Annotated in this window: 45 protein-coding genes and 2 tRNA genes (1 of these 47 running past the window's edge); 25 read left to right on the top strand and 22 right to left on the bottom strand. The window is 65.6% G+C overall.

All coding sequences use genetic code 11. From position 1 onward, the window contains the following. Positions 1-332, bottom strand: partial view of a hypothetical protein gene (locus GFY24_RS32740; RefSeq protein ID WP_153808993.1) — the 5' portion only. 97 nt of this gene lie to the left of the window's left edge; only the first 332 of its 429 coding nucleotides appear in the window; its start codon is at positions 330-332; its stop codon lies off the left edge, out of view. Between the two features lie 130 nt (positions 333-462). Here GFY24_RS32740 and GFY24_RS32735 point away from each other — a divergent pair, with 130 nt between their 5' ends. After that, the gene (locus tag GFY24_RS32735) at positions 463-3,198 is read left to right on the top strand and encodes an AAA family ATPase (protein ID WP_153808992.1); all 2,736 of its coding nucleotides are present in this window, start codon (positions 463-465) and stop codon (positions 3,196-3,198) included. Between the two features lie 159 nt (positions 3,199-3,357). Beyond that, complete coding sequence (locus GFY24_RS32730; protein WP_153808991.1) at positions 3,358-4,407, top strand: alpha/beta fold hydrolase; 1,050 nt, start codon at positions 3,358-3,360, stop codon at positions 4,405-4,407. A 48-nt stretch (positions 4,408-4,455) separates the two neighbouring features. Here the strand turns inward: GFY24_RS32730 and GFY24_RS32725 are convergent, their stop codons facing one another. Both GFY24_RS32725 and GFY24_RS32720 read right to left on the bottom strand, forming a co-directional pair. Continuing rightward, positions 4,456-5,235: an AAA family ATPase gene (locus GFY24_RS32725; RefSeq protein WP_309231617.1), complete on the bottom strand. Its 780-nt coding sequence runs from the start codon at positions 5,233-5,235 to the stop codon at positions 4,456-4,458. A gap of 45 nt (positions 5,236-5,280) precedes the next feature. Next, positions 5,281-6,876, bottom strand: a complete 1,596-nt coding sequence (locus tag GFY24_RS32720) for an ABC-F family ATP-binding cassette domain-containing protein (protein WP_153808989.1) — start codon at positions 6,874-6,876, stop codon at positions 5,281-5,283. A 415-nt stretch (positions 6,877-7,291) separates the two neighbouring features. Between GFY24_RS32720 and GFY24_RS32715 the strand changes: the two genes are divergently transcribed. Next, on the top strand, positions 7,292-10,006 hold the full coding sequence (locus GFY24_RS32715) for an AAA family ATPase (protein ID WP_153808988.1): 2,715 nt from the start codon (positions 7,292-7,294) through the stop codon (positions 10,004-10,006). A gap of 628 nt (positions 10,007-10,634) precedes the next feature. Beyond that, positions 10,635-11,198: a G/U mismatch-specific DNA glycosylase gene (gene mug / locus GFY24_RS32710; RefSeq protein WP_153808987.1), complete on the top strand. Its 564-nt coding sequence runs from the start codon at positions 10,635-10,637 to the stop codon at positions 11,196-11,198. A 509-nt stretch (positions 11,199-11,707) separates the two neighbouring features. On the opposite strand, the gene GFY24_RS32705 is transcribed toward mug, so the two are convergent. The 3 genes from GFY24_RS32705 to GFY24_RS32695 all read right to left on the bottom strand — a co-directional run bounded on the left by GFY24_RS32705 (position 11,708) and on the right by GFY24_RS32695 (position 14,851). Then, on the bottom strand, positions 11,708-12,748 hold the full coding sequence (locus GFY24_RS32705; protein ID WP_153808986.1) for a tyrosine-type recombinase/integrase: 1,041 nt from the start codon (positions 12,746-12,748) through the stop codon (positions 11,708-11,710). Continuing rightward, the gene (locus GFY24_RS32700) at positions 12,745-13,287 is read right to left on the bottom strand and encodes a hypothetical protein (RefSeq protein ID WP_153808985.1); all 543 of its coding nucleotides are present in this window, start codon (positions 13,285-13,287) and stop codon (positions 12,745-12,747) included. Before GFY24_RS32700 ends, GFY24_RS32705 begins: the two co-directional genes overlap by 4 nt. 223 nt (positions 13,288-13,510) lie before the next feature. Next, positions 13,511-14,851, bottom strand: coding sequence for a hypothetical protein (locus GFY24_RS32695; protein ID WP_153808984.1), 1,341 nt, complete (start codon positions 14,849-14,851; stop codon positions 13,511-13,513). A gap of 351 nt (positions 14,852-15,202) precedes the next feature. On the opposite strand from GFY24_RS32695, the gene GFY24_RS32690 reads away from it, so the two are divergent. From GFY24_RS32690 to GFY24_RS32665, 6 genes are all read left to right on the top strand, one after another. After that, entirely contained in the window at positions 15,203-16,123 is a 921-nt protein-coding gene (locus tag GFY24_RS32690) for a hypothetical protein (RefSeq protein WP_153808983.1), read from the top strand. Positions 16,124-16,697: 574 nt separating this feature from the next. Next, positions 16,698-17,705, top strand: a complete 1,008-nt coding sequence (locus GFY24_RS32685; RefSeq protein ID WP_153808982.1) for a hypothetical protein — start codon at positions 16,698-16,700, stop codon at positions 17,703-17,705. Between the two features lie 451 nt (positions 17,706-18,156). After that, positions 18,157-18,495 (top strand): helix-turn-helix domain-containing protein, encoded by a 339-nt coding sequence (locus tag GFY24_RS32680; RefSeq protein WP_153808981.1) that lies wholly within the window; start codon positions 18,157-18,159, stop codon positions 18,493-18,495. Then, the gene (locus tag GFY24_RS32675) at positions 18,492-19,322 is read left to right on the top strand and encodes an ImmA/IrrE family metallo-endopeptidase (protein ID WP_153808980.1); all 831 of its coding nucleotides are present in this window, start codon (positions 18,492-18,494) and stop codon (positions 19,320-19,322) included. The genes GFY24_RS32680 and GFY24_RS32675 overlap by 4 nt, the downstream gene beginning before the upstream one ends. Beyond that, on the top strand, positions 19,319-19,942 hold the full coding sequence (locus GFY24_RS32670; protein ID WP_153808979.1) for a hypothetical protein: 624 nt from the start codon (positions 19,319-19,321) through the stop codon (positions 19,940-19,942). The genes GFY24_RS32675 and GFY24_RS32670 overlap by 4 nt, the downstream gene beginning before the upstream one ends. A 253-nt stretch (positions 19,943-20,195) precedes the next feature. Next, positions 20,196-22,325, top strand: coding sequence for an N-6 DNA methylase (locus GFY24_RS32665; protein WP_228566863.1), 2,130 nt, complete (start codon positions 20,196-20,198; stop codon positions 22,323-22,325). 18 nt (positions 22,326-22,343) lie between these two features. On the opposite strand, the gene GFY24_RS32660 is transcribed toward GFY24_RS32665, so the two are convergent. Continuing rightward, positions 22,344-23,813: a serine/threonine-protein kinase gene (locus GFY24_RS32660; protein WP_153808978.1), complete on the bottom strand. Its 1,470-nt coding sequence runs from the start codon at positions 23,811-23,813 to the stop codon at positions 22,344-22,346. 322 nt (positions 23,814-24,135) lie between these two features. On the opposite strand from GFY24_RS32660, the gene GFY24_RS32655 reads away from it, so the two are divergent. Then, positions 24,136-26,814 (top strand): RNaseH domain-containing protein, encoded by a 2,679-nt coding sequence (locus GFY24_RS32655; protein WP_194853103.1) that lies wholly within the window; start codon positions 24,136-24,138, stop codon positions 26,812-26,814. Positions 26,815-27,660: 846 nt separating this feature from the next. Continuing rightward, complete coding sequence (locus tag GFY24_RS32650; RefSeq protein WP_153808976.1) at positions 27,661-28,071, top strand: amidohydrolase family protein; 411 nt, start codon at positions 27,661-27,663, stop codon at positions 28,069-28,071. Positions 28,072-28,585: 514 nt separating this feature from the next. On the opposite strand, the gene GFY24_RS32645 is transcribed toward GFY24_RS32650, so the two are convergent. Then, positions 28,586-28,670 (bottom strand) — tRNA-Leu (locus GFY24_RS32645). Between the two features lie 389 nt (positions 28,671-29,059). On the opposite strand from GFY24_RS32645, the gene GFY24_RS32640 reads away from it, so the two are divergent. Continuing rightward, positions 29,060-38,374, top strand: coding sequence for a type I polyketide synthase (locus GFY24_RS32640; RefSeq protein ID WP_153808975.1), 9,315 nt, complete (start codon positions 29,060-29,062; stop codon positions 38,372-38,374). A 115-nt stretch (positions 38,375-38,489) separates the two neighbouring features. Then, positions 38,490-38,912 carry a holo-ACP synthase gene (locus GFY24_RS32635; RefSeq protein WP_309231616.1) on the top strand — a complete coding sequence of 141 codons (423 nt, stop codon included), beginning with the start codon at positions 38,490-38,492 and terminating at the stop codon, positions 38,910-38,912. Positions 38,913-38,971: 59 nt separating this feature from the next. Here GFY24_RS32635 and GFY24_RS32630 read toward each other — a convergent pair whose 3' ends face one another. Continuing rightward, entirely contained in the window at positions 38,972-39,589 is a 618-nt protein-coding gene (locus GFY24_RS32630; protein WP_228566862.1) for a Uma2 family endonuclease, read from the bottom strand. Positions 39,590-39,685: 96 nt separating this feature from the next. After that, the gene (locus GFY24_RS32625) at positions 39,686-40,330 is read right to left on the bottom strand and encodes a TetR/AcrR family transcriptional regulator (RefSeq protein ID WP_228566880.1); all 645 of its coding nucleotides are present in this window, start codon (positions 40,328-40,330) and stop codon (positions 39,686-39,688) included. A gap of 327 nt (positions 40,331-40,657) precedes the next feature. Here GFY24_RS32625 and GFY24_RS32620 point away from each other — a divergent pair, with 327 nt between their 5' ends. Further along, complete coding sequence (locus tag GFY24_RS32620; protein ID WP_153808972.1) at positions 40,658-41,875, top strand: hypothetical protein; 1,218 nt, start codon at positions 40,658-40,660, stop codon at positions 41,873-41,875. A 67-nt stretch (positions 41,876-41,942) separates the two neighbouring features. Here the strand turns inward: GFY24_RS32620 and bcp are convergent, their stop codons facing one another. Beyond that, positions 41,943-42,416 (bottom strand): thioredoxin-dependent thiol peroxidase, encoded by a 474-nt coding sequence (gene bcp, locus GFY24_RS32615; protein WP_153808971.1) that lies wholly within the window; start codon positions 42,414-42,416, stop codon positions 41,943-41,945. Positions 42,417-42,548: 132 nt separating this feature from the next. Between bcp and GFY24_RS42415 the strand changes: the two genes are divergently transcribed. Next, positions 42,549-42,770, top strand: a complete 222-nt coding sequence (locus GFY24_RS42415) for a DUF3618 domain-containing protein (protein WP_309231615.1) — start codon at positions 42,549-42,551, stop codon at positions 42,768-42,770. A gap of 73 nt (positions 42,771-42,843) precedes the next feature. Here GFY24_RS42415 and GFY24_RS32605 read toward each other — a convergent pair whose 3' ends face one another. Then, positions 42,844-43,146, bottom strand: coding sequence for an excalibur calcium-binding domain-containing protein (locus GFY24_RS32605; protein WP_153808969.1), 303 nt, complete (start codon positions 43,144-43,146; stop codon positions 42,844-42,846). A 416-nt stretch (positions 43,147-43,562) separates the two neighbouring features. Between GFY24_RS32605 and GFY24_RS32600 the strand changes: the two genes are divergently transcribed. After that, the gene (locus GFY24_RS32600; RefSeq protein ID WP_153808968.1) at positions 43,563-44,027 is read left to right on the top strand and encodes a MarR family winged helix-turn-helix transcriptional regulator; all 465 of its coding nucleotides are present in this window, start codon (positions 43,563-43,565) and stop codon (positions 44,025-44,027) included. Here GFY24_RS32600 and GFY24_RS32595 read toward each other — a convergent pair whose 3' ends face one another. Further along, a complete protein-coding gene (locus GFY24_RS32595; protein WP_309231614.1) occupies positions 44,028-45,086 on the bottom strand; it encodes a crotonase/enoyl-CoA hydratase family protein in 1,059 nt (352 codons plus the stop codon). A 43-nt stretch (positions 45,087-45,129) separates the two neighbouring features. Next, complete coding sequence (locus GFY24_RS32590; RefSeq protein WP_153808966.1) at positions 45,130-45,447, bottom strand: hypothetical protein; 318 nt, start codon at positions 45,445-45,447, stop codon at positions 45,130-45,132. A gap of 126 nt (positions 45,448-45,573) precedes the next feature. On the opposite strand from GFY24_RS32590, the gene GFY24_RS32585 reads away from it, so the two are divergent. Beyond that, positions 45,574-46,416, top strand: a complete 843-nt coding sequence (locus GFY24_RS32585) for a GNAT family N-acetyltransferase (protein WP_153808965.1) — start codon at positions 45,574-45,576, stop codon at positions 46,414-46,416. Positions 46,417-46,443: 27 nt separating this feature from the next. On the opposite strand, the gene GFY24_RS32580 is transcribed toward GFY24_RS32585, so the two are convergent. Then, on the bottom strand, positions 46,444-46,890 hold the full coding sequence (locus tag GFY24_RS32580; protein WP_153808964.1) for a MarR family winged helix-turn-helix transcriptional regulator: 447 nt from the start codon (positions 46,888-46,890) through the stop codon (positions 46,444-46,446). Positions 46,891-46,969: 79 nt separating this feature from the next. On the opposite strand from GFY24_RS32580, the gene GFY24_RS32575 reads away from it, so the two are divergent. Then, the gene (locus tag GFY24_RS32575; RefSeq protein WP_153808963.1) at positions 46,970-47,344 is read left to right on the top strand and encodes a cupin domain-containing protein; all 375 of its coding nucleotides are present in this window, start codon (positions 46,970-46,972) and stop codon (positions 47,342-47,344) included. An 8-nt stretch (positions 47,345-47,352) separates the two neighbouring features. Here the strand turns inward: GFY24_RS32575 and GFY24_RS32570 are convergent, their stop codons facing one another. Then, complete coding sequence (locus GFY24_RS32570) at positions 47,353-47,952, bottom strand: TetR/AcrR family transcriptional regulator (RefSeq protein ID WP_153808962.1); 600 nt, start codon at positions 47,950-47,952, stop codon at positions 47,353-47,355. A gap of 138 nt (positions 47,953-48,090) precedes the next feature. Between GFY24_RS32570 and GFY24_RS32565 the strand changes: the two genes are divergently transcribed. The 5 genes from GFY24_RS32565 to GFY24_RS32545 all read left to right on the top strand — a co-directional run bounded on the left by GFY24_RS32565 (position 48,091) and on the right by GFY24_RS32545 (position 53,334). Then, complete coding sequence (locus GFY24_RS32565; protein WP_153808961.1) at positions 48,091-49,239, top strand: hypothetical protein; 1,149 nt, start codon at positions 48,091-48,093, stop codon at positions 49,237-49,239. Positions 49,240-49,443: 204 nt separating this feature from the next. Beyond that, on the top strand, positions 49,444-50,877 hold the full coding sequence (locus GFY24_RS32560; protein WP_153808960.1) for an amino acid permease: 1,434 nt from the start codon (positions 49,444-49,446) through the stop codon (positions 50,875-50,877). Beyond that, positions 50,874-51,971 carry an alpha-hydroxy acid oxidase gene (locus GFY24_RS32555; protein WP_194853106.1) on the top strand — a complete coding sequence of 366 codons (1,098 nt, stop codon included), beginning with the start codon at positions 50,874-50,876 and terminating at the stop codon, positions 51,969-51,971. The genes GFY24_RS32560 and GFY24_RS32555 overlap by 4 nt, the downstream gene beginning before the upstream one ends. Beyond that, a complete protein-coding gene (locus GFY24_RS32550) occupies positions 51,968-52,333 on the top strand; it encodes a RidA family protein (protein WP_153808958.1) in 366 nt (121 codons plus the stop codon). The genes GFY24_RS32555 and GFY24_RS32550 overlap by 4 nt, the downstream gene beginning before the upstream one ends. Continuing rightward, positions 52,330-53,334, top strand: a complete 1,005-nt coding sequence (locus GFY24_RS32545; RefSeq protein ID WP_153808957.1) for a methyltransferase domain-containing protein — start codon at positions 52,330-52,332, stop codon at positions 53,332-53,334. The genes GFY24_RS32550 and GFY24_RS32545 overlap by 4 nt, the downstream gene beginning before the upstream one ends. A gap of 61 nt (positions 53,335-53,395) precedes the next feature. Here GFY24_RS32545 and GFY24_RS32540 read toward each other — a convergent pair whose 3' ends face one another. After that, the gene (locus GFY24_RS32540) at positions 53,396-54,094 is read right to left on the bottom strand and encodes a Pr6Pr family membrane protein (protein WP_153808956.1); all 699 of its coding nucleotides are present in this window, start codon (positions 54,092-54,094) and stop codon (positions 53,396-53,398) included. Positions 54,095-54,121: 27 nt separating this feature from the next. Beyond that, complete coding sequence (locus GFY24_RS32535; RefSeq protein ID WP_153808955.1) at positions 54,122-54,379, bottom strand: hypothetical protein; 258 nt, start codon at positions 54,377-54,379, stop codon at positions 54,122-54,124. Positions 54,380-54,605: 226 nt separating this feature from the next. Between GFY24_RS32535 and GFY24_RS32530 the strand changes: the two genes are divergently transcribed. Beyond that, a complete protein-coding gene (locus GFY24_RS32530; RefSeq protein ID WP_309231613.1) occupies positions 54,606-55,817 on the top strand; it encodes an amidohydrolase family protein in 1,212 nt (403 codons plus the stop codon). A 9-nt stretch (positions 55,818-55,826) separates the two neighbouring features. Here the strand turns inward: GFY24_RS32530 and GFY24_RS32525 are convergent, their stop codons facing one another. The 4 genes from GFY24_RS32525 to GFY24_RS32510 all read right to left on the bottom strand — a co-directional run. Beyond that, on the bottom strand, positions 55,827-56,432 hold the full coding sequence (locus GFY24_RS32525) for a TetR/AcrR family transcriptional regulator (RefSeq protein WP_153808954.1): 606 nt from the start codon (positions 56,430-56,432) through the stop codon (positions 55,827-55,829). Between the two features lie 102 nt (positions 56,433-56,534). After that, positions 56,535-57,113, bottom strand: coding sequence for a CoA pyrophosphatase (locus GFY24_RS32520; RefSeq protein WP_153809029.1), 579 nt, complete (start codon positions 57,111-57,113; stop codon positions 56,535-56,537). 148 nt (positions 57,114-57,261) lie between these two features. After that, positions 57,262-57,334: transfer RNA gene (locus GFY24_RS32515), tRNA-Lys, on the bottom strand. 153 nt (positions 57,335-57,487) lie between these two features. Next, the coding region (locus GFY24_RS32510; RefSeq protein ID WP_153808953.1) for a transposase at positions 57,488-57,671 on the bottom strand (184 nt) is incomplete at its 5' end.

Here is a 57,671-nt window from a genome sequence, read left to right as displayed (position 1 = left end):
GGGGTCCGGGTCAATTCGACGTCGACGCGGCAGCCGGGCAGGTCGGGTGTGATTTTGAAGACCCAGCCGCCGCCCGCGCCGAAGAGCTTGGAATCGAGTGTGGTGATGGTGACGGTATCCCCGCCCGGAACCCATTCGTAGCGGGCGCGTTCCCAGGCGGCGGCGGTGCCCTCGGTGACCTCGGCCCAGGTTTCGCCGCGCTCGTGAACGACGAAGTGCTCGGCGTCGATCGTCGGCCACACGTCAGGGCGTCTGGGGCCGAAGTCGGTGAGCACGTGCATGACCTCGGCCGGGGACAGGGTGGACATCAGGTGAAAGCGGACAGTAGCCATGTAAATACGATCGCTAACTCGGCTATTGCGGCGAATCGGTCATATGACGCTGGGGGTGACGTATTCCGTTCGATAGGGTCGCGGCGGGGGCCGCATGTCGACGCGGCACCCGGGAAGAGGTAGCACGGCAATGCCGATGTTCGGACGAGACACCGAGCTGAAAGATCTGGGCGCTCTGGTAGACCGACCCGGCGATCACAGCGGATTCCTGATCGAAGGGGAACCCGGCGTCGGGAAGTCCGCGCTGGTCGGTGCCGCGGTCGCCGCTGCGGCCGTGGCGGGGGTGCGGGTGTTACGCACCGCCGGCGCCGAGGCCGAGCAGAACCTCCCGTTCGCCGGACTGCATCGGCTGCTGTATCCGCTCCGCCGGGGCTTCGACGCCCTGCCGCCACCCCAATTCGAGGCGCTGACAACGGCTTTGGGCATGTCCGACGGCCTTGACGAACCCAGTCCGTACCTGGTGGGGCTCGCGGCATTGACCCTGCTGGCCGATATCGTGCTGCCCAATACCGCCGATGCCACCGACCGGCCATTGCTGATCGTTGCCGAGGATGTGCACTGGCTCGATGCGGCCAGCGCCGAAGTGCTCGCCTTCCTCGCACGTCGAGTCGTGGGCGAACCCATCGCGATGATCGCTACGCTGCGCGAAGGCCTCGCCTCGCCGCTCAGTGCCGCGGGGCTTACCGTTCTGCTGCTGCGGCCACTCTCGGACGTCGACGCGACAGCGCTGTTGGACAGCGCCGCACCGGAGCTCCCGGTCCCGGTGCGCCGCCGAGTGCTCGCGCAAGCCCAGGGAAACCCGCTGGCGCTGATCGAATTGCCCACGACGGCAGCGGATCTCGATGAGCAAGTCGCCCTCTTGCCGATGACCGAACGCCTCGAACGCACCTTTTCCGCGCGTGGCGCGCGGCTTCCGGAACCAAGCAGATCGGCTCTGCTCGTCGCAGCGCTCAACGACAGTGATTCGCTCGGCGAAGCCCTGGCCGCCACCGGCGCTGTGCTGGGGTGTGTGGTCGAACCCGGGTCGCTCACACCGGCGGTGGAGTCGGGTCTGATCGACATCGCCTCCGGCACAGTGACTTTCCGGCATCCGCTGATGCGTTCGGCCCTGGTCGCGGCGGCAACGGACGACCGGCGTCGACGCGCTCACCTCGCGCTCGCCGAGCTGCTCGACGCGACACCGGATCGGCGAGTGTGGCATCGCGCGGCGGGCACCGTGGGCCCGGCCGAAGAGGTCGCCGTCGAGCTGGAAGACATCGCCAAACGGGCGCGCCACACCAGTGGTGCCATCGCGGCGCTGGAGCGGGCCGCGGCCCTGAGCGATACCCCCGGTCGGCGCGCGGACCGGCTGCTGCGCGCCGCTGAACTGGCCGTCGACTCCGGTCGCCGCGATACCGTCGCACGGCTGGTGGATGCTGCCCGCACGCTACCCCTCACCGCGGGGCAAGAGGCCACCGCGAACTGGCTGCTCACCGAATTCGACGACGGCATGCGCGAAAACTCGACGCGCATAGGCGAACTGGCCGTGCTCGCGGCCGCCGTGGCCGCCGACGGGTATCCGGATCCCGCGCTGCGGATCCTGTGGGGTGTGGCCGCGCGGTGCTACTGGTCCGAACCGGGGCCCGATATCCGCCGCGTGGTGCTTACGGTCGCCGACACCTTCGCCATTCCCGACGGCGATCCGCGCAAACTCGCGATCGACTCGATCGTGGCCCCGTTCGAGCGCGGCGAACAGGTGCTGGGCCACCTGCGTGCGCTGACCGCGACCGCGGGGCGTGATCCGGAGGTCGATCACTTTCTCAGTAGCGCCGCGTACCAGGTCGGCGCCTTCGATCTCGCGGCGCACTTCTCCGGCGTGGCCGCAGCCGGATTCCGCTCCGCCGGGCGACTGGGCCTGCTGACCAGGGCGCTCGCGATTCAGGCCCGGGGCTTGACCCGGGTCGGTGATCTCGCCGCGGCCGCGCCGCTCGCGGCCGAGGCGGCGGCGTTCGCCCTCGAGACCGGGCAGCCTTTCATGCATGCGACCGGCACCGCGGTGCAGGCCGAAATCGCGGCGCTGCGTGGGGATTACGCGGAGGCCGCGGCATTCGCGGCGGAGGCCGAACGGAACGGGCTGGCCGCGGGCGCGCGCCCCGTGCTGGCCACCGCGCAACTCGCGCGGGGGCTCATCGCCCTCGGCGAGGGCCGATTCGACGATGCGTTCGACGATATGTACCGCCTTCAGGATCCACGCGACCCGTCCCATTCCTATTCTCTCCATGGGTATTTCCTCGCCGAACTGACCGAGGCCGCGGTTCGCGCCGGTCGCGCCGACACCCTGCGGGAGGTATTGAACGGATTGACGCCGGTGGCCGCGGTCACGCCAGCACCCGCGCTGCATATCGGAATGCGCTACGCCCGAGCGGTTCTCGCGACCGACGACGCCGCCGACCGGTTTGCCGAGGCATTGGCGGCGGACCTGACCGGATGGCCCGCCGAACGCGGCCGCCTGCATCTGGCCTACGGCGAATGGCTGCGGCGACAGCGCCGAGTGGTCGAATCCCGAACCCATTTGCGCACGGCCAGAGAGATATTCGACGCCCTCGGCTTCGCCGCCTGGAGCGAACGGGCGCGAGTGGAACTGCGCGGTGCCGGTGAATCGAGCCCTAATCGCGACCCGGACGCGCGCGAGCAGCTCACCCCGCACGAGTTGAGCATCGCGCAATTGGCGGCGCAGGGTCTGACCAATCGGGAGATCGGGCAGCGGCTGTACCTGTCGCATCGGACGGTCAGCACCCATCTGCATCGCATCTTCCCCAAACTGGGGATCAGTTCGCGTAGCGACCTGGCCGCCCTGCTGCCCACCCCGGAAGGCGCGCCCGAGTGATCAACGGCCGTTGTGGTCGGGCTCCGGCCGACACCCATTACGTCATCTGACGCTCGCAGAGACATCCACGGACTCCCTAGCGTCAGAGCGCAGGCGGTGCTGGTCGCGACTCGGTCGGACCCGAACCGCATCGGCTCACGGACAACAGCAGGAGTGCAGATGGACCTCAGCAGACGACGGCTTTTCGGCGGAGCGTTGGTGGCGGGTGCGGCGGGACTTGCCGCGACCTCGCTGAGCGCTTGCGCCACCGACTCCGCCAGCACACCCGCGGCCGCCGCTCCGGGCTCGGATTTGCGGGCGGGATCGGGCGCGAACACCACACTGGGTTCGATCAAGAAGATCGACGCCGGTGTTCTCAACGTTGGGTACGCCGAATTCGGGCCCAGCACCGGACAACCCGTGATCCTGTTGCACGGCTGGCCGTATGACCCGTACAGCTACGCCGATGTCGGGCCGCTGCTCGCGACCGCCGGATATCGGGTGCTTGTGCCGTTCCTGCGCGGCTACGGTCCGACGACCTTTCTGTCCGCGCAGACCGTCCGCAACGGTCAGCAGTCCGCGATTGCCCGTGACATCGTCGATTTCATGGACGCCCTGCGCATCGACAAGGCCATTCTCGGTGGATTCGACTGGGGCGCACGAACTGTCGACATCATCGCCGCACTCTGGCCGCAGCGCGTCAAGGCGATGGTCGCGGTGAGCGGCTACCTCATCACCCAGCAAGCGGCCCAGCAACAACCACTCGCACCGCAAGCCGAACTCGGCTGGTGGTACCAGTACTACTTCGCCACCGAACGCGGCCGCCTCGGTTACAGCAAGAACCGGCACGATTTCAACAAACTGATCTGGCAGCGCGCCTCCCCGCGGTGGAACTTCGACGACGCCACCTACGACCGCAGCGCCACCACCTGGGACAACCCCGACCACGTCGATATCGTCATCTCCAACTACCGGTGGCGGCTGAGCCTGGCGCCGAGCGAGCCGCAATACGACGCCTACGAACAACAACTCGCCACCGGGCCCGCGATCACCGTGCCCGCCATCACCATCGCGAGCGACTTCGACGGCGCGGCCAAGGACGGAAAGCCCTACCGCGCCAAGTTCACCGGAGCCTACGAACACCGCATCCTCGACGGCATCGGCCACAACGTCCCGCAGGAGGCCCCACACCCCTTCGCCCAGGCCATCATCGATGCCGACCGCATGTGAAAGACCGCCGGGGCAGGTGATTCCCGCCCGCCCCGGCGGCCTCGGTAATCACGCCCCGGTTGCCTCGCGCTGACCGTCCAGCGCATCACGCAGCGCCGCCCGCGTCGTGATCCCCAGCTTCGGGAAGATCCGGTACAGATGGGAACTGACCGTTCGCGGCGACAGGTACAGCAGTCCACCGATTTCCTTGTTGGTGAGACCGCCGGCGGCCAGCTCGGCGATCCGGCGTTCCTGCCAGGTCAGCATCAGCGGACCCGGCAGGGTGTCCGGCGGGCTGATGCCCGTGGCCCGTAGTTCCGGCAGAGCCGAGCTGTCGAACCGCGATCCGATATCGGCGCGCAGGGCAATCAGCAGTTTCACCGAGCTTCCGCTCAGCCGACGGCCGACGAAGCCGCAGACGTCGGCGCTGGCATCGTCGAACCAGTGGCCATTGTCGAGCACCAACAGCAGCGGCCGGTCCGATGCTGTCGCCGACAACAGGTTCAGCACGGCGATCCCCAACGTCATGATCGACGGTGGGGTTTCGACCTGCTGTCCGAAGGCCGCGTCGAAGACGGCGCGGTCGCGTGCGTCGAGCCGCTCGGCATACGGCTGTAGCGGGTACAGGAACTGATGCAATCCCGCGTACGGGAGTTCGCGTTCCGCCTCCACCCCGATGGCCCGGACCACCGTGTGCCCATTCCGAACCGCGAGGTCGATCGCATGGTCGAGCAAGTCGCTGTTACCGGTTCCGGCATCGCCGTGCAGGACCAGGGATGCCCCGGTGCCAGCCGTCACGAATGCCGAGAGGTGTTGCCGCTCAACGGCCTGACCAATCCTTCGCACCACGGGTGAGTCCATTGTCGTTCGCTCCCTTCGTTTTCCAGAGTGCGTTTACAGGGACCCACGAGGCTGAACGCGGCCCTCGGAATCGAGTTCGACGACCGTATCGATCCCGATCCTGCGTAGGAACGAATAGTCGTGGCTCACGACCAGGAGCGCGCCGCGGTATTCGGCCAAGGCTGCGACGAGCTGATCGACGGTGGCGATATCGAGATTGTTGGTCGGCTCGTCGAGGATCACCAGCTGGGCTGGGGGATCAGCAAATAGCAAGCGGGCCAAGGAGACTCGGAAGCGTTCACCGCCGGAGAGAGTCGAAACGGGCCGTTCGGCACTGTCCCCGCGCAGCAGCAGCCGGGCCAGCTGATTGCGGATGGTGGCGGGCGGTGTGGAGGCGGCCACCGCATGAATGTTCTCCAGCGCGCCGAGTTGGTCATCGAGGCCATCCAGGCGTTGCGGGAGATATCCCACGCGGTCGGTGTACAAGGTGCCGCGTCGTGGATCACGACCATCGAGGAGGTTCTCGATCAGCGTGGATTTCCCGGAACCGTTGGGGCCGATCAGGGCGACTCGTTCCGGTCCCTGGATGACGATGGTGCGGTCGCCGTCACGCAGTTCCGCGATCCGCCTGCTGCGTGGCACATCGGGATCGGGCAGGTTGAGATGGATGTGTTCCTCGCGGCGGACCCTGGTAGCCGCAGTATCCAGAACATCCTGGGCCGCACGCACTTTGGCGTCGAGAGTGGTGCGCATGGTTCCGGCGGACCCCTGCGCCTTGCTGGCGCGGTTGCCGGCCAGGATTCGTGGGATGCCGCCGTTCTGTTGTGTCGCCTTGCCCGTGCGCTCACGCCTGGCCAGTTTGATCTCGGCCTCGATGCGTTGCCGTTTCTCGACTTTCAACGCCTGCTCGGCGGTGCGAGCCGCCTGCTGAGCCGCGGCCTGTTCCTGCTCGATGTACTGCCGCCAAGCGCTGTAGGGTCCACCGAACGTCTCCAGGGTCGCGCCGTGCAGTTCCGCGGTGGCATCCATATGCTCGAGCAGTTCGAGATCGTGGCTGACCACAACCAGGGTGCCCGGCCACGAATCCACGAATCCGGCCAGTGCGGCGCGGGTTTCGCGGTCGAGATTATTCGTCGGCTCGTCGAGCAGGGTGATCGGCTTGCGTTGGATCCGCAGTCCGGTGATCGCGATGAGAACCGCCTGACCACCGGAGATCTCACCGACCTTGCGGTCGAGATCGGCTGCGCTGAACCCGATCTCGTGTAGCGCTTCGTCGGCGCGGGATTCGATATCCCAATCGTCACCGATTGTTTCGAACAACACCTCATCGACCTCGCCTGCCTCGACTGCGCGCAGGGCCGCGAGTGTGCTTGCGATTCCGAGTAATTGCGCGATGGTGGTGTCGCGGTCGAGAGTGAGCGTCTGCGGGAGATAGCCCACTTCGCCGGTGGTTTCGACGCGTCCGGAGGTCGGTGTGAGAACTCCCGCGATGAGGCGCAACAGTGTCGACTTGCCGGCGCCGTTGCGGCCGACCAAACCGGTGTGCCCGCTTGTGAAGGCGCCGTTGACGCCGTGCAGTGCGAGGACACCGTCGGGCCATTCGAAGGTCAGGTTCCGCAGGGTGATCGCTGAATGTGTGGATGCAGACATGAGTCGGCTCTTCCTGCTCGCGAACGAGCGGCTGCGAGATATGAGACAGGTCTCGAGCAGCAGGCGAAGGCAGGCGGGCGCAGCGGGCACCGGCAACGGACCACGCCGGATCAGGGCAGGTGGCAACCGATCAGGCGCAGGTGAGGGTGCACGCAACAGCGTCCGCGCTCAATAGAGCACGCGAAAGACACATTCGAGTGAAAGGAGAATGTGAATCGGGGACGCCGCCTTCGACTGGCGGCTACAGTCTGTCGACCTCGTCGATGAGCACGCGACCACATTATCATCCTGCATGTGGCACTGACCGTGGAGTCTTTATCGCGCCGCGCCCTCGACGGTGAGCCAGCAACTATCCCGCTTCGGTAGGGTCACGGTGAGGCCGGCAAACAGGTTGGGGCCGGAAGGGGCGGGCGTCATGCCGCTGTTCGGGCGAGAAGCCGAGCTGAAGAATCTGGGTGTGTTGGTCGATGGCCCGCAGGAGCACGGTGGGGTCCTGATTCAGGGTGCGGCCGGAATCGGGAAGTCGGCGCTGGTGGAAGCAACGATCGCGACCGCCGCCGCGGCGGGGTTCAAGGTGCTGCGGACCGCCGGAGTAGCGGCTGAACAGAACTACGCTTACGCCGGACTGCACCGGCTGGTCTATCCGTTGCGGAAGGCGTTCGATGGGTTGCCGGCACGGCAATACGACACGCTCGCAACCGCTTTGGGACTGTCGGACAGCGACGGTGAACCCACCGTGTACCTGCTTGGCCTCGCGGCGCTGACGCTGCTTACCGATGCGGCGGGCGAGCGACCGCTGCTGATCGTCGCAGAGGACGCGCATTGGCTGGACTCCGCCAGCGCGGAGGTACTGGCGTTCATCGCCCGCCGCATCGACACCGAACCGATCGCGCTGATCGCGACCGTACGCGAGGGGATGGACACACCGCTGGCGGATGCGGAGCTGAATCCGATGCGGCTCGAACCGTTGTCCGAGGACGACGCGGCCGCGCTGCTTGACCACGCCGCGCCCGATTTGCCCGCAGTGCTTAGGTCGCGGCTGTTGGACGCGGCCCGCGGTAATCCGCTCGCGCTGACCGAATTGCCGACCGTTGCCGGTGATCTCGATGAACTCCCCGCGACGCTGCCGCTGACCGAACGGCTCGAACGTGCCTTCACCGCGCGTAGTGCAACGCTACCCGCCTCCACCCGGACCGCACTGCTCGTCGTCGCCCTCAACGACAGCGACTCGATCGACGAAACGCTTTCCGCCACCGGCGTTCTCCTCGATGGTCCCGCTGAATCCGAGATCTTCACACCTGCGGTCGATGCCCGGCTGCTCACCCTCGGGCCGGGCACCGTCACCTTCCGGCATCCCTTGATGCGATCCGCCCTGACCTTGATTGCGACGGCCGACGAGCGTGCCCGTGCCCACCACGCGCTGGCCGGCGTCCTCACCGGGTATCCGGATCGGTATGCCTGGCAGCGGGCGGCCGCCGCAGTGGGTCCTGACGAACAGGTAGCACGCGAACTTGACGAGGTCGCGGACAGAGCTCGCCATAGCAGCGGTGCCATAGCCGCGCAGGAGCGTGCCGCCGAACTCAGCGACAACCCGGTTCGACGCGTGGATCGTCTGCTGCGCGCCGCCGAACTCTCCGTCGAGTCCGGTCGGCGCGATGCCGCCGAACGACTCGTGGTCGCCGCTCGCGCGATCCCCACTACACCTCGACATGACGCGACCGCGGCCTGGCTGCTCAGTGGATTCGAAGACGGTGTCCGCGAAAACCCCTCACGCATAGCTGAATTGGCGACGCTGGCGACCTCGGTCGCCGCCGACGGGCACCCTGACGCGGCGATGCGGATCCTGTGGGGCGCGGCCATGCGCTGCTTCTGGACCGAACCCGGTGCGGACACCCGCCACCGGCTGCTCGCGATCGCCGACGCGCTTCCCGTTCCCGAGGACGACCCGCGCCTGGTCGCGGTCTCCGCCTGGGTCGCCCCGTTCGAACGCGGCGCACAGGTCCTGGACCGGCTGCACGCCTTGGTCTCGGACTCCGGTCGTAATCCGCAGATCGACAGACTGCTGGGTAGTGCGGCACATCAGGTGGGTGCTTACGACCTCGCCGTACATTTCTCCGGCGCGGCCGCGCCGGGCCTGCGCGCCACCGGGCAGCTCGGCCTGCTGCCCCGCGCGCTGACCGTACAGGCGTGCAGTCTGACCCGGCTTGGTGATCTCGCGGCCGCGGCGGCCGCGGCGAACGAAGCCGCCGCTTTCGCCCGCGAAACCCGCCAGCCCTTCGTGCATGGGCTGGCCACCGCCATCGAGGGCGAAATCGCCGCGCTCCAAGGGGATTACCCACGCGCCGTGGTCCTGGCGGGCCAGGCCGAACAGATCGGGCTCGCCTCCGGCGCCCGCCCCATCCTGGGCATGGTCCAGCTCGCCCGCGGGCTCGCGGCCCTCGGCGAGGGCCGATACGACGACGCCTTCGCCGACTTACGCCGAATCTACGATCCACGAGACCCTTCGTACTCACTCTCGCTGCGGGCCTGCGTCATAGCCGAACTCGCCGATGCGGCGACCCGCGCCGGACAGCCTGACGCACTACGAGAACTGCTGCACGAGATGGAATCGGTCGTAGCCGCCACTCCCTCGCCCATCGTGCACATCGGATGGCGATACGCGCACGCTCTCCTGGAAACCGATTCCGCCGAAACACATTTCACCGCCGCACTCGAAGCGGACCTGACCGCCTGGCCCGCCGAGCGCGGCCGACTTCACCTGTCGTACGGCGAATGGCTGCGCCGCCAGCGCCGAGCCGTCGAATCCCGCACCCATTTACGCACGGCCAAAAAGACTTTCGACGCACTCGGATTCACTGCCTGGAGCGACCGCGCCCGGCTGGAATTGCGCAGTGCCGGCGAATCCAGCCCGAACCGTGATCCGGCCGCCCGCGATCGACTCACTCCGCACGAGCTGAGCATCGCCCGCATGGCCGCCCAGGGCCTGACCAACCGCGAAATCGGCCAGCGGCTCTACCTATCCCACAGAACCGTGAGCACCCACCTGCATCGGATCTTCCCCAAACTCGGCGTGAGCGCCCGCGCCGACCTCGCCGGACTGCTACCGACAGAGGAAGATACGACCGCCTGATACCCAGTCGATCGTTCGTGCACGCATGCGGCACGTGTCAGATGGCCTAGCGGTCGGCGCCCCAGCATCTCAGTCGATAGCGCGCCGCCATGCGGAATTCGCAGCAGGCGTGGGCCATTGAGGCCGACGATGACGATTGAGCCTTCGTATCCTGCCGCACCGAGTGGCAGCGGAAGGTTGCCGAAGATCCCACGCCACCAGTACGCCGAGCAGGCCGCGGCATTGACGAGGTTTGCCCCGACGACGCGGCGGGCCTGATGCGACAGCGCTCACGTACGGATGGTGGCCAGGTCGTCGTATACAACAAGGGCATCGGTGGTGTAGGGCCAGATCGACTCCGGAACCCGCATTCGGGCCGACATCGACGCGGGCATCCTGTCCCCGGACACTGATGCGGAGTCGCTGGCCCGTTATACGTGCGCGGTGCTGCAGGGAATTTCCCAGTCCGCTCGCGACGGCGCGAGCCGGGAGGAACTCGAGCGGGTGGCTGCGCTGGCGATCCAGTGCTGGCCCTGATTCTCTATCCGTGCCGCCAGCAGGAGCTCTACCGAGAACGTCTGGTTCTGCTTTGGCTGTGTCGCCGAGCCCTGCGGCACATGGTCGGCCGAGCGCCCGGCAGACTCAGGGAATGGGTTCTGGTTCCTCAGCTCGGCCGTCACCCGCGGATCTGGCCGCGGCACAGGACAAGACGCTTCCCGATGTGATCGGGCCCGACTTGCGTGTGCTGTTCTGCGGAATCAATCCGGGCCTGTGGTCCGGGGCCACCGGATTTCACTTCGCGCGTCCGGGAAATCGGTTCTGGCCGGTATTGCATCGGTCCGGCTTCACCCCGCGCCAACTGCGCCCGGACGAACAGCATGCACTGCTCGGGCTGGGCTTGGGGATCACGAATGTGGCCGCACGCACGACCGCCAAAGCCGAGCAACTGACGGCTGACGAACTGCGCGCGGGCGGCCGCGCCCTGGTCGATCGGGTCGAGCGATATCAACCCCGAGTACTGGCCGTACTCGGTATCGGCGCCTACCGCACGGCCTTCGGTCGTCCACGCACCACGATCGGCCCTCAATCCGAGCGGATCGGTGAGACAGCGGTATGGGTGCTGCCCAACCCCAGCGGGCTCAACGCCCACTACACCCTCGACGCCCTGGCCTCGGAATTCCGTACGCTGCGCGAGGTGGTCGAAGCTAATTGAGCGTGTTGCTGGGTATGCCAGGGGCTCCGAGAGGCTCGAGACACCCTTTTGCGTCATGGGTGACGCAGAAGGGTGTTCGAGTGATGCGTGATGCGGACTCGAACCCGCACAGTCGTTGTCGGTGACGCCGATTGGTGTGTGAGGGCAATCGAAACGCGACGGATGCCGGGGCATGCAGGTTGCCCGTTCGAGCAGGTGGCTGGTGAAGGTGGTGGCCAGCCAGCGCCGGGTATCGCATGCGCTGGGCGTCGGGAAACCTAGATCGTGGTCGAGGCGCAACCTGCAGCTTGACAGGAGTTGGTCTACAAGGCGATCGGTGTTGCTGATCGGGTGCTGGATGCCCGAGGGGCCCGTGAAAAGTTCGAACACCCTTTTCCGTCGTGGGTGACGGAAAAGGGTGTTCGAGTGGTGCGCGAGGCGGGACTTGAACGCCTTGCATGTCGTATGGGTGTCACATTTGGGTGATTAAGGTAATTCGTAGTTATCGAAGCGTAGTGGGTGGTATCGAGTCAACTCCTTTGTCTGTGGGCGGGGTATGGGGTTGGCTGTGTGTCGGCGAGTGGGTGTGGCTCACCGGTTAGAAGGGCGAGTGCTGCAGCGACTTCCGGGAGTGAGGCGCGGACGTAGGTGAGTGTGGGGCCGTCGGATCGGGTGGGTTCGCGGTGGCCGGCGTAGGCGCGGGCGACGGCGTAGCCGCAGTGGCGTTCGACCCAGGTGAGGGTGGTGTGGCGGAGCCAGTGCGCGGTGATCTGGAGGGTGGCGGCCCAGGGGAGGTGTTTGCCGACGCGGTCCCAGATGTGGTCGTAGCGGCGGTCGGTGATGGGGCGGCCATCGTGGTAGCGAAGTAGTTGCTGTTCTGGGTGTTGGCTGCGTTTGCTGTGTTCGGCGAGGGCGTGCATGAGAGTGGGGGAGACGGGTTGCCAGCGGTCGGATTGGTCCTTTTCGCGTAGCCAGATCAGGCAGTCGTCGTAGTCGAGGTCGATGGGGCGCAGGGCGAGGGCTCCGCTGCGGCGGCATGCGGTTTCGAGGTGTAGTCGCAGGATCAGGCTGTCGAGTTCGGGGTCGTTGCCGGTGGTTTCGACAGTGTGGACGATCTGCTGGAGTTGGCGGTGGCTCAGTGAGGTGCGTGGGCTGGGTGCCCGACGGGGGCTGTCGACGGTGTCGGCGGGGTTGGTGCTGGGGTGGATATAGCCGTCGTTTCGGGCGTGGCGATAGAGGCTACGGATGGCGCCAGCCATGTGTTCGCCGGCCGAGCGTCCATCTCGCGAGTTGCGTCGCACAAGGGCTTGTCGGCGTGCGTCCTCGACGAGCTGCTGGAGTTCGGTGGTGGTGGGTTCGTTGATTCTGCGGTCGGGCCATTGGGTTTGGATGCGTTGCCAGTAGGGGCGGTAGGTGCGCAGGGTGCCCGCGGTGACGAGTTTTTCCAGGCGCGGGATGTATTCGCCGAAGGTGGGTGGCGGGTTTGTCGCTGTGGCGGTGAGGAGGTCTTCGGGTCGGATGCCCAGATTTCGGAGAAGTAGTCTGGCGGCATCGATTTCGGCGTTGCTCATCGTGATGGCCACAGGTTCGGGCTGGCGGTGCGGAGAAGGGTCGACAGCGCGGCGGGTGGGTAGACGAGAAGGAATTCGCATTCCGGGTCGGCGACGAGCAGGAGGCGGTCGCCGGCATGAAGTCGCGCTTGTGTGCGGATGGTTGCGGGGAGCAGGATGTGCCGTCGCGCGTCGACCCGGTGGTTGCTGTCGCCAGGGGTGGTGTGGATGTGGATGAGTTGGTTGTGCAGCGTGATCGAGATCGGTTGTCGCTGAGGCCAACCCATTTCTTCGATCAGGGTGGTGGTCGCTATCCTGCCGCGGTCGTTCATTACCGTGGTGGTGATTCGAAGCGGTGGTTCGGTGGGAGCGGTTGCTTCCCGCAGTTGTGGAAGTGGTACTGCGACAGGGTGAGTGCCTGAGTCGGGGACGAAGTCGGACAGATATGCCGAGCGCACGGGACGAAGTCCCCAGTCGCTGGTCAGGCTGCTGCACAGCTGGTCGGGTTGCGCTTCGGTACTGGGCCGGTTGGTGGCGCCGGTCTTGTCGGTTGAGGGCACGGTCGGTACCTCGATTCGCATCGAGATCTGATGAGATGTAGCTCTATGGAATCGGTTTCAAGGTCGAAAAAGCCAGCGGTAGATCAAATCGTGACCCAGGCTCAGAGAGCGCACCTTCATCCAGGACTCGTCGTGCAGCGTGTGGATCGCGGTCGACCGGACCCAAACGTTCTTTAAACATTAACTTTTCGAGCGGAACATGGCGGTCGGTTCCATCATCGCGCTACGGGCCCCAGTAGCTCCATCGGCCCAGGTACGGTTTGAGCGCTTCCGCGCTCGGTTTGGGAATCGGGGGCATCTGCAACGTACCCCGAAACGGATCCATTCGAATGCGATAGCTGATCGCCCAGTCCAGCCATTGCGCGGAGGCAGCGGCTTCTTCAACGTCGGTGATCGTTTCGATATGCCGCTGCATCGCAACGAGGTACTCGTCGAGTTCGAGTCCTGAGCGCCATCGTCGTAGTTGATCCTCGAGCACCTCGGCGCGACGCGTGTCGGCGTAGGCGGCTTTCGCTGTGGTCATGGCCGCCTCCCATTGCCGCTGTTTCTCGGCGGCTTGTCGTTCTGCCGCCAGGCGTTTCTCCTCGGCGTCGGCGGCTCGCAACTCCAGTTCCTGCACCACCTGAGCCAAGTCGATGACGGTGTCGTCCTTGTATGTCCAGTTCGATTGTCGATACGGGCGGCCGTTGGTGATCGTGAGGGTGAGTCGCCCGCTGGGTACGTGGTCGTACTTCGGGATCCGAACCCACGAATCTCGCTCGGCTTTACGCAGTTCCGATGCGGTGGCTTCGTGGGGCACCTTGTCGGTCGGCTCGACGATGGAGACCGCGAACGGATGCTCGAGAATCGAGATCTGCAGCTCGGCGCCAACCTCGTTCCGGCGACCGTATCCGCGTTGCTCCGATGGAGTTCCAGTTGTGGCCTTGTATCCCTTGGCTTCTGCTGTGAGCGCGAGCGTGTTGAGAATCCGCAGTGCGCGATTGCGGAGCGGGCGCTTCATCGGCAATCGATCCTCGGCGTCGCGCAATCGGATGACTGCGGGATGCCATTTCGCCGGCTTCTCCGGGACAGGTACCGGTTGGAGGACCGCAGTCGTCCATGTCGGCGGGTCTGCGAGTTTGATCGTGATTGTCTTGTCCCAGTAGTTGCGGCGTTCGATGACGAGTAGCTTGCCGTCCGGTACTTTTCCGTGCCGAATCGCGGATGCCACCAACCTGTCGTAGTCGGGGCCTTCCTGAGGAGATCGCTGGATTTGCAAGACGCCACCTGCCTGGACGAGATCAGCGATCAACTGATCCACCGGTCGCAATCGTGGAGGTGGCTTCGCTATCCGCGGCTCAGTGGGTTTCGGTTGTTCATCGCGCGGTACCGGGGTGGTCGACTCTTTCGTGCGGACTGCCGTCGGCTTCTTGTCCCAGTGATCGGCAGGGTAGTCCCCGTGTTCGAGGTAATAGATCCCCACCGCGGTCAGTTCGGCACGCCACGTTCCGCCCTTCTTCGAAACCGAGACGAGCCCACGCCATTCGAGTGCCTTCGCTGTGGTCTTGTGTGTGTGGCCCGTCATCACCCCGTCCGGACAGCCGTCGGACACCCATTGCAGAAGATCGAACTGGGTTCGATTGATCGGATCCGTACGCGCCATCGCGACATAGCCTTTCGTGAAACGGTGCGATGCCAAGGTTCGTCATGGCGCTGATACCTCGCCCCGTGACCTCCGCATCCGTACTCAGATCCCAATCAGCCGCAGGCTTTTCGTCGGTGGATGAGCCCGGCCGGTTGGCCTACGGCTGACTGCACTGAGGGGGTGTGTCGACGGACGTCGTTCCGGAGGAACGACGCTTGTCAAGTTTATCGAAGGACGTAGGCTTACCGTCGGCAAACGTACGACACCCATCGGTCGAAGAAGGCAATCAGCATGGACGTCGGAGACGAGTGGATCTATCGGTTGCGGGACTACGATTCGTCGGAGCGGGTTCGGATTCTCGGAATCGAACAGAGCAAGAAGAAGATTCGGGTCGAGATCGAGTTCGTTGATGGGGACAAACGCGGCATCCGAGAGACCATTCCCGGTACTCGGCTGCGCGCCCCATGGGCCGGTGTCGACGGATACGACCAGCGGATGGCGAACTGGCGGCGGCTGGAGGAGCAGAACGACCTCACTGACACCGAAGTATCCGCCATCAGCACCGTCTTCGATCTATTCGTACCCAGGGAGATCGCCTACACCGACTGGCGTCAGGTCAAAAATGCTCTCGCAGTTCGTGATCGAGTCAAGTTCGAGCAGATCATCGGCGCACCGCTCGCCGATGTACTCGCCGAGGTCGCCGGTTTCGATCTGGACGACGAGGCGCTGCTCTCCCCGGCAGGCACGCTCCGGTGTGCGGAGCTCGTCTGCCGCCGAAACCCCATGCCCATTCTGGAATGGATAACGCAGGAGGAGAACGAGAAGCGCGAGCACTGCAAGCGGGGACGGAAGTACCAGGGGCGGAACAGGTCCGACGCTGCTACATCGGATCCAGAGACGGAATACCAGTTCTATCTCGAGTACGACCGACCTCACAACGAACTGCTCCGCCAGTGGTGTGGACATCGGGCGGTGACCCTGCAGGAGCGACTCGCCGCGGCCGAGGCCGAGGTGCACAGGCTCGATGTTCTCGTGACTCGGCTCATCGATATCGTCAAGGACCACAACAGCTTGCTCGCCGAGACACTTGAACGTACCCATGACGAGGAGCGAATCACTCCGGCGAATGTTCGCCCGGTCGTCGAACGTCCCTTGAATCCAGCCGAGATCCCTGTGCGATACATTCAGACCCCACCGCGACGCTGGCGGTGAGCCACACGACCGGCATCTCCCGTTGTTCGAGTGGCTGATCGGCACCGGAGATGGGGTGGCGGTCAACCTCTGAGCGCGTCATCGAGTCGGCCGGGCCAGTGATCGCTACATCGCCCAGGTCGCACAGGGTCTGGCGGCGTGGGCTGGCTGGCGCGGAGAAGTCCAGATGAACGACCCCGCGATCACAGTGCGCGGCACAGCATCCGGACATTTGGATTGGAGCCGTTCCCGTTGCTCGAAGTGGGGCAACGCAATTCCGGTAGGTACTACGACGCTCGTCAGGCAAGCGCTATTCAGGCGACAATCCGAGTATGGATTGCCCGACTGTAGTTGGCGAATGAGGTCCGCCCTGCGCTCCGTCGTCCGCGCACGGCCATGTCTCACCGGTGTGAGTCGTCGCTGCCGCGGTGTCGTGTGGTGAACCTGGTTTGTCGCGTGTCGGATTCTATTGCGCGGCATGATGGTTCGTCGGCGGCTGAGATCTATCGCGCAGGGAGCTGCATGAGCTGGCGCTGTAGGACTTGTTCGCGGAGCAGTGCGGTGGCATCGCCCGTTCTGATTTTCGGAGGAGTGCATGAGAAGCGAATCGGAAGTTGCTGCGTACGAGGCCCTGAAAACTGAATACCGGCGAATCGTGGATGTCGTCGACTTGTTCCCACGGGGCGTACAAGCGCGGCAGATCGCGAAGATGGTGCACCCGCGTTCCTGGGAGATTGACGAGGACGACATCGATGCCCAACAGGTCAAGGCCGTCCGTGACAAGCTGGCGCGTCTGGAATCGAAGGGTTTCGTCACGATTGAACGAACCGTGGAATATGGAAATATCTACCGGCCGGTGAACAGTCCGCTGGATATGGCTACTTGGACACTGGAACAAGGACAGGAGTATTACGCGGAGAATCATGTCGACCGCATCGGTGCCGATCAACTTGCGGTCGCGGCGTATTCGATGATGCTGGGGGTATGGCGAAACACTGTTGTCGAGGATGCTCATGCGAGCAGTGGGCTCAGTCGTATCAGTGATGGCGAGATGTTCGCGGCGAACGTGGCTGTCTTCCGCTTGATGCGAGACTTCCTGGAAGCGGAGGATCGGACACCTGCCGCGTGGGACCGACTGTCTCGTGAAGTAGTGCGTCCGGACAGGATTGCGGCCGGGTCGAGGACCGTCGCCGACTTACTCGGCGAGTACTACAGCGAATGGGCGACGGGTGCCCAGGGCGCACTGGAGTACTTTGCCCAGCTGACCGAGCGCGACGACCACGACATGAGGTGGTTCGTCGCGGTCAAGTCCTGCTTCGGCAGCATGCACCGGACCTGGTTCGGCATGCCCGACTGGCCTCGCGTCGTGGATACCTTTGTCGATAAACCCTTTTCGGGATCGCGCCCAGTGGAGGAGTACGACGAAGATGACCTCGCGAGATTCCCTGGTTTGGTCGAGCAGGCGCGTAGACCTCGAGTCTTGCCGATCCCGGCTGCGGATCTACGCGCCGGATTACTGGACGGCCCAGACCGCATGGACCCACAGGTCCTCGGTTGGTGCATCAGTGACGCAATAGGATTCATACGACTCGATCGCGAGTAAACGGACATGTCGGCATGCCTAGAGCACGTGCGGTGTGGGGGTCGATGTGCATCATCGCCGCGCTTTTATGCGTCGGCGCCGTTAACCTGGCTCAGGTGCCCCTGTCTACGACGACTTCTACCTGGATTGGATCTTCTGGGTCTACCTGGCAACGATTGAGTTGACCAACCGCGTCATCGACGATCAGAACCTCCTACCCTCGGCGCCTGCGACAACGAGGTCCTAACCATCCGGGCCCTAAGCGATCTGAGATGCCAGCTGCAGGACCGGTGATCGTCAAGCTGTAGGGCGTCACATGCCTGCGGCTGTCGGCGCCGACAGTCTGATGGCAGATGGTTGCGGCTGGATGGAGCTCAGTCTGCAGGGCGTGTTGGGCTGTTTTCATTGCTCTGGTCAGGGTTCACCTCTATACTGAATCATAATCGAGTTGAGTGATTCAGGGGGTGTGGACATGACTGCGATGACGGTGGGCGACCGGATCGAGAGGGCGCGAGTCGCTGCTGGGATGAGTCAGCGTGACCTTGCCACGGAGACGGGGATTTCTCAGGCGACGCTGTCTCGTACGATCTCGGGCGACCGAGCTCCGAAGATGAATGAGCTGGTGGCGATCGCTGCCGCTACCGGCGTTGTGCTGGCCGAACTCACCGGGGCATCCCGGGTAGCAGGGCGACTGCAATGCGCGGCACGTTCAGTCAACGGCGCCTCGATGGAATCCATGTACGAGCAGATGTTGCGATTTTTGGAGCTCGACGCATATTTGGTCGACCAGGGGATCGCGGCGATTGGATGACTGCGGAGGCTGAGGGAAGAGCTGCTGCGGAACGTTTCCGGAACGATCACCACCTCGGGTTTCAGCCCTTGGGAGACTTGGTAGCACTCATCGAGCAGACTATCGGCGCAGATGTAGCCGTACTCGAGACCGGTCCTGATCAGCACGGGATGACAATGCGGCACAAGGACCGGGGCACGGTTTATCTAGCCGTGGCCCGGACCCTCAACCCGATGCGTCAACGCAGTACCCTCGCGCACGAGTTGGCTCATGTGGTCTTTCAGGACTGGACCGATGAACCGCAGGTCGATTCGTCCGGCTCGGCGGAGGTCCGCGCCAACACGTTCGCAAGGCATTTGCTTCTCCCGCTGACGGGCGTCCGCGAGATGGTGGCGACCGAGCGTGACTGCGACGAGCTGAGCTTGTTATCGAAAGTGGTACAACGCTACCTGGTTTCACCATCGATGGCGGCAATTTCTCTGGAACAGGTGGGGTACCTCGACTGCGAGGGAAAGAGGCGGCTGAAGTCGGAAACAACCCCGCGCCTGGCTGCTCGTTTCGGGTGGTCGGATCAATACAAGGCTCTGCAGAATGAATCAAATCACCGACGTGCTCCGCAGCGGCTACTGGCGTGGGCGATCGCGGGATATTTGCAGAACGTTATTTCGATTCAAACCATTGCGACTCTGCGAGGGCTCGATGTCGACTTGGTGGAAGACGAATTGAACGGGGCGGGTCTCATACCCACCGGGATGAAGCCGATCTGGAGTGATCCGGCTGATCTGCCTGAGATCTCGATCGATCTTGGTGAGCTCGACGCCGACCTCGGCGACAGCGACGCTGGATGAGCGTCAGACCTGTCATCGACGCTGGTCCAGCGCTGAACTTTCTGGCGATCAATCAAGAGCGGTTGTTGCTGGCGGTACTGGGTGAGATTAGTACGCCTGAAACAGTTGAAGGCGAGGTGCTGCGCAAAGCGCGGACCGACCGCCGATTCGAACGGGTCGGGATGGTGTGGTCAAAGCTGACACCGAAATGGATCGAAGTACTTTCAGATGACTGGACCGACACGTTGGAAGCCGTATGCGCGCGCCAGAACGGCATGCTCTGGATAGAACGGAAGAAACAGGCGAAAGACCTGGGCGAACTACTCGTAGTCGCCCACGCAGTTGCCGCGGCTGAACAAGGTCGACACATTATCGTGGTCATCGACGACCAATCAGGCGCCACGATGGCAACCGCCGAAGGATTGCGTCTCGACCGACTCCGAGTACAAGACCCTTCCATCGGACGAATTATCCTTATCAACACCACCACTATTCTCGAGCGTGCGGTTGGCATCGGGCGCATCGCCGATCGGGCAGCCATGAAAGCGATCTACGCCAGGCTGCGTGACTGTGACGATGGATTGGTGCCGATCGAAAAAACGAGATTGCTTTCGGCAGATCTGTGGAAATTGGAATACTGAAAGAGTTCTCCGATCCCGGCGAACCTGACCCTGTCGCTTCGGTTCGGCGGATCTGCTCTCCTGTCGAATTCTGTTGTTCGGCGAGAGGGATCGTCGCGTTCGAGGCCGAGGCGATCGAACAGGACTAGGCGTGTGGACCGCTCGACCAGCGTCGCGATCGCCGATCTGCCCGGGGGCACCGATGGTGAGGTCACCCCAGTAGCCCGGCGCGGCGCGCCGAGGCCGCGATGGATCAGGTTCACCCCGTGCGCACATGTTAACTAAGTCAATAGGTGCCGTATTATCTTGGCGAGAACCCACTGACCCGGAGATGCCGATGCCTCAGCCCGACGCAATACCGGTGACGTTGGCCGAAATCGCCAGGATCGCCGGCGTTGGACGGGCGGCGGCCAGTAACTGGCGGCGGCGGCACGACACCTTCCCCAAACCCATCGGCGGCACGGATATCAGCCCGCAGTTCTCCTTGACGGAGGTCGAGGCATGGCTACGGGAGCAGGGCAAGCTTCTGGAGATCGGTGCGAAGGAGCGACTGTGGCCGCAGTTCGACGCCTTGGACGATCGCGCCGAAACCGGTCGGGCGATCGCTCTGACCGCGTTGAAGCAAGAGCACCCCGATGTGGCCCTGGAGTCCGAACCTCAACTCTCGCTGTCACATTCGGCTGAACGTGTGGCACGTCAAGCCATCGCCCTGGCGGAGCGGGAGGGGCCGCGGCAGATATTCGAGTTCCTACTGGGGCGCTGGCTGGATACCCATGTGCGCCAGATCAGTTCTACTCCCGAACCGTTGGCGTGGTTGATGGCCGAGATCGCCGAGCATGTCCGCAGCGTCCCCGGAAGCGGCGGGCCGCGCATCGTGCTCGACCCGGCCTGCGGTTCGGGTGGCTTACTTCGCGCTGCGGCCGATGTCTGCCTCCGCGACACCGACGGTATGGGCTCTGTGCGATTGGCGGGAGCGGAGAAGGATCCGGTTCTGGCAGCTTTGACTGCAGCGCGTTTGTCCCTGACCTCCTTGGGAGATACTGCTTCCCAGCCGTGGACGGTGGATGTCCGGCCCGCCGACTCGCTGCGGGCGGATTCCCATCCAAACCTGCGTGCCGATCTCGTACTCTGCAACCCGCCGTTCAACGAGCGCGACTGGGGATACGAGGAACTGGCAACGGATCCCCGCTGGGTATACGGGCTTCCACCGCGTACGGAACCCGAGTTGGCGTGGGTCGAGCACGCAGTGTCGAAGCTGCTCCCCGGCGGAGTCGCGGTGCTATTGCTTCCTCCGGCCGTCGCGTCGAGGAAAGCGGGCCGGAGAATTCGCGGAGCCCTGTTGCGCGCCGGTGTGCTACGGGCGGTAATCGCCTTGCCGCCGGGGTGTGCCCCGCCGCATAGTGTGGCTTTGCAGCTGTGGGTGCTTCAGGCCGCCCGCCCGGGGCAGAGCGCCGATGCAGGTCACTCGATTCGTCTGTTGGACGCCGACGACGCGGTGAAGGCTGCCGAAAGTATCGATTGGCATGCCCTGCGCGACGAGGTTTTCGCGGCGATGGGCGCGAACGGTCCTGCACCAGACCAGGATTCGGCGGAAGTTCGCGCGCCGCGACGGATCCGCGCCGTAACGCTCCCCGTGATCGACCTGCTCGACGAAGAGGTCGATCTCACCCCTGCGCGCCACATCCCGGTCAGACCGACCGGAAACGTCGTCGAACTGCGAGAAACCTGGGGTCGTTTGTCGACATTGCTCGCAGAAGTGCAGGAGTCGGCGATCTTGCTGTCCGCCATCGGGTTGCGCGCGAACGGGGATGGGCAGCCCGGAACGATGACGATCGGGGAATTAGCGCGAGCCGGGGCGCTGGTCGTGCACACCGGACAGCTGCCGACGGAGGGCTGCGTTCGAACCGGTGTGATCGGCACGGGCGGAGTGCCCTACCTGACGGTGTCGGACCTGTTGATGGAAGGCGACCCGGGCGGCTGGGTTCCAGCGCAACAGGTGGCAGATGCCGGGCTGACGGCAACGGACCGAAACGATGTGATCGTGTCGGGAGTGACACGGGCGTTCAGCGCCTGGGTGGAGGATGGGACTACAACGGTGCTGGGACCGCAGTTGTATGCGCTGCGATTGGATCCCGGGAAGCTGGATCCCTGGTTCCTCGCGGGGTGCCTGCGTGCGCCCGCGAATGGCCGTCAGGCCGGAACACACACGTCGAGCTCGGCCCGGGTCGATATCAGGAAGCTGCAGGTTCTGCAGGTACCACTCGCGGAGCAGCGTCGGTACGGCGAAGTCTTCCGTCAGGTGACGCAGTTCGAACAAGCTGTTCGCGGGCTTGGCGAAATGGGCGTGGTGCTCGTGCGGGAGCTCAGCAACAACCTGTCTGCGGGGCGTCTGTCGCCGAGCTGAACCTGCGCCGGGCCGGTGTCAGCCGTGGTCGGTGGTGTAACCGGATTCGGTCAAATTGGTGTCGAGTTCGCGGCAGATCGCACGGACCATTTCGGCGTCCCGCTCGGGCAGCGCTTCCGCCGCCGTGACGGTTTCGCGCAATGTTTCGACGGCGAGATCGCCATTTCCGAACGGCAGACGGCATTCGGCCACTCGCAAACGCCAGATCAATGCCGCTGCCTGATCCCGTGGATCACGGCTGTGCGCCAGGTCTTCAGCCATTTGCTGATACAGCGGGGCTGCGCGGCCGCAATCGCCGAGTACGCGTAATCCCTCAGCGGCCAACCGCCAGACGCGTCGAACCAGCGGCCGGGCCGGTCCCCACTCTCTTCGTGCCGCTATCGCGATCTCCGCCAGCCGGGCCACTGCGGGGCCGGGCTCGAACGCGGCCAGCTCTCGCTCCGCATCCTCGCAGTCCTGCTCGACGAGGCGCACCTTCAGCCAGCCTGAGGATTCCGGCCGACGTGGTTGCGTCACCGTAGATCCGCCGAGAGGCGGATTTTCCGTATCGCTTTGCGAGATTCGATACGGCAGCGTCGGGTCGGGTTCCAAACGCGGGACGGGTGCGGGCGAACCCGGCGCGGGCAAATGGGGCCGAAGCCCGCGCTGAATCTCTGCCATGTCCGGTCGTCCGTCCGGAATCTTGGTGAGCATCTTCTGGACGAGCTCATCGAGCTCGGGCGGCACCTGAGGCGCGAACACCTCCAAGGGGAACGGAAGCTTGTCCAAATGCTGGCCCTGTAGGCCGCCGTGCTCCTCCAGGAACGGCGTCCGGCCCGTCAGCAACTCGTAGCAGACACAGCCGAGCGCATAGCTGTCCGTCTTGGGAACGACCATATCTCCGCGAATTTGCTCCGGCGCTTGATATCCGGGACTGCCCAGACTGGAGCCGTGCTGCGTATACCGTGTCACGGTGGCACCGAGCGGCCTCGCGATTCCGAAATCGAGCAGCACCGCGATCCCCCGTGCGGAGACGATCACGTTCTGCGGCTTGAGGTCTCGATGCACCACGGGGCGTTCGTGCGCGCATTCCAGTGCGGAGGCGATCTGCATCGCGATGGCGATGGCCGGTCCGACGGTCAGTGGGCGGTACCGCGCCAGGAAGTCATTGAGCGGGGTGCCGTCGATGAACTGCATGACCAGGTAGGGCGTGCCCTCGTGGGTGCCTTCGTCGTACAGGCGGGGGATGCCCGGATGGTCGATCTGGCCCAGCAGGTTGCCCTCACGCCTGAACCGCTTGCGCATGATGGCGAGTTCTTCCGAACGGTAATGCGTGTCGATACCGCTCATCAATTCGTCGGCAGGACTCAGAAACTTGATGGCGACCACGTCATCGTTCTGGATGTCCATGGCTCGCCACACCTCTGCCATGCCCCCCTTCCCGGCTCGCGATTCCAGTCTGTACCGGCCGCCGACCAGCACATCACGCTGAATCTCCCGCGTTCGCATTGCTATCCCTCCGACCAGTGATTCCGGTCCTAGATCCCGGCCTGTGAATTATTCTAGCAACAAATCATCTATGGACTATGTTCACAACATGTGTAACCATCATGTATCCGCCCGATCTGCAGGGGAGTACTCGATGACCGACTGGCCGCGCCCGAGCGGAACTCAGGGGGACGTGTGGCTCGTGCGGGCAAGCAGCGTCGCAGTCCGCGAGAATCCGAGGGACTGTCCGATGGCCGCAAGTGCTGCGCTGCGGCCACTCCTGAAGCCTGATCCGGTTCCACCTTGGAGCTCAAAAGCATTGGAGGACTTCACTTTCGCGCCAATGATGGGTGGACTCGACCTGATCGAGCACGACGGCTGGTCGCAGGCCGACGCCATTGCCGAGCTCATGCGCACCAAAGGAAAGTTTGACAGCAACCGCGCACCGGCACACCCATCTCTGCTCGAGTGGACCGTGCAGGCGATTCCGCGCTATCTCGCGGCCCGCGAGGCGGAGCAAGCCGACACTGAAGGTTCGGTCCCGCAGACGATTCCGATTCGATTCGAGTGGGCGGCGCTCTATGACCGCAAAGGGGATCCGGATTCACGTGGAGCCACCCGCTACGAGCGGTCGGTATGGGGCCGTCGCTACGCTTCGGCCGACGGATCTGTGCGCGATATATGGCTACCGTCCATCAACAGGGCGCGATCGAATCGGTCAGAAGCCGAGAAAGCCGCCGTGGCAGACGTGCTGGCCACGGGTGAGGTCTGTCCACGCCCGGGTTTCGAGCGTCCTTATCGGCCACTGCGCAACCAGCCACCTCTGCGGCCTGTACGGGTAAGAGCCTTCGGGTACGGATGCGGCGACGACAAGGTGGTGCCGATTCTGGATTGGGACCAGGACGAGGTACGTGGGCGCTACCGCGAATACGCGGCACCGGCATTCGCTCGGGCGGCCGCGGGATCGGCAGCCGTCCCAGGCTCCAGCTGTGGTGATACCGGGCCGGGCATTGCCCGTAGAGCCGCAGATCAGTGGCTGAACGGTTCCGGTGTTCGCGGTGCTGTCGTCTACAGCAATCACATGGGCGTGCACGGAATCGGAGCCGGACTCATGTCGCATCAGCGCTCGGTGATCACCGAATGGGCGGAGCAGGCGCTTCCCGACGGGCTCGTTCGAACGGAATCGCTGTCCCGCAGTGCGGTCGGCACCAGCAAACCCGCCAATGCCCGGCCCGCTGTGGAGGGGCAGGGGAAGCGGGCCGAGGAACTACGAGCCGCGCACGCGCGTCGTGGAGCCCTCGCGGCAGCGGTCGTCCGAATGCGGTCCGCGGAGCTGGAAGCCGTGCTGGACGGACCTCCGATCTTCGAAGCCAGATTGCTGTGGCAAACGGCGTCTTCACGCCGGGCCGCGATCACGGGGCTCGCCGAAATCCTGGGCCTTGAGGAGAAGAGCGGCGCGCCCATGTTCGATGATGGCAGTCCCGAGGCCGTGGAAGCGGTTTTCGACACCGCCGAGCCGGGGAACGCGGTGGTGTATGAGTGGCGTACACCGGAACTGACAGTTAGGTTACGCTGCCTCCCATTGTCCGGAGGGCTTGCCGACAAGCTCGCACTCGATCCCAAAGTGCGACCCCAGAGCGTCGCCTTGACCGCCGCGGTCGCGGGACGTCGAGGCGAGCTGGCGAAATTCCTGAGCGACGACGGATCCGATCCCGGGTCACCAACTCTCGCGCTGGTCGAGATCGCACATCGCAGTACCTTCCGCCCCGCGACCACCGACCCGAAGTTCGTCATGCGACTCGGTTGCGCCGACGCCGGCGTTCTCACCCAGTTCGTCGTCGTTCCGTCCAATGCCAAGGGCGTGAAAACCGAGAAGAATGTCGATCACCGAGTCCGCTCAGGCTGGCTGGACGGGTTGCGGCAGCTCGGGGTCCGCGTGCTTCCGGAACACACCCTCGGGGGCAGCCTTCCCGAGGACCTGCGCTACGCCGCGATCTGGATGGTCAAGCGCCGCAAGGACGGCCCGACCCGGCTCCCCTTGCATCTGCCCGTCGCGGTCCTGATGACTCCGATGCCGGAAGACTCGGGTCGAGTACAGGTCCAGGGGTGGGACGACGACACGAAAAGCTGGACGCCATACCCGAAATTCCTTCTGGGACTGGTGAAAAAGGCCGAGATACCCGGTGTGGAAGTGCCGGCCGGGCAGTGGATCACCAATGTCGATTGGCGCAAGAACATGGATCAGCAGCGCAAGGAGACAGCCAGCTTCCTCCAGCGGATGCTGTTCTCGCTGCGCGATCAGCCCACCGTGCTGATCGCGCACTCCCAGAACAGCCGCCAACACTGGCCCTGGCTTCAGGACGGCAACACCGTCGTAGACCTCATCAAGACAGGCCATGCTCCGCCAGCCACACTCGACCCCAATCTGCGGCTCGTACGGATCCGCGGCGGCGCTGGGAGAGAGACCCCACAGTGGTGGGGTACTGGCAGGCCCGACGGTATCAATGGCCTGCCCGCAGGTTTGTGGACACTGCCGACCACGCCCGGTGCCGACCATCGGATCTTCTACAGCACCACCGAAAAGGCCAGTCAGTTCAAGAAGTCCGCCGTAAGTGCCAATCGCCTGGCCCCGCGAGCGGTGGCAGGAAGCGGCAAAAACTGGACCATCGACGCGGACAAACCCGCATGGAACCCCTCGTTGGTAGAAATCGCGGTTCTCGGTTGCCACCCAACCGCCGAGGAGAACCGTGCCGGGGACGATCCCGAGGCTCTCGCCCTGGCCATGCACCAGCTGCGCCAGGCCCCCGACTATTTGGACGCGCTCTCCCTCCCGCTACCACTGCACCTCGCCGGATTGGCTCAGGCATATGTCCTGCCGATGCTGGCCGCCGACGAAGACTCCGACGACCCCGACCTCGAAATCGACACCATCTCCGACGACCTTGACCCGGATCTGGCGAGCGCGCCCGGCCTGTCGCAAGAACTCGACCCTACTGAAGAACCAGCCCTGTCGATTTGGTGAATCCGAACCAGTTCCTCATGCGTCGACTCTGCGAGTCGACCAGCAGGCTGCGAGCTCTGGCTGCTCCGTGTGGGGCACCAGAACCGAATATCTGTTGGAGCGTCCCGTGATCTACTCGTAGCGGTCTACACGCGGTGCCAGCCATCGCTCGGTGTCCATCGTCTCGTCCGGAAGTGGTTGCAGCAGAGTCTTTTCTGCAGCCGAAGTGTTCTCCGATGACGCCCGCGCGTGTGTCGATGCGCCGGTCGTCGTCGGCGATGTCGAACGATCATGGCGTTGAGATCGGCGATGGAGCCGACCTGTAGAACCGGGACAAGCCTGTTGCAGCGGAGACGGACGGGATCTCATCCGCCCATCTCGTGTCCTCCCTCGGCGGGCCGTCGGGATCGACGACACCGGCTTCTCCGCACTCGGCCTCGCGATCGTCCAGTCCGAGGACACGCTCGGCTTGGATGATCGGCAGTCGAAGGCAAGTCGCGGCGTTGGCGCCGTGTGGTGGCGGTCGCGGTTCACCGCCAGACAACATTTGGTGGCGTAGTCGATCACCACGCAGATTCGCCGATCCTGTCAACGGTTCTTTGAGAACCCGCTGAAATCGTTCTGCCAGAACGCATTACGGCGAGTTGGAAGATCATGGAACATGGTGCGCCCCGACAAGAGCCCACGAACGCCGCTCATCTCGCTGAGCGAGATGAGCGGAGACCTCCTGGAGCGGATCACGTACTTCGGCTCTCGGAGTCCTGGCGTGTTCGTCACGAAGTCTTGCCGGTGGCCCTCGACTCGCATGATGTGTGACATCCAGTGATCGCAGGTCGGGGTTCTGGGGACGAGTCTGCCCAGCCGTGAGTGACCGGGCACGCGACCGAACTGACACTGGCCGCCGGCGAACTGATCCAGAAGGATCTGTTGCGCACCTACCCGAATATCCGATACGTGTTCCCCCACATGTGCGGCTACGCGCCTTTCATCGCCCAGCGCCTGGATCTGCACGCGGGCTGGTACCTGCCTGCCGGTCGCCCGGCGGTGGCGGACCAGCTGAAGCTGCTGTACTACGACACCGCCAACCCGACCCCCGGTGCGCTGGAACAAACCATCGGCATCGTCGGCGCCTCTCAGCTCATGATCGGCGCCGACTACCCCTTCGAAACCGGCGACTCCTTGATGAATTATCTGACCTACGTCGGCAAGTCTGGAATCCCGGCCGACCAGGTGACGGCAATCGAATCGGAGAACGCGCGCTGCTTCCTCCGTCTCTGAAACCGCCCGGGCATCCCTCGGACTCAGCCCTTCGCCACCGCGACCGCGCCGAAATGTTCTGCTGCGCGGTGCGATGTCTGCCGCGGAGCACCGCCGGAAGTGTTGCGGCGAAGAGTTCGCACAGGAGTCGGGCTCCGAGAAGCTCGATACACGCGTTCGTGTCATGGGTGACGCAGAGGGGTGTTCGAGTGACGCGCGATGTGGACTCGAACCCGCAAATCTGTCGGCGGTGACACCGATTGGTGTGTGAGGGCAGTCGAAACGCCGACGGATGGCGGGCATGGAGGCTGCCCATCCGGGCGAGTGACGGGTGCAAGGGAGGGCCAGCCGGCGCCAGGTATCGCGTGCGCTGGACGGTGGGGAAACCTGGATCGCGGTAGAGGCGCGGCGTGCATCGCGGCGGGAGTCGCCTATGAGGCGATCGGTGTTGCTGGGTGGGTGCTGGATGCCCGAGGGTTCCGGGAAAAGTTCGAACACCCTCTTCCGTCATGGATGACAGAAAAGGGTGTTCGAGTGGTGCGCGAGGCGGGACTTGAACCCGCACGTCCGTGGACACCAGAACCTAAATCTGGCGCGTATGCCAATTTCGCCACTCGCGCTAACGGTACGACCGTCCAAACTCTACCGGGCTGAACGGAGATCCAGAAGCACCGGGCGGGTGTGGCGTACTGGTCGGTAACCCTACCTGGGATTATAACGATTTGATAAACAGCAATGTGAGGAGCCCTCACATTTCCTTCACTGGTGTAACCGCGCTCACCAGCGGGTTCAAACATGAGGGAGAGTCATGTTTGTGGGCATTCTGGTACGGACGTACGGAAATACTCTCGGGTAGGGGGAGGCGCGGTAACCAAACATGAGGAGAACCTCATGATTTTGTGGAATCCTCGGCGTCTACCAGGGCCAGTTGGCCGGAGGAACACCTGCGCACCGTGAGCGCGGCCCAGTCCTGTGGGGACGGGGACGCCAGGAGAAGGAAGTCGAAGCGTTGACGATCAACGAGAGCACCGGGACCGGGTCGAAGGCCGAACGAGCCAAACAGAACCGGGATAGTGGAGTCAGGTCGTCACTCTTGGACCGGTTGCTGGGGGGTGCGCCCTACGCGCTGGCATTCGGTGGGCAGGGTGCGGCGTGGCTCACCGAACTCGAGGAGATCGGCCGCGACAGCGCGCTCGAGCCCGAGCTGACCGCACTGGTCAACGAGGCCGCCGGCAAGCTGGAACCGATTGCGGCGCAACTGCTTGTGGTGCGGCCCGTCGGCTTCGACCCCATCGGCTGGATGCTCGAGGAAGAGCTCGCCGACCCGGAGCAGGGGGAGGTGTCGGCGGCGCCTTCCGCGCAGGTGTTGCGCTCCGCCGCGGTCTCCATGCCGGGTGTTTTCCTGACTCAGGTCGCCGCGCTGCGGGCGCTGCGCCTGCAGGGCCTCGATATCGTCACCAACGCTCCGGCGGCCGTGATCGGGCACTCACAGGGCCGGATCGCCGCTACCGCCGCACAGGCGCACGGACAGCGGGACGCGGAATTGCTGGCCATCGCCCAGTTGATCGGCGCCGCAGCCGGACTGGTCGCCCGCCGCAAGGGCCTCATGCCGATCGGTGACCGCTCGCCCATGGTCGCGGTCTCGCATGTCGATCCCGAAGAGTTGCAGGCCGTCGTCGACGAGGTCTCGCGCGGCGTGGCCGCCGAGAAGGCCGCCGTGCTCTCGATCCGCAACGGCCGTCGCCGCGCGGTGCTCAGCGGTCCGGTGGCGCAGCTGGATCGAGTTCGCCGGCGCGCGGCCGAGATTCACGACGAGCAGTCGAAGGAGCGCGACGCCAAGAAGCGTGGCGGTTCGGTCTTCGCGCCGGTGTTCGAGGACATTCCGGTCGAGGTCGCCTTCCATCACCCCGCGCTGCAGGACACCGTCGAACTGGTGCGCGGCTGGGCCGGACAGTGCGGCCTGGACACCGAACTGGCCGCCGCCCTCACCCAGGAGGTGCTGGTCGACCCGATCGACTGGGTCACCATGGTCGACACCACGGTCGCGCAGGGCGCGCAGTGGATTCTGGACCTCGGCCCGGGTGATCTGCTCTCCCGCCTGACCTCCGGATCGCTCAAGGGCACCGGCGTCGGCGTGCTCGCCGCCTCCACCCGCGCGGGCCAGCGCAGCCTGTTCACTCCCGGCGCGGCCCCCGAGGTTTCCCCCGCCTGGGCCGAATTCGCGCCCAAGCCGGTGCGCCTGCCCAACGGCCGCATTGTGGTCGAGACCGCGTTCACCAAGCTCACCGGCCGCTCGCCGATCCTGCTGGCGGGTATGACCCCGACCACCGTCGACGCGAAAATCGTTGCGGCGGCGGCCAATGCGGGCCACTGGGCCGAGCTGGCCGGTGGCGGTCAGGTCACCGAGCAGATCTTCGCCGACCGCGTCACCGAACTGAAGACGCTGCTGCACCCGGGCCGCTCGGTGCAGTTCAACTCGCTGTTCCTGGACCCGTACCTGTGGAAGCTGCAGCTGGGTGGAAAGCGCCTGGTGCAGAAGGCACGTACCGCCGGTGCGCCGTTCGACGGCGTCATTGTCACCGCCGGTATTCCGGAGCTGGACGAGGCTGTGGCCCTCATCGAGGAGCTGACCGAGGTCGGCATCACGCACGTCGCGTTCAAGCCGGGCACCGTGGCGCAGATCCGCGCGGTTCTCCGAATCGCCGATGCCGCACCGGATTACGCGGTCATCATGCATATCGAGGGCGGCCGCGCCGGTGGCCACCACTCCTGGGAGGACCTCGACGACCTTCTGCTCGAGACCTACGGTGAACTGCGCAGCCGCGCCAATGTGATCGTTTGTGTCGGAGGCGGCATCGGTACGCCCGAGCGCGCCACCGAATACCTCACCGGCGCTTGGTCGCAGGGCTACGGCTACCCGGTCATGCCTCTGGACGGTGTGCTGGTCGGCACCGCCGCCATGGCCACCCTGGAGGCCACCACCACTCCCGAGGTCAAGCAGCTCCTCGTGGACACCCCCGGCACTCCCGACTGGGTCGCCGCGGGCACCGCCACCGGCGGAATGGCTTCGGGCCGTAGCCAATTGGGTGCGGACATCCACGAGATCGACAACTCCGCCTCGCGCACCGGCCGCCTGCTGGACGAGGTCGCCGGTGACGCCGATGCCGTGGCCGAGCGCCGCGCCGAGATCATCGAGGCGCTCAACGGCACCGCCAAGCCGTACTTCGGCGATGTCGCCACCATGACCTACCTGGAGTGGCTGGAGCGCTACGTCGAGCTCGCTGTCGGCCTGGACCGGCGCAGGGATTTCGACTGCGGCGGCGACTTCGCCTCCGCCATCGCCGACGCCACCGCCTCGGTCTGGCTGGACATCACCTGGCGCGACCGATTCGCGGAGATGGTGCGCCGCACCGAATCCCGCCTCAACCCGGCCGACCGCGGGCAGATCGACACCCTCTTCGCCGCGGATGCCGATTTCGAGACCCCGGTCAAGGCCATCTGCACGCTGAAGGAGCAGTACCCGGCCGTCGCCGAGGCCATCCTGCACCCGGCCGATGTCCCGTTCTTCGTCAGCCTGTGCAAGCTCCCCGGCAAGCCGGTCAACTTCGTACCCGTGGTGGATCAGGACGTGCGCCGCTGGTGGCGCTCGGATTCGCTGTGGCAGGCGCATGATCCGCGCTACACCGCCGATCAGGTCTGCGTCATCCCCGGCACCGTCGCCGTCGCGGGCATCACCCGCGTGGACGAGCCGGTCGGTGAACTCCTGGACCGCTTCGAACAGGACACCGCGTACTCGCTGGTGCGCGCGGGCGTCGTCCCGGCCGCCGTGGACGGTCGCCGCCGCGCCGACGTCACCGCCGGTGCCATCGATATCGTGCTGGCCGCACCGGATGTGCAGTGGTCCGGTCGCACCACCGTCAACCCGATCCACCGCCTCGGCGACCTCGCCGAGTGGGCGCTGAATGAGGAGGGCGCGAACCACCCGCCCACCGGCGCCACCCTCACCCCGATCGCCGGACCCGAAACCGACCACGCCTACGTGGAATTGGCGGTCCCGCTGCTCGGCCGCGATGCCGTCCGCATTCGCATCACCGTCCCCGTCAGCGTGTACAACGGTGGCGCACCGGTCATTACCGAAGACGATGCCACCGAGGCCATGTCGGCCCTGCTCGCCGTCGCCGCCGGACAGTCGCTGCCCGAGGTCAAGACCATCGGTGACACCCCGGTCGCGCACGTCAACCTGGCCTGGAGCCCGGATCTGATCGCCGATCACGCCGGTGTCACCGGTTCCGGTCTGCCGGAGAGCCTCAGCACGCTCGGCCGTACCGTGCCCGATGTGCTCGTGGGCGCTTGCTGGCCCGCGGTTTTCGCGGTGCTCGGCGCGAGCCGTACCGAGGACGCGCGCAGCGTCATCGAGGGCATGCTGGATCTGGTTCACCTGGATCACCAGATCGCGCTGCTCGGCGAATTGCCCACCAGCCACGCCGTACTCGCGGTGCGCGCCGAGGGCAGGTCGGTGCTCGACACCGATCTCGGCCGCGTGGTCGAGGTGCAGGTGACCGTCGGTGTCATGCGTGACCACGGCCTGGACACCCCGCCGGTGGCGAAACTGGTGGAGCGCTTCGCCATTCGTGGTCGCCTCGGCGGCAATGAGCTGACCGATCCGCCGCGTGCCGGTGGCGTGCTGTCGGGGAACGCGGCCGACACCCCGCGTCGTCGTCGCCGCGATGTCACCCTGACCGCGCCGCGTGCCATGGCCGCCTTCGCACAGGTCTCCGGCGACCACAACCCGATCCACACCTCCGACGCCGCGGCCAAGCTGGCCGGGCTCGGCAGCCCGATCGTGCACGGCATGTGGCTCAGTGCCGCTGCGCAGCATGCGGTTTCGGCCATCGACCTGAGCGATAAGGTGCCGCCGCGCACCCTCACCGCGTGGACCACCCGCTTCCTCGGCATGGTGCGCCCCGGCGCGCAGATCGATGTGCGCGTGGAGCGTGTCGCGGTGGATCAGGGCACCGAGATCATCGAGGTCTCCTGCCGTATCGACGGCGATCTCGTCATGACCGGCACCGGCCGCGTCGCACCGCCGAAGACCGTCTACGCCTTCCCGGGCCAGGGCATTCAGACCAAGGGGATGGGTCTGGACGCACGCACTCGCTCGAAGGCGGCCAAGGAGGTCTGGGACGCCGCGGACAAGCACACCCGCGATGCCCTCGGCTTCTCGATTCTCGCTGTGGTGCGCGACAATCCGACCTACCTCAAGGCGCGCGGCGTCGAATACCGGCACCCGCAGGGCGTGCTGCACCTGACCCAGTTCACCCAGGTCGCCATGGCGACCCTCGGTGTGGCACAGGTCGCGGAGCTGCGCGAGGCCGGTGCCTTCATCGAAGGGGCCATGCTCGCCGGGCATTCCGTCGGAGAGTACAACGCACTCTCGGCCGTGGCCGGGGTGCTGCCGCTGCACGCCGTGCTCGAGGTGGTGTTCCAGCGTGGCTCGGCCATGCACGAGCTGGTGCCGCGTAATGCGCAGGGCCTCAGCGACTATCGGATGGCCGCCATCCGCCCGTCGCAGATCGGCGTCGCCGATCACGAGGTCATCCCGTTCGTGAACCGCATCGGCGAAGAGTCGGGCGAGTTCCTGGAGGTCGTGAACCTCAACCTGCGTGGCTCGCAGTACGCCATCGCGGGCACCGTCGCCGGACTCGAGGCCCTCGAGCTCGAGATCGAGCGGTTGCGTGCCGAAACCGGTGGCAAGCGTGCGTTTGTCGTGATCCCGGGTATCGATGTGCCGTTCCACTCCACCGTGCTGCGTGCCGGTGTGCCGGAGTTCCGTACCAAGCTCAAAGGGCTGCTGCCCGCCGACCTGCATCCGGAACTCCTCGTCGGACGCTACATTCCGAACCTGGTGCCGCGACTGTTCAACCTGGAGCGCGATTTCATCCAGGAGATCGCCGACCTCGTCCCGTCCGAGCCGCTCGCCGAAGTGCTTGCGAATTGGGATGATTGGGCCGCCAATCCCGCCGAGCTCTGCCGCGTGGTGCTCGTCGAGCTGCTCGCCTGGCAGTTCGCCAGCCCGGTGCGCTGGATCGAAACCCAGGATCTGCTGTTCACCGATGCCGAGCACGGTGGCCTCGGCGTCGAGCGGTTCGTCGAAGTCGGTTTGGCCGCAACGCCTACCGTCGCGAACCTGGCCTCCAACACGCTGAAGCTGCCCGCGTTCACGGACACCACGGTGGAGGTGCTCAATATCGAGCGCGAAGCCGCCATCGTGTACTCGACCGATACCGATCCCGCACCGGTCGACGAGCCGGAGCAGACCCCGGCCGAGACCGCTTCCGCCGCAACGACTCCGGCCGCCGCGCCCGCTGCGGCCCCGGTCGCCACCGGTGGACCGCGTCCGGACGACATCGGCTTCGGTGCCGCCGACGCCACTCGCATTCTGATCGCGCTCTGGACCAAGCTGCGCCTGGACCAGATCGGCCCGGTGGACACCATCGAGGGCCTGTGCGACGGTGTCTCCTCGCGTCGTAATCAGCTGCTCGTCGACCTCGGCGCGGAGCTCTCGCTCGGTGCCATCGACGGTGCCGCCGATGCCGATATGGGTGCGCTCTCGGCGACCGTCGAGCGCCTGGCCCGTACCTACAAGCCGTTCGGCTCGGTGCTCTCCGATGCCATCGGCGATCACCTGCGCAAGGTGTTCGGCCCGTCCGGTAAGCGGCCCGCCGCCATTGCCGAGCGCGTCAAGAAGGTCTGGGAGCTGGGCGACGGGTGGGCCAGCCATGTCACCGCCGAGGTTTCGCTCGGCACCCGGGAAGGCGCCTCCGTTCGCGGCGGTGACCTGGGCGGACTGGTTTCCGGTGGAATCGGCGACGGTGCTTCGGTCGACGCCGCCATCGATGCCGCCGTGCAGGCCGTGGCCGCGCGCCGCGGAGTCGCGGTCTCGCTGCCGTCCGCCGGTGGCGGTGGCGGTGCGACCGTGGATGCCGCCGCACTGGGTGAGTTCACCGAGCAGATCACCGGCAGCACTGGCGTTCTCGCCACCGCCGCCCGGGTGGTGCTCGAGCAGCTCGGCCTGACCGAGCAGCTCTCCGCACCGGAAGCCTCGGACGACAACCTGGTCGATCTGGTCTCCGCCGAATTGGGTTCGGACTGGCCGCGATTGGTCGCGCCCGCGTTCGACGCTCGCAAGGCGCTGCTCATCGACGACCGCTGGGCAAGTGCGCGTGAGGATCTCGCGCGGCTGTGGCTCGGCAATGACGCGAACAATGCCGAACTCCCGATCGACGGTTACCTCGGTGCGGGCGAAGCCGTTGCGACGCAGGCCAACTGGTGGCGGGACCGCGCCAAGCACGAAGCCCGCTCGGTGCTGGCCGGGCTCTTCGGCAAGATCGCCGAGGCCGCGCTGTCCGATGCGGACCCGGGTGTCTGGTCCGACGATATCGCCGTAATCACCGGTGCCAGTAAGGGTTCCATCGCGGCCGCCGCGACCGGACGCCTGCTCGCCGGTGGCGCGACGGTCATCGTCACCACCTCCTCGCTGAACGACGATCGCGTCGGCTTCTACAAGAAGCTGTACCGCGAGAACGCCCGCCACGGCGCCTCGCTGTGGGTCGTCCCCGCGAATATGGCCTCCTACACCGATATCGACGCGCTCATCGAGTGGGTCGGTAACGAGCAGGTCGACAATGCCGGTGGCGCGAAGGTTCTCGTCAAGGAGGCGATGACCCCCACCCTGCTGCTGCCGTTCGCCGCACCCCGTGTCGCCGGTGACCTGGCCGACGCCGGGGCCCGTGCCGAAATGGAGATGCGCGTACTGCTGTGGTCGGTGGAGCGCCTCATCGGCGGTCTGTCCAAGCTGGGCGCGGACCACGATGTGGACGCGAAACTGCATGTGGTGCTGCCGGGTTCGCCCAACCGCGGCATGTTCGGCGGTGACGGCGCGTACGGCGAGTCCAAGGCCGCGCTCGACGCCATCGTCACCAAATGGCGGGCCGAGAAGTCCTGGGCCGCCCGCGTCACCCTGGTGCACGCGCTGATCGGCTGGGTGCGCGGCACCGGGCTCATGGGTGGCAACGACCCGCTGGTCGAGGCCGTCGAGCAGGCCGGCGTGCAGACCTGGTCCACCGCGCAGATGGCCGATGAACTGCTCAAGTGGTGCACCTCGCGGGCCCGCGTCGTGACCGCCGCCGGACCGCAGCAGATCGATCTGACCGGCGGACTCGCCGGAGCCAAGCTGGATCTGCCCGAACTGGCACGGCAGGCGCGCGAGCAGGCCGAGGCCGAAGCCGACACCGAAGGTGTTGACGGAGTGACCATTTCGGCGCTGCCCGCACCGCCGACGCTCTCCTCCAAGCTGCCCACCCCCGAATGGGGTTCGGTCACAGCCGATCTCGACGACATGGTCGTCATTGTCGGCGCGGGCGAGCTCGGCCCTTACGGCTCGGCGCGCACCCGCTTCGAGATGGAGGTCTCCGACCAGCTCTCCGCCGCGGGCGTTTTGGAGCTGGCATGGACCACCGGCCTGGTCACCTGGGAGAACGATCCCAAGCCCGGCTGGTACGACACCGAATCCGGTGAGTACGTCGACGAGGCCGACCTCGCCGACAAGTACCACGACACCGTTGTCGAGCGCTGCGGCGTGCGCCGCTACGCCGATGACGGGGCGATGGTGGACAACACCGCGCCGCTGCTCACCTCGGTGTTCCTGGACAAGGACCTGTCCTTCGTCGTCAACAGCGAGTCCGAGGCGCGGGCCTTCTACGCCGCCAACCCGGAGCAGACCATCATCACGCCGGTCGACGGCACGGGTGACTGGCAGGTGACTCGCAAGGCGGGCACCGAGATTCGCGTGCCGCGCAAGGCCAAGCTGTCCCGCGTGGTCGGTGGTCAGATCCCCACCGGCTGGGATCCGACCCGCTTCGGTATCTCCGCCGATATGGCGAGTTCCGTTGACCGCGTCGCGCTTTGGAACATCGTCTGCACCGTGGACGCGTTCCTCGGCTCCGGTTTCAGCCCGGCCGAGCTCATGCAGTGGGTGCACCCGTCGTTGGTCGCCAACACCCAGGGCACCGGTATGGGCGGCATGTCGTCCATGCGCTCGCTGTACATCGACAACCTGCTCGGTGAGCCGCACGCCAACGACATCCTGCAGGAGGCGTTGCCGAACGTCGCTCTGGCGCATGTGGTGCAGAGCTATGTGGGCAGCTACGGCGGCATGATCCACCCGGTCGCCGCCTGCGCCACCGCCGCGGTCTCCGTGGAGGAGGGTGTGGACAAGATCAAGCTCGGCAAGGCCGATCTGGTGGTCGCCGGTGGTTACGACGATCTCGGTATCGAGGGCATTGTCGGCTTCGGTGACATGTCCGCCACCGCCGATTCGGCCGTAATGTCCGCCAAGGGCATCAGCGACCGGTACTTCTCCCGGGCCAATGATCGCCGTCGCGGCGGGTTCGTCGAATCCATGGGTGGCGGAACGGTTCTGCTGGCTCGTGGCACCGTGGCTCGCGATATGGGCCTGCCGGTGCTCGGTGTGGTGGCGTTCGCCCAGTCCTTCGCGGACGGCGTGCACACCTCCATCCCGGCCCCCGGCCTGGGTGCGCTCGGCGCGGGTCGCGGTGGCGCACAGTCCAAGCTGGCCAAGGAGCTCGGCAAGCTGGGTGTGAGCGCGGACGAGGTCGCGGTGATCTCCAAGCACGACACCTCCACCGCCGCCAACGATCCCAATGAGTCCGAGCTGCACGAGCGCCTGGCCACCGCCATCGGCCGCTCGGAAGGCGCTCCGCTGTTCGTGGTTTCGCAGAAGGCCCTCACCGGCCATGCGAAGGGCGGCGCGGCGGCCTTCCAGATGATCGGCCTGTGCCAGGTGCTGGCGCAGGGCGTGATTCCGCCGAACCGCAGCCTGGATTGCGTCGACGAGAAGATGGCGGCGTACCCGCACCTGGTGTGGGTCCGCGAGGCCATGGAGCTCGGAGATCGCTTCCCGCTCAAGGCCGGTCTGGTCACCTCGCTCGGCTTCGGTCACGTGTCGGGTCTGGTCGCCATCGTGCATCCGCAGGCGTTCGTCGAGGCCCTGGATCCGGAGCAGCGCGAGGCGTACCAGCGGCAGGCGCAGGAGCGTCAGCTCGCCGGCCGTCAGCGCATTACCGAGGCCATGTGTGGCGGTGCTCCGCTCTACGAGCGTCCCGCGGATCGCCGCCTCGGTGGTGACGGCACCCCGGCCAAGAAGTCGCGGCAGCTGGAAGCCGACATGCTGCTCTCGCAGCAGGCCCGATTGGGTACGGACGCAACCTATGTCGCCGTCCCGCCCGGACCGGCCTGCCGGTAATGCTCAGCTCGCATAGCTGAACGACCGAACAGCGGAGCCTACGAACCGTAGGCTCCGCTGTTATATATGTTGCAGAAATCGACTGCACTCAAAAGGAATCGAGGAGTCCCACGCTGTGACAATCCTTGGCATCGGCCTGGATTTGGTTTGCATCTCCGAATTCGCCGAACAGCTGGAACGCACCGGCACCACCATGATCCGGGAGAGTTTCACCGCTGGCGAGCGGCGCTATTGCCAAAGCAAAGGCACCGATCCGGCCCGCAGCTACGCCGCCCGCTGGGCCGCGAAAGAAGCGGTCATCAAGGCGTGGGCCTCATCCCGCTTCGCCCGCAGCCCCCAAATCGGCGACAACCCTTACCCTTTGATCGAAGTCGTCAATGACGCCTGGGGCCGCCCCAGCATCAAATTGCACGGCCTCGCAGCCGAATTCCTCCCCCGAGTCCGCGTCCACCTCTCCCTCACCCACGACGGCGACACAGCCGCCGCCATGGTGGTCCTGGAAGACCCGGGCGAACTCGCCGACCTCATCCAGGGCTGAGCCGCTCCGAATTTGGTGTGCCGCATTCGAATGCGGCACACCAAATTCGCACCGAGGGTTCAGTAGGCCAGGTCGGACCAGGGGATATGGATCGGGAAGGGGTGGAGGGTCCCGACGCCTTCCGCCGCTTCCGGAGTCCACTCACCGGTGAGAATGTATTCGCCCGCCTTCGGCGGTCGAAGTGGCGTCACACCCTCCGGCAGATGGAAATCGACAGCGGCGAAAGCGTACTGGCGCACCGCCGAAATTCGGCGTGGGTTCGGTGCGAGATCCACCTCCCAGTACCACGGGATGCGGGCTGCCGCGTAGCGAGCCTTCTTCGCCTCGAGCAGCGGCGGCGTGTTGGCGGGCGAAAGAACCTCACCCACCAGGACCGCGTCCTCGGCGTAGATCCAGTCGTACTCTGCGTCGCGGCAATGATTGATCATGAAATCTGGCGTGACGAAGCTGGATCTGTCGCGGGTGAAGAAGAGGTTGTTTTCCGACTCGACTTCCCAGCAGGACCCCGCAGTGCTCGACATCGCCTGTCTCGCTGCGGTTTCCAGCGTATTCGTCAGTCGTCGAGTGAACGTTTGATGTTCGCCGGTGCTGCGCTTGGCGTAAATCTCGTCGGCGACCCAGACCGGTCGCCCGTCTCGTAGCTCGATGTTCTCGGCGATCTCCTCGGGCAGCTCCATGAGCTCGTCCCAGGTCATGGTGGCGGGCAGTGGCGGCGGGTCGATATGCGGGATCGACATGAGCCCATGTTAGCGAGCGGTACCGACAAACCAGCCTCAGTTGGCTTCGGGTTCCAGGGGGGTGCGCTGGCCGCCGGAGCGTGATTCCTTCTCGGCGATCAGGAGATACGCGACCATGAGGCGTTTGAGTTCGGCTACCGCGTCTTCGTGGCTGAGGCCGTCTTGGACGGAGAAGTTCAGCATCGAGTAGACGACGTGGACCAGGACCTGGGCCATCATGGAGCGGCGGATGCGGGGGGTGCGGGGCATGAGGGAGCGGAGCATTTGGGCTACCGCTTCGGCGAATTCCTTCTCGTGGATGGCGCCGGTGGCCCGGGTCGAGGGGGTGGACTGCATGGCGAGCCAGACCTCGCGGCGGGACGGGTCGGTCATCCACAGGTCGGCGAGATGGTCGACCAGGGAGTTCATGTGGCGTAGCCAGTCCATGGACGGGATCTCGCCGTGGAAATCCGACAGCTCTTGTGAAACCGCAACCAGGTCTTGGCGATTCAGCTCGCACACGATCACGTATTTGTTCGCGAAGAACTGGTAGAGGGTGCCGATGGGGACTTCCGCGCGGGCCGCGACTTCCTCACAGGTGAACGACTCGAAGCCGACCTCGACGAGCAATTCGCGGGAGGACTGCAGCAGGGCGTCGAACTTGCGCTTGCTCCGTTCCTGCGTCGGGCGGCGACGGGGCATCAGCTCTTGTGGGTCGTCCTGCAACTCCAACGCAGGGTCCGGTCGTCGCGTCGACCTGGCTCCCGTGCGTGCTTCCACGTCCAACAGCCTAGAGGTAGCGACACTCCGATGACACGCTGCGGTAGTTCGTGTGTCCCTATGTCGTTCGGGAATCGCACCCATCCACACCGGGAGCGGTGACGAACCTTCATCGCAGCTGCTTCCCAGCGGCATGCGTTCGCACTCCTCTCGGGGGCTCCGTCCGGACAAGACCGTGTCTCGGAAAATGCGAGCACGACGACGTTGGAAGGCTGATCTGTGGTTGCTTCTGCTGTTGTTCGTTCCGCGGTGACCATCGGCGTTGCCACCGAGCGCGGCACCGTGCGCGCGGTGGCTCTCGCCGAAGACGGCGACAAGTTGCCGGAACGCGTGGTGTTGGAACGCGTCGAGAAGATCACCGGCGAGACGAAGGCCGATCTGGCCGTGGCGGTCGAGTCGGTGCTGGAGGCGTTGGCGGGCAAGCTGAGTCCCGATCGGGAAATCGTCGGCGCGGCAGTCGCTTACCGCGATGCGGCCGAACGGCGGGCCATTGTCACCAGGCTGGCGTCCGGGCCGTGGCATGAGGCGTCGCTGGTCTCCGCCAAGTCCGCGCACCTGTCCGTGGCCCGCGCCATGACGTGGGTGGATGAATTCGACGATCTGGCCATCTGCGAGGTGGTGCCGGGATCGCAGGCGTTCTCGCTCATCGATCCCGATCGCTCGCGGGTGCTGGCCGCGGTCACCCTCAATGGCGGCGCGACCAATGACGAGGCCATGCGTGCCGCCGTCACCGCCGCCTGGGATCAGTTCGACGCCGCCGGGGTGAAGCCGGACGCGGTGGTGCTGATCGGTTCCGCCGCAAGCGAACCCGCCGTGGTCGCGGCCCTGGAGTCGGGCTTCGGCGCACCGGTCATTCCGTGCTCGGTGGCCGCCATGGCGCCCGCTATCGGCGCGGCGCTGGCCGCCATGCCGGAGGCCGAGGACGCCGGTGAGGCGGCCGAGCGTACTCGCCGGTCACGAGGCACGGCCGCGCTTTTCGCCGCGGCGAGCGTGCTGGCGGGTGGTCTGGTCGCCGGTGGCGTGTACACGGCGAGCAATAGTTCCAAGACGGTGCCCGAGCCCATGCTCACCGATTCGCGGGTCTCCGCCGATGCGCACGCCCCCGGTGATGCCACACCCACCGATGTGGGCGCACCGCCGTCCGAGCAGCCCGCGGCACCGGAACCCGATATGGTCACCATCGATCCGGCCACCCTGAACTGGGGTCCGACGAATCCCGATGCGCGACACCGGCGTCCGTCCAAGCCGCTGGTCAGGTCACAGCCGGACGCCGAGCCCGCGAACAATAACTCCAATTACATCCTGCCCGCGCCGACGCGTTCGGCGGCCCTCACCGATACCGGGCTCTTCGCGGGTGAGCTCGCACCGCCCGCCCTGGATTCACCTGAGTTCGGCAAGTGGTGGGACAACCACTTCCGCATGTTGATGCAGTGGGCGGCAGCACAATTGGTGCCGCGCGGCGTCTGACGCCGCGAGGAACCGTACAAGGTGAAGTCCCGACCCGTTGGGGGCCGGGACTTTCGCTGTTTCGGGACTAAACCGACAGATCGCGCCGCAGCTTGGCGACATGCCCGGTGGCCCGCACGTTGTACTGCGCCACCTCGATCTTCCCGCTCTCATCGACGAGGAAGGTCGACCGAATCACCCCGGTCACGGTCTTCCCGTACATCATCTTCTCGCCGAACGCCCCATACGCCTGCAGCACAGCCTTATCCGGATCCGACAGCAGCGGGAACGTCAGCCCCTCCGCATCCCGGAACTTGACCAGCTTGGCCGGCTTGTCGGGGGAGATCCCGACAACCTCCAGCCCCGCCTCATTCAATTCGGCGAGACTGTCCCGGAAATCGCAAGCCTGCTTGGTGCATCCGGGCGTACTCGCCGCCGGATAGAAGTAGATGATCACCTTGCGACCCCGATAGTCACCCAGCGACACCTCCTTGCCATCGGCATCGGGAAGCGTGAAGGCGGGCGCGGTGTCGCCGGGACTGAGTCGATGGTTCTCGGTCATGGCGCAACCGTAGTACGCCGGTCCGGCGGGATGCGGGCGATACACTCCAGTGCAGGTCGGTTGCCCGTGTGTGGCGAGCCGCCTCGAGACAATGGCGCCGCCGATGCGCGGCTTTTCAGACAGGAGTGTGACGTGGCGAGAGATACCGAGGCCATCGAGCTGGAGATCGAGGCCGCACGGAGCCGGCTCGCGAACACCCTCGACGAACTCGCGGTGCGGGCCGACCCGCAGCGGTTGGCCGATAACGCCAAGCAGGCGCTGGTCGCGAAGGTGAATGAGCCGAAGATCAAGTACAGCCTGATCGGTGCGGGCGTGGTCGTGGTGGGCCTGATCCTGATCAAGGTCTTCCGCTGAACTCAGCGGGCTGAGTACGAAAAAACACCCGGTAGCCACTGTGGCACCGGGTGTTTCTTGTTATCGGGACGAATCAGACGGTGGGGCAGGCCATTCCGTCGCCATCGGGGTCCAGGTGCGGGCCGTAGCCGGGCTCGCCGCGGAACAGCGGAGCGTGCCCGGCGGCGCGGGCCTCATCGCAGTTCTTGTACGCGCCATTGGCCGAACCGGTCTGGGCGAGATTGGCCGAACCGGTCGCGCCGGAGCCGGTGTCGATGGCGGATGAGCCCGTGCCGGACGAACCGGTCGGGACATCGGCGAGGGCAAGGGCGGAGGGGGCTGCAAGAATCGTCAGACCCGCGACGCTGGCGGTGACGAGAAGCCGGCGAACGTTCATGTATTCCTCAATGTCGACGCAATGGTTGGCAGCGGCCCGATTCGGCGCGGATGCCACCGCTGTCGCAGGCTGCGACACGGTGGCCGGTACGGGTCCGGCCACTACAGTTCCGGCGGAACGTTGCATTGTCAACCGGATGGGCTATTCATCCAGGTAAATGCCTATTCGCCGGGGGTCGACCGGGAAGATGTTCCGTCGGAACGTGTCTCATTCGTCCGCTTGGAAATCCGCTCCGGGCCGCGGTTCGCGGCGCTGGTGCCGCTCCCCGCACACAATATCGGCCATTGCTGTGAACTTGTTGCGGCCGAGGGGTTTCCAATTCGTGCGCCGGAACATATCGAAGCATGTGCATATGCGATCGATGGGGAGCGGATGGCTTGGTGTCCATGTCAACCAAGAGGGATACCATGTATTTCATGACCCGCTGGCTGAACGAAGAGGAACAGGCGACCTGGCAATCCTATATCCGTATGCGCCAGCGGTTGGAGGCGGCGATCGCGGCGGGGCTCGCCCGCGATGGACTCTCGGCCTCGGATTACGAGGTGCTGGTTGCGCTTTCCGGGGCGGGCGGGCAATTACGCGCCAAGGAATTGGGCGCGGAGATCTGCTGGGACAAGAGCAGGCTCTCCAAGCATCTTTCGCGAATGGCCGCACGCGGACTGGTCGATCGCTGTCAGGCCGCCGATGACGCGCGGGGCCGCGAGATCCGGCTGACCGATCAGGGCCGCGAGGCGCTGGAAACCGCCGCACCCAATCATGTGGAACTGGTGCGGCGGCTGTTCATCGAGGATATGACCGATACGGAGGCCGAGGCGCTGCGATCCCTGGCGGATCGAGTGGTGCCGCGCGCCGAGCGGACGGACGTGCCCGGTATCGGCTGATTACGCGCTGTCCGTCGGCTGCTGGAACTGCGCCCGCTTCCAGTCGCCGAACGGCTCGTCGCGTTCGCGCACGGCCTCGCGGAAACCCGCTGTGGCGGCGCGCAATTGGAAGGCGTACCCCTCGCGGGTGTGGCGCGAGACACCGTCGAAGACGGTGCTGATCATGCCGGAATTGGCCACGCCCTGACTCAGCAGTGCGCTGTTGAGCGCCAGCTTCGCCATGATCAACTGGTTGATCGGCACCAGCGAAATGCGTTGCAGCAGTTCCTCGGTGCGCTCGTCGAGCTGCTCGGCGGGCGCGGATTCGATGGCCAGGCCCCAGTCGGCGGCCTGTTTACCGCTGAGGCTGTCACCGGTGAACAGCAGTCGTTTGGCACGCTGATCGCCGACCCGATGCGCCCACATGCCCGCCGCCGGAATACCCCAGGTGCGGGTGGGTGGGTAGCCGAAGCGGGCATCGTCCGCGCAGATGATCTGATCGGCGTACAGCGCGATATCGGTACCGCCCGCGATGGCGAAGCCGTGCACCTTGGCCACGGTGGGCTTATTGGCGTACAGCAGGCTGGCGAAGCCGCGGTTGAAGCGCGACATCATGGCGTAGTCGACCATGGGATCCCAAGTGCCCCAGGGATTGTGGTTGTTCGCCTGGACGACGGGATCGAGCACCGTGCCTTCGACCGGCTGTGCGCCTTCGGATGGAGCGAAGCTGTTCTCCGCGAAGATCGACAGGTCGTAGCCGCCGCAGAAGCCCTTGCCCCTCCCACTCAGCACGATCACATGCACGCGCGGGTCCAGGTCGGCGCGCTCCACGGCCGCCGCCAATTCGATCGGGGTGTCCGAGGTGATGGCATTGCCGTGCTCGGGGCGATTGAAGGTGATCCGCGCGATACGCCCGGTCACCTCGTAAGTCAGTGTGCGGCCGGTGATTTCACCCTCGGGCTGCGGTCGGCCGGCGAAGAGTGAGTCGTCCCCGCCGGTCAGGTCGTCGCGCCAGGCCGCGGGCCGGGTACCGGCGTGATCCGCGGCGGGGGTGGGCTGCTGCTCGTGATCAGGGGACACGCAAGCAGTGAACTCCCGTTCATTTCTTGCTGTCAAGAGCCGTTCAGGTGTTCCAGGGGCGAATGGGCGGCTTCACCCAGAGGATCTTCTCGTCGGCGTGCGCGCGCACCGCCGCGGGATGCTCCGGATGGCGCGCGGCCCACGCGTCCTTCTCGGCCAGCAGTTGCGCCACCACCTGCCAGGTCTCATCGGTACTCGGCGGATTGGTGTCGGCGGCCCGCGCCAGTTTGCGCTGCTGCGCCTGGGGCAGTTCCAGCAATTCCGGGCCGGTAATGCCCCGAGCCCAGATGTACGCAGCCAATCGCCGGGCCTTGTCCTCCCGGCTGCGGCTCGCGTGATCAGAGTGCGCGTAGTCGGCCATATCGCAACTCCGCAGGTAGTCCACTATGTCGAGGGCGACCCTACCGCAGGGCGGGGACATGGTTGGCGAGTGCCCGAGCCCTCCCGATCTGCCGCGATGCGCCCTTCCGGCGGCTACCGTGAACGTATGCCGGATGCCGACGATCTCGTCATCGACCGCGCCACCCCCGCCGAGTGGGCGACCGTCACCGAATGGGCCGCCGCGGAGGGCTGGAATCCCGGGCTACGGGATGGGACCGCGTTCTTCGCGCAGGATCCGAAAGGGTTTTTCATCGGCAGGCTGGCCGGGGAACCGGCCTCGGCGGTCTCGGTTGTCAACTATGGCAATGATTTCGCGTTCCTGGGGTTCTACCTCGTCCGGCCGGACTTGCGCGGCAGAGGATTCGGTCTGGCCACCTGGAAGGCGGGTCTGGCACACGCGGGGGAGCGGATGGTCGGGCTGGACGGCGTGCCCGATCAGCAGGGCAACTATCGGCGCGGCGGATTCGAACTCGCCTATCGCAGTGCGCGTTTCACCGGTATGCCACGGCTGCCCGCACCGGATGCGAGCGTGCGCGCACCGACCCCGGCCGATATCGCCGGCGTACATGCCTACGATTCCGCTTGTCTCCCAGCGGATCGCCCGGGTTTCCTCGATGCCTGGCTCGGCAATCCCGGCCATCGGACGCTGGTGCGAATTGTCGGCGGCAAGCTGACCGGTTACGGAACCATCCGTCCCGCAAGGGATTCCCTTCGCATCGGACCGCTCTTCGCCGATACCGATTCCGATGCCCGCCACTTGCTCGCCGCCCTGGCCGTCGATGCCCCGTCCGTGGCGATAGACGTCCCGCTCTGCAATGAATCCGCTGTTCGCCTGGTGGAATCCGTGGGTCTGACCCCGAGCTTCGAGTCGGCCCGCATGTACACCGCCGTCCCTCGATCCCATTCCCGGGAAAAGGTTTTCGGCGTCACCACCCTCGAACTCGGCTGACCGGATGGGCGGAATGGATCGGGCCACTCACCACGAGGACGGCCGCACCCGCCCGGGGGTGACGACGTGGGCGAGCATATTGCGGAGTTCGACCACCGCGCCCGGTCCGAGCGCCCGGCTCCACTGGGCGGTGAAGTGCGCGACGGCGGCATCGGCCGCGCGGGTGGCCGCCCAGCCGCGCTCGGTGAGCGTGATCAGTCGCGCCCGCGCGTCCACCGGGTGCGGATTGCGTTCCGCGTAACCCTTTTTCACCAGTTCCTCGACCAGTTGGCTGGCGGCCTGTTTGGTGACGGCCAGGTGTTCGGCGATCTCGCCGACGGTCGCCCCGTTCGGTGCCATCCGCACGAACGCGAACCCGTGGCTGGGCCGGATGTCGTCGAACCCGGCCGCCACCACCCCGTGGTGAACGGCATCGGTGACCTCGGCGGCGGCCGCGAGCAGTAGCAGCGGCAGATCCTGAGCGGGTGCGGGCATGAATGCATCTTGGCACTTGACAGATTAGTCAACAAGCTTGACCATATAGTCAATCTGCTTGACCAATTAGGAGTTGAACATGCCAGTCATCCGCGCCGCCGAAGTCGAATCCCACCTGATGCACGGCTCCACCTTCACCCCGCTCGTGCGGCCCACCACCGGCAGCGCCGAACTCTGCGTCTGGCGGCTGGAAATCGCCCCGGGGACCAAGGGTGTGGCTCATCGCATCAATGGCGAGGAAGCCTTCGTGCTGCTGTCCGGCGACATCACCATCACTATCGAAGGTGAAACCAGCCCCCTGGCCCCGGGCGACGCGGCGGTGGCCCCGGCGGGCTCCATCATCAGCCTGGCCAACCTCGCCGAAATCCCCGCGACCGTAATGGTCACCGCCCCTGTCGGTTTCACCGGCGAACTCCTCGATGGCACCATCGTCAACCCGCCCTGGGTCAACTAGGCCACCGCTCACACGGTGATGCCCAGGGCTCCCGCGACGGCGCGGGTGAGGTGATCGGTGATCTCGGCGGGTGACCAGCCGCGATGTTCGGCGAGGTCGTAGACGACGCGTTCGTCGAAGATGGTGATCCACAGCAGGACGGCGTAGGTGACGTCGAATTCGGAGGTCTTGCCCTGGCGGGCAAGGGCTTTCAATACCTCGGCGAGGATGTCGTGCATGGCGGTGATGGCCTCGTCACCGCTCGCGAGGCGTTCGATGAAACCGCTGCTGCTGCGGATGTAGCGCACCGCCGGACCCCACTCCATGGCCTGATCGACCCAGGTCCGGCAGCAGCGATGGAAGCGTTCGACGGGATCGAGATCGGGTGCGGCGGTGGCGTCGACCTCCGCGAAGGCTTCCAATAGCTGTTCGATGGCACGGCGGTGGAAAGCCTGCATGGCCTCGTGTGGGGTGGGGAAGTGCCGGTATGCGGTGGCCACGCCGACGCCCGCCTCGGCGGCCAGTTCGGGCATCGAAAAGCCGATTCGACCGGCCCGCAACAGGTTGCGGACCGCGTCGATCAGCAGGATTCGGCTGCGCTGGGCGTCGCTGCGGGTTTTCACGGGCACGCCTCCATCCTGACCGAAGTGGCGCGCCGCCGAGCCGAGTGGGTCGAAAACGGTGCCCAATTTCGCTCCCCGAGTAGAGAAGTTCTTCTCAGTTGCTTATTCTCTAACCGAGAAAATCTCCTCACTTCGGGAGGCTTGATGAGGGCGGTGGTTCCGGGCGCGCTGTTGGTGCTGATCATGGCGCAGCCCAATCTGGCGACCGGCATGATGCCGTACTACCGGCATGCCTGGGCGCTTGCGCCACTGCTCATCACCGTGATCTTCGCGGCCTATCTGTTCGCGCTCACCCCGGCCCTGTCGTTCCTCGGGACACCCTCGTCGAGTGCGTCCTGGTGGTGGCGGATCGGGGTCGGCAGTGCCTTCGGCATGACGGCGGATTTCGCTATGGCACTGGCGCATTCACCGTGGCTCGCCTGTGTGGCGCGGGTTTGTGCCGGACTCTCGGTCGGTCTGGTCACCGGGTCGCTGGCCGGACTCATCCTGCAGCGCCGCGGTGAGCGTGGGCGCACCGCCATGGCCAGTGCGACCGTATTCGGTTCCGCGCTGGGCACATTCGCGGCAGCGGTGCTGGCGCAGTATCTGCCCGCGCCCGGGGTGACCGTCTACCTGGTGAACGCGGTCTCGCTCGGAGTTGTTGCGCTGCTGGTGCTTTCCGATCGTGACGTGCGGCCGGTCGTCCAACCGCGAGGCGTGCGCACCGCACCCCAATCCTGCGAACCCGCGCTTGCGGGGTATCTCGCCGGCATCGCCGCCTGGGTATCGGCCGGTCTCGTGGTCGCACTGCTACCGAGTTACGGCGCGGAGTTGCTCGGCACCCACAATCTCGCACTCCTGGCGCTGCCGGTCACGCTCTACCTGGTCGGAGCCTGGGTCGCGCAACGCGCGCTGACGTCGAATACCCTTCCCGCCGAACCGGTTACGGCGCAGCTGATCATTCTTGCGGGTATCGCCATCGCCGCCGCCGTCTCGTGGTTCCCGAGTCTGCCGCTGCTGCTGTGTGGCGGTGTGATCGCGGGCTGCGGGCAGGGCATCGCCTATCGCTCCGGCCTCGGAATCATCAGTGCCGCAACAACCCCCGATCAACACGCGCGCGTCTCGGCCCGATTCGCGGCGGTCGCGTACCTCTGCGCGGGGGTCGGCACGCTCGGCCTCGGTGTGGTCGCGACCGTCGCTTCGATGCGGGCCGCGGTACCGGCCGCAATCGTCGTCCTGGCCCTCATCTCGGCGGCCACCATATTCGTCCGTCGGCGTGCAATGGCGCGCGCCGCGGACTCCCTATTCGCCTAGCAGACTTCGACAATCGCATAACTCGTAAATGACGCACGCAATTGCTGGGCGTGCGCTATCGGCATGTGTGAAATAGATTGTGCCGCTAGCTAATTGAGTAGACCGCGAAACGGATTCGTTACCTGCGTTCATCGGAACACAAACTTCGATTGCTTCACTGAATACCGAAGAACCAAATACATTCCCACCGAATGGATTCCAGTCATGGCAGCACCCACTCAGGCCGGACCCACCACCACGCAACAGACCAATGCTTTCCGCGTGCGCGGCGCCGACGCCTCCCCAGCCTCCTCGGAAACCACCGCTGGGACGCTCAAACGCACCCTCGGCCGCACCGACCTGATCGCCATGGGGGTGGGCACCATTGTCGGCGCGGGCATCTTCGTCACCACCGGCATCGCCGCGGCCACCAAGGCCGGACCCTCGATCGTGCTGTCATTCCTGCTGGCCGGGGCGGTATGCGTGCTGGTGGCATTGTGCTATAGCGAGCTGGCGTCGATGACGCCGGTCTCCGGCAGCGCCTATACCTACACCTACTCGACCATGGGTGAGGTGCCCGCATTCCTGGTCGGCTGGAATCTGCTCCTCGAATACGCGGTGGCCACGGCGGCGATCGCGATCGGCTGGTCCGGATTGTTCGGTGCGGCCTTGAATTCGCTGTTCGATGTGAGCCTGCCGAAGGCGATATCGGCGAGTCCGAGCGCCGGGGGAGTGATCGACCTGCCGGCGGTGATCATTGTCGGACTCATTGTCGCGGTATTGGTTTTCGAGGTGAAGATCGCGGCGGCCGTGGTCAAAACATTGGTGGCGCTGACTATCGCGGTACTCGTTGTCGTGGTAGCTGTGGGTGCGCCCCATATACAAGCCGACAATTGGACGCCTTTCCTGCCGTTCGGAGTCAATGGCATAGCGGCCGGTGCGGCCATGGCATTCTTCGCCTATCTCGGGTTCGATGTCGTGGCCACCTCGGCGGAGGAGACCCGCGATCCGCGCCGCGATCTGCCCTGGGGCATTATCGGCTCGGTCGTGATCGCGACCGTGCTGTATATCGCGGTGAGCGCCGTATTGACCGGTGTCGCACCGTATTCCAGCCTGAACAACTCCGCGCCGGTGGCGACCGCGCTCGCCGCGATCGGGGTCGGATGGATCGGCAAGGTGATCCTGGTGGCCTCGGTCATTGCCCTCACCAAGGGGCTGCTGATGGTGTTCTACGGCCAGACCCGCCTGCTGTTCGCCATGAGCCGGGACGGGCTGGTGCCGAAGGCGCTGTGCCGCACCAATTCCCGGGGTGCTCCGGTGCGGCTGAGCCTGCTGCTGGGTGTGGTGATCGCCGCGGTCGCGGGGTTCACGCCGATCGATACCGTCGCCGAACTGGTGAATATCGGGGCGTTGTTCGCCTTCCTCATCGTGGCGCTGGGCGTCATGATCCTGCGCCGCACCGATCCCGGTCGGGCGCGGCCGTTCCGGACCCCGCTCATGCCGCTGGTGCCGATCCTCGCCATCGCGGGATGTATCTGGCTGGCAACGACATTCGAAGCCCTGACCTGGCTGCGCTTCGTAATCTGGAGCGCCGTGGGCCTGGTGCTCTACCTCGGCTACGGCCGCCGCCACTCCGTTGTCGCGGGGGGTGCCGCGTGACCGCTCAGCTGGACAGTTTCTATCCGACCGGTGTCACCTTCGGCACCCTCGACGAAATCCATCGTGCCGCCGTGACCGCCCTGACCCCCGATATCCTGGACTTCGTCGAAGGCGGTGCGGGCAAGGAGATCACGCTGCGCGCCAATCTCGCGGCGTTCGACGGCTGGCGGATTCTGCCCGAACCCATGAGCGGTGTCGGCGCACCGTCGACGCGCACCGAACTGCTCGGCCTGCGGCTCGAAACGCCAATCCTCACAGCGCCTTTCGGTGGCGATGCGCTGTTCCATCCGGACGGTCATCTTGCCGTGGCCAGGGCGGCCGAGCAGTACGGTGCGCTCTCGATCGTCCCCGAGGCCGGGAGCTTCTCCTACGAGCAGGTGCGCACCGCCGCACCGCACGCCGCGCGCATCGCGCAACTGCATCCCTTCGCCCATGCGACCGCGGTGGCGGATCGGGTGCGGCGGGCCGGATTCGACGCGCTCTGCGTCACCGTGGACTGTCCGGTGGGTGGCTTCCGCACGCGGAATATGGCCAATCGTTTCGATCCGGATCAGCGCCTGTTCGCGGGCAATCTGACCGGTGAGAACGGTGCCCCCGGTGTCGCCGAGGTCTTCGGTCAGCTGCTCAAACAGGGTGGCACGGTGTGGAATTGGGATGAGCTGGCGGACGCCGCGACCGGGTTCGGGCTGCCGTGGATCGCCAAGGGCATTCTCACCCCGGTCGCCGCCGAACGTGCGCTCGCCGTGGGCGCTTCGGCACTGGTGGTGTCCAATCACGGTGGCCGCCAATTGGATCCCGCGCCCGCGAGTCTGTCGGCATTGCCGAGTATCCGGGCGGCGGTCGGGGCGGAGGTTCCGATCCTGTTGGACAGCGGAATTCGCACCGGCAGTGATGTCTACCTGGCGCTGGCACTGGGCGCGGACGCGGTGATCATCGGCCGCTCCGCCATCTACGGACTGGCCGCCGCGGGCGCGCCCGGGGTCGGCCGGGTGCTGGAGTTGCTCACCGAGGAGTTGCGCACGCTGATGATCCTGTCCGGCGCGGCCTCGATCGAGGAGATCGGCAGCGGCCGCGTGCAGCGGGTCGCATCGTGACCGGCGTGCGATTCCCGGCGGCCCGGGTCGGGGCCGGGCTGGTGTTCACCTCCGGCCTGGCCGCCATCGACCCCGCCACCATGACCGTCTCCGCCACCGACTTCCACGGTCAGGCCGCCGCGGTGTTCGAGCAACTCGATGCCGCGCTCACCGCCTGCGGTAGTTCCCGCGACCAGGTGCTCAAGCTGGATTGCTTTCTGGCCGAACGGCAGTGGTTCCCGGCCTGGAACGCCGCCTTCGAATCCTTTTTCAAGACAGCCGCACCGGCGCGGACCACGACCATCACCACCCTGCCCATAGAGGGGCTGCTCATCGAAGTCCAGGCGATCGCCGTCGCCGAGTCTCGAGGAAGATCATCATGACCGCAGTGACACCGCTCGTGCATTCCCACACCGCCCTAGGCGATTTCACCATTCGCGACGTCATCGAGGGCCAGACCGCCGGACAGCTCATTGTCGCGGCAGACGATTGGGGTTGGTGGACAACCCTTTTGGGTGGCGACACCATCGCGCCCAGTACCGGCATCCAGCAGACCGTAGCGGTCGGCCTGGTGCGCGCCGGATTCCTGACCCGGCGCGGGCACCGCTACCATCTCACCCACACCGGCCACGATGTCGGCAAGAACCGTGGCTTCGTGCGCTGCGCGGTGCGCGGCTGGGAGCCCACCTTCCGTCAGCTCTCCGCCGCCGCCCACGACGAATACATCCCCGCCGCAACCGAACCCGGTGAGGTGGCCCGCGCCTGCACCGATATCGCGCGCCGCCGCCCGGAGATCTTCGCCACCATCGGCGCGGCCATTGCCGCCGACACCCCCGGCCGCACCATCGATCTCGGCTGCGCGGATGCGGGACGGCTGCAGGCGCTGGCCGGGCTCGCCCCGCACGAGGAGTTTCTCGGCGTCGATATCGAGGACGAGGTGATCGCCGACGCCACCACCGAACTCGACCGCCTCGGGCTCGCCGATCGAATCACCCTGCTGGCGGGTTCGGTTCAGCCGGAACCACATTCGCCCGCCTGGCTCGGCGCCGTCGACCGCGACAGCGTCACCACCGCCATGTCGTTCTTCCTGCTGCACCAGCTGGCTAGTGACGGCAATGGCATCGCCGCGGTGCTGCGCGGCTGGATGGAGTGGTTCCCCAATGTCCGCCGCCTGGTGATCGGCGACGGCTATCTGCTCGAGGCCGACCACTGGACCCAGCAGCCGTGGTTCTCCCCGACCTACGAGATCTACCACACCATTACCGGCGTCCAACTCTGGACGCAGCACGAATACGAGCGCGCCTACGCCGAACTCGGCTGGACGGTAGCCCGCCGTATGGAAGACCACACCATGCTGGTCACCACCATCCTGGAACGCGATTGATCGCACGTCTCACGAAACGAAAAGCCCTGATAGTCAAGGACTGTCAGGGCTTTCGAATGGTTCATGTATTTCGCGCTGCGACCGATTGTGACACGGGTTGCCTGCCGGGCAGGCGTTTGTCGAGCCAGGTGGCACCGGCGGCGAGAGCGATGAAGAAGAGCAGGATCGCGCAGGTATTGAGGCATACGCGCAGATAGCCCAGGGTGGGTACATCGGTGAACGGGTAGGGGTACCAGTTCGAGGCGAGCGGGCCCCGGATGAGGGTGAAGGCCAGGTAGGCCAGTGGGAACAGGATTGTCAACCGCACCACGCGTGCCGAGGTGAGGCCGCGCGGTCCGAACACCAGCCAGCCGACGACCGCCGCGAGCGGAACGACGGTGTGCTGCAAGTGATCTGCGACCAATTCCCAGCCATGCAAGTCCACCAGGCCGCGAAGCGTGATGTGGTACACGAGCCCGGTGATCGTGATGGCGACCAGACCGATGAGCCGGAACACCGCGAATACGGTCGAGGACCGATTCGGTGTAATGGCCAGCAGCAGACTCGTGCATCCCACGATCAGATTCGACTGAACGGTGAAGAACGCGAACAGATTCAGCGCACGCCCGGCCGGACTACCGCCGAATTTCTCCACCGCTTCGCCGGTATCGGCGAGGACCGGCATATAGTTCTGCCAGTCCAGCACCACCTGCATACCCACCCCGACGAGGACGCACGCCGCGGTCAGGGCAAACCAGGTACGCGCCTGATACGGCTTCATCAATGCTCCTCATTTTTCGACTGCGGGTCACAGTATGGGAAAACCGGTCGAATTCTCTTGTCTCACCGCACCGATTCCGGGCTCGTCGATTGTGATCTCGGCACTGCCCGGCGAATGTATGGCGACTTCCCGTATCACCGAGAGCGCGCGCCAGGTCTCCTCGAAGCCGGTCGAGAGCGGGGACAGTCCGATACGAATGCTATTCGGTGGGCGGAAATCGATAATGACGCCCTCTTCGATCAGGCGGGCGGCCGGCGCATCGGCATCGTCTCGCGCCAAGGTCACATGCCGCCCCGGCGCGCGGGGTCACGGGGGCGGGTTGGTCACTATGGGCTCATCGATCCCGAAAGTCCTGTGGTGGCGCGGATATTCGAGCAATTGCGCCGCTTCGGGCCCGGCCCCGCCACACTGTGAATGAACCCGCCGAATCCAGTGCGAACCAGCGCGAACCTTGATGTACTAATGGTACATCCATCCGAAATTCGGGGGACAGAAGAAAAAGAGGTTCAGCGTGAGCTTGCTCGTGACCGGCGCGCAATTGATCGATGGGACCGGCGCGGCGCCCATCCCCGATGGTGCCGTACTACTCGGTGATGACGGCCGGATCGAATGGGTGGGACCGGCGAATTCCGCTCCGCCGCATACCGATTTGATCGATGTCGATGGTGGCACGGTGCTGCCGGGTTTCATCGACACGCACGTCCACTTCGCCCTGGCCGGCGGCAGCGTCAACCTGCTGCTGCTTCTGCTGCAACCGGCCCCCGTGGCCGCGCTGGGGGTGGCGCAGCGCTTCGAGGCCACCCTCGACGCCGGTGTCACCACGGTGCGTGATCTCGCGTTCCTGGGCCCGGGCTATGTCGAGATGGTCAAACGTGGTCTGGTGCGCGGCCCCCGGATCATCAATGCCATCTCGATGGTGAGCCCCACCGGCGGACATGGTGACATCACACCGCCCGGCCTCGACGTCTCGGCCCAACTGGACCGGCTGGGCATCCACCTCGCCATCGGCGATGGCCCGGCCGAAATCAAGGCCCGGGTACGCGCGCTGCTCAAACTCGGGGCCGATGTCATCAAGGTCGCCGCCACCGGCGGCGTCACCACCCCCCACGACCAGCCCGACGATGTCGGTCTCGATGCGCTCGAACTCGCCGCCGCGGTCGAGGCCGCGACCGAACACGGGAAACTCGTTGCCGCACACTGCATCGGCAGGCAAGGGCTCGAAGCCGCGATCAAAGCAGGCGTGCACAGTATCGAACACGGGACGATGCTCGACGCCGAATTGGCCGAATTGATGGCCGCCCAGGGCACCTTCCTGGTGCCGACCCTGGTGATACAGCTGGCCGAGGCGGCGGCGCCACAATCGGGGCATCACCATTTTCCGGAGTTGGCTCTCAATGCGGTCGGGGTCGCGCACGCGGCGGGTGTGCGGATCGCCGTGGGCACCGACGCCGGTCTCATACTCGAACACGGTAAGAATCTGCGCGAACTGGTGGAACTGGTGGCGGCCGGACTCAGCCCGATGGAGGCGATCATGGCGGGCACCAGCACCGCCGCGGCCGTCTGCGATCTCGCGGACGAGGTCGGCGTGCTGCGACCCGGACTGATCGGCGATGTCGTTGTCGCCAAGGGTGATCCGCTCTCCGATATCGAACTGCTGGCGGATCCGGCGAATATCACCGTCGTCATTCAGGGCGGCAAGGTCGTGAAGGACACCCGCAAGTAGTAGCTCCGCCTACGCCTTGTGCCGGGAGTCGTGACCGGTCCTGATTGCGTCGGGCCAGAGCGGCTCGGGCACCAGGTGCCGGATGACATTGTGCAGTTCGCGCACCGACGCTTCCAGGTCACCGGTCGTGATCCCCACGATGATGATGCCGCGTGCCGACCACACCAGCGCGTCGGCCATCGCCCGGGCCGCATCGCCGTCCATGCCCTCCTTCTCACCGAGGGAGGACAGCAAAGTGGTCCAGTCCGAGAGTGATTCGAGAAAATCGCGGTACGGCGCGGGATCCTGGACGGCCAGGCCGGTCACGTAGAACATGGCCGCGAGGCGCGTGTGATTGGCCGGATCGAGGTACAGCCGTTCCATCATCTCGACCGCGCCGCGGAAGGTGCCCTTGGCGTCGAGGGCCCGCAGAGATTCCTGTTCCTCCCTGCGGACCTCGGTCAGCAGCGCGGCCAAATAGCCGTCCCGCGAACCGAAGTGGTGGATAAGCATGCGATGACTGGTGCCGAGCTGCTCGGCGAGTTTGCGCAGGGTGAGGTCACTGATCCGCCCGCGCTCCTCGAGCATGGCCTGTCCGGCGCGTAGCAGTTTGCCGCGCGGAGTCTCGCTGGTCATGCGCCCTCACCTCCAATGCCGATTCGCAAGGCTAGCGGATCCCGGCAAGGAGATCGGGACGCGGGCACTCGGCGGTAGTGGACCGCACCTGTTGGTTACAGCTCACTCCCAAGCGAAGCGGGGTTGGTCTATGTGGTCGACGCGGGTGGGGCGGTGATGCAAGGCCACCTCGCGGAATTGATAGAGGATCGCGGCGGTCGGGGCATGCAGGTGGCCGCCCAGCAGGGGGAGCTGGATGGCGGGGCGGTCGGAACCCCGGACGGGTACGAAGCGCGGGTCGACATCGAGATCCGCGAGTGGAATCCAGTGCACCGCAGCCACTTCGGCGGGATTGGGGGTGGGGGTCGGTGACCGGCCGACCCAGGCCACCACCGGGGTCATCACATAGCCGGAGCGGGTCGGATAGTCGTCGAGCAGCCCGAGCACCGTCGAGCGGGGCGCGGCGATTCCCAGTTCCTCGTGCAGCTCCCGCAACGCCGCCGCTTCCGCATCCTCCCCGGGATCCAGCTTGCCGCCCGGCAAGGCCAGTTGCCCGGCATGGGATCGCAGTCCCGACGACCGCTCGGTTAGCCAAATGCCTTGTTCCCCACCACGATCGGCGATCGCGATCAGCACTGCGGCAGGCTTGCGGCCTTCGGGATCAACGGCTCGCCGCGGGAACGCGCCCAACGCCTCGGCCATCCCGCGTCGCAGCTGGTCAGCGAGCAAATCACTCCAGCGGTATCCGCTACTGTCCTCGTCGACCGGCATCAGTCGAACCTAATTCGCCCCGCCGACCACCGTCAACGCCTCTCGGTCCGACTCGGTCATGAAACGAGACCGGCCGCTGTGCGCCATCAGGGACTTGAACCCCGAACCCGCTGATTAAGAGTCAGCTGCTCTGCCAATTGAGCTAATGGCGCGTGTTTCTCCGCGAGGTTTGGGCTTTCGCTTCTGCCGCTCTGCGGTGCGGAGGAAGATTATCAGGGGTGGCCGGTGAAGCCGTAATCAGCTCAGCGACCCGCCCGCCGGACGACCGCCATCGGCACCGGACTGAGTGCCTGTCCGCCAACTGATCATTTCCGTTGGCGGGCGAGGCGGCGGGACATCAGCATGATCATCGACCAGGTGATCATGGCTTCGTGGTGGTCGGGCAGGCGTTCGTAGTCACGGACGCAGCGTCGGCGTCGACTGATCCAGGAGAATGTGCGTTCGACCACCCAACGGCGGGGCAGGACAACGAAACCCGAGACGTCGTCG

This window comes from Nocardia sp. SYP-A9097 (assembly GCF_009649815.1).
Classification (GTDB): domain Bacteria; phylum Actinomycetota; class Actinomycetes; order Mycobacteriales; family Mycobacteriaceae; genus Nocardia.
The sequence above is the reverse complement of the archived record's forward strand: the minus strand, read 5'-3'. Positions and strand labels throughout refer to the sequence as shown.

Excerpts from the sequence above, each read along its gene's own strand:
- GFY24_RS32735 (WP_153808992.1), top strand. The coding sequence starts at position 463 with ATGCCGATGTTCGGACGAGACACCGAGCTGAAAGATCTGGGCGCTCTG.
- GFY24_RS32730 (WP_153808991.1), top strand. The coding sequence starts at position 3,358 with ATGGACCTCAGCAGACGACGGCTTTTCGGCGGAGCGTTGGTGGCGGGT.
- GFY24_RS32720 (WP_153808989.1), bottom strand. The coding sequence starts at position 6,876 with ATGTCTGCATCCACACATTCAGCGATCACCCTGCGGAACCTGACCTTC.
- GFY24_RS32715 (WP_153808988.1), top strand. The coding sequence starts at position 7,292 with ATGCCGCTGTTCGGGCGAGAAGCCGAGCTGAAGAATCTGGGTGTGTTG.
- mug (WP_153808987.1), top strand. The coding sequence starts at position 10,635 with ATGGGTTCTGGTTCCTCAGCTCGGCCGTCACCCGCGGATCTGGCCGCG.
- GFY24_RS32705 (WP_153808986.1), bottom strand. The coding sequence starts at position 12,748 with ATGAGCAACGCCGAAATCGATGCCGCCAGACTACTTCTCCGAAATCTG.
- GFY24_RS32695 (WP_153808984.1), bottom strand. The coding sequence starts at position 14,851 with ATGACGGGCCACACACACAAGACCACAGCGAAGGCACTCGAATGGCGT.
- GFY24_RS32690 (WP_153808983.1), top strand. The coding sequence starts at position 15,203 with ATGGACGTCGGAGACGAGTGGATCTATCGGTTGCGGGACTACGATTCG.
- GFY24_RS32685 (WP_153808982.1), top strand. The coding sequence starts at position 16,698 with ATGAGAAGCGAATCGGAAGTTGCTGCGTACGAGGCCCTGAAAACTGAA.
- GFY24_RS32680 (WP_153808981.1), top strand. The coding sequence starts at position 18,157 with ATGACTGCGATGACGGTGGGCGACCGGATCGAGAGGGCGCGAGTCGCT.
- GFY24_RS32675 (WP_153808980.1), top strand. The coding sequence starts at position 18,492 with ATGACTGCGGAGGCTGAGGGAAGAGCTGCTGCGGAACGTTTCCGGAAC.
- GFY24_RS32670 (WP_153808979.1), top strand. The coding sequence starts at position 19,319 with ATGAGCGTCAGACCTGTCATCGACGCTGGTCCAGCGCTGAACTTTCTG.
- GFY24_RS32665 (WP_228566863.1), top strand. The coding sequence starts at position 20,196 with ATGTTAACTAAGTCAATAGGTGCCGTATTATCTTGGCGAGAACCCACT.
- GFY24_RS32660 (WP_153808978.1), bottom strand. The coding sequence starts at position 23,813 with ATGCGAACGCGGGAGATTCAGCGTGATGTGCTGGTCGGCGGCCGGTAC.
- GFY24_RS32655 (WP_194853103.1), top strand. The coding sequence starts at position 24,136 with ATGATGGGTGGACTCGACCTGATCGAGCACGACGGCTGGTCGCAGGCC.
- GFY24_RS32630 (WP_228566862.1), bottom strand. The coding sequence starts at position 39,589 with ATGGAGCTGCCCGAGGAGATCGCCGAGAACATCGAGCTACGAGACGGG.
- GFY24_RS32625 (WP_228566880.1), bottom strand. The coding sequence starts at position 40,330 with ATGCCCCGTCGCCGCCCGACGCAGGAACGGAGCAAGCGCAAGTTCGAC.
- bcp (WP_153808971.1), bottom strand. The coding sequence starts at position 42,416 with ATGACCGAGAACCATCGACTCAGTCCCGGCGACACCGCGCCCGCCTTC.
- GFY24_RS32605 (WP_153808969.1), bottom strand. The coding sequence starts at position 43,146 with ATGAACGTTCGCCGGCTTCTCGTCACCGCCAGCGTCGCGGGTCTGACG.
- GFY24_RS32600 (WP_153808968.1), top strand. The coding sequence starts at position 43,563 with ATGACCCGCTGGCTGAACGAAGAGGAACAGGCGACCTGGCAATCCTAT.
- GFY24_RS32590 (WP_153808966.1), bottom strand. The coding sequence starts at position 45,447 with ATGGCCGACTACGCGCACTCTGATCACGCGAGCCGCAGCCGGGAGGAC.
- GFY24_RS32585 (WP_153808965.1), top strand. The coding sequence starts at position 45,574 with ATGCCGGATGCCGACGATCTCGTCATCGACCGCGCCACCCCCGCCGAG.
- GFY24_RS32580 (WP_153808964.1), bottom strand. The coding sequence starts at position 46,890 with ATGCCCGCACCCGCTCAGGATCTGCCGCTGCTACTGCTCGCGGCCGCC.
- GFY24_RS32575 (WP_153808963.1), top strand. The coding sequence starts at position 46,970 with ATGCCAGTCATCCGCGCCGCCGAAGTCGAATCCCACCTGATGCACGGC.
- GFY24_RS32565 (WP_153808961.1), top strand. The coding sequence starts at position 48,091 with ATGAGGGCGGTGGTTCCGGGCGCGCTGTTGGTGCTGATCATGGCGCAG.
- GFY24_RS32560 (WP_153808960.1), top strand. The coding sequence starts at position 49,444 with ATGGCAGCACCCACTCAGGCCGGACCCACCACCACGCAACAGACCAAT.
- GFY24_RS32545 (WP_153808957.1), top strand. The coding sequence starts at position 52,330 with ATGACCGCAGTGACACCGCTCGTGCATTCCCACACCGCCCTAGGCGAT.
- GFY24_RS32540 (WP_153808956.1), bottom strand. The coding sequence starts at position 54,094 with ATGAAGCCGTATCAGGCGCGTACCTGGTTTGCCCTGACCGCGGCGTGC.
- GFY24_RS32525 (WP_153808954.1), bottom strand. The coding sequence starts at position 56,432 with ATGACCAGCGAGACTCCGCGCGGCAAACTGCTACGCGCCGGACAGGCC.
- GFY24_RS32520 (WP_153809029.1), bottom strand. The coding sequence starts at position 57,113 with ATGGCCGAGGCGTTGGGCGCGTTCCCGCGGCGAGCCGTTGATCCCGAA.